We start from the raw sequence: 41,383 nt of genomic DNA, 5'->3' as shown, positions 1-41,383 counted from the left end.
ATTCAGGACCTCGCTCGGGGCAACCTGTTCATGCTACTCGATCGTCAGGATCTCGCCAAATCGCCTTGTCGGCATCTTGGGGAGTTCGTTCTCTCGAGCGGCTCTCCATCTTACACCGTTTCGTCCGGTTCGCTGACCGTCGGATCCGGCTCTTCAGGAGCCTCGTCACCAGGCGTTTTCCCTCTCGGGCCCCGCGTTGGCGACTCGGAATAAGTTACACACATGTTTCAGCCTTGTCCAACCGGAACGGCCATGACTTGGTTACCCCAGGTAGAAGCCCTGGCGTGGGCGACCCGGCCCGCCAGGACGGCTCCGGCGCCCGCTCGCGAGTGCTCTCAGGCGGCCTCGACGAGCCAGTCGAGAAGGGTCTCGGCATGCAGCAGGACGGAGATGTGGCCGTCGTCCGGGAAGAACCGCCGCTCCGCGTCGCCGATCTCGCCGGCGAGCCACTCCCCGTGCGTGTAGGGGACCACGCGATCCTTACCCCCATGGGCGAGCAGCACCGGCACCGCGCCGGCGTCCTCCGGGGCGAAGCCCCACGGGCGCACGTAGGCCAGGTCGTCGTCGATCATGCCGTCGGGCCCGAGCTCGAGCGCGGCCTTCACGATCCCGGTGAACCAGCCCCACTCCCCCGCGAGCGCGCCGTTGTCCTCGGGCGTGAAGCTGTCGGGATCCCACTCCTCGGCGAGCTGCGCGCGTAGCGCGGCGGGTCCGAGCGCGGCGGCCTCGAGCTCGAGGCGTCCGCCCTTCGCCATGCCGCCGTACCAGTCCAGCCCCCCGGCCTCGAAGGGCGCGAGCCCCGCGATGGAGAGGCACGCGCGCACGCGCGAGGAGAGCAGAGCCGCACACGCGAGCGCGTGGGGGCCACCACCCGAGTGCCCGACGACCGCGAAGCGCTCGATCTCCAGCTCGTCCGCGACCGCGGCGACGTCCTCGACCACGTCCGCCACGCATCGTCCCTCGCGCCGCGTCGAACCGCCGTACCCGGGCCGGTCGATGGACACCCATCGGATGCCACGGTCGGTGGCCGGCTTCATGAGCGGGCCGGGCGGCTGCCCGATGTTCGGGGTGCCGTGGTGCCAGAAGAGGACGAGGTCGGCATCGTCGGGGCCGTCCGTGTACCAGCGGACGGTGCGACCGTCAGGGCGGTCGAGCTCTCCGGTGCGGGTCATGAGGCGACAGTAGAGCCGGCGTGGGCGCGGCGCACGAACCGCCCCAACGTTTCCGCGCAAGGATGCGTTCTCGTGGCCAGATCAGGCCACATGGAGGAGGCAGCGTGAGCGGCTGGGGGGTTGCGCTCGACCGCGTGCTGCGGGAGCGCGGTGGCGCGTTGTTCGCATACGCGTACGTGCTGACGGGTGATCCGCACACAGCGGAGGACCTGGTGCAGGAGGCCCTCGTGCGCGTGTTCGCCCGCGGACGGGCCCCGGAGACCGTCGACGCCGCTCACGCGTACGTGAAGCGCGCGATCCAGACGTCCTCCATCGACGGCCACCGCCGCGCGAGGGCGCGGCCCCAGCGTGACGACCGCGTCGCGGACCGCGTCAGCCCCGACCCCACGGATGCGGCCGACCTGCACGAGGCGCTCATGGACGCGGTGCTGTCGCTCCCCCCTCGCGAGCGCACCTGCGTGGTGATGCGGTACCTCGACGGGCTGAGCGCCGTGGCGATCGCCGAGCAGCTCGGTCTCGCGCCCGGATCCGTGCGGCGCTATCTCCATGACGGCATCGCGACGCTGCGCCGCACCCACGGCGACTTCGGTCTCGATCCGAGGGACGCCGCCGACGGCGGTGCCGCGCACCACGTCGTCATCACCGCGAAGGGAGGTGCGCGATGAGCGCCGATCTCGAGGACGCCCTGGCGCGGCGAGCGCGCGCGGGCATCGACCTGTACGACGCCCGCTCGCTCGCGTCGCCCGTCCACGGCCGCGTACGCCGGCGGCGGACGGTGCGCGGGCTGGGTACAGGCGCGGTTGCGACCGTCGTGGTGCTCGCAGGGGCATTGGGCGCCGTCGCCCTCGGCAGCGCGAGCCCGACGGTGGACCCGGCGACGACCTCGCCGAGCCCGAGCGTTTCCGCCTCCGCGAGCGGAGATCTGCTGCCGGGGGTCGTCACCGCCGAGGACCTCCTGGGCACCGTGGGTGGTGCGGGGGCCGACGGCGGTCAGCGGGCGTACCTGTGCACGCCGGCGGCACCGCGCCAGTGCGACGAGGTGACGGTCGGCCAGGAACCGCTGCTCGAGATCGTGCGGACCGGGACCTCGGTTGAGGTCGACGCGGGCCACGTGGCGTACGTCATGTGGACGGTGCGCAACGCCGGCGATCAGCGGATCCGCATCGACAAGGCGTGGGAGACGCCCGTCGTCGTCACGGAGTCCGACGCGCAGGATCCCCTCGCGACGCTCGCGGGGCTGGGCTCCGAGCTGCCGGCGGACCCGGTAGACCTCGCGCCCGGCGATGCATCCGCGGGAGCGGGCACCATCGACCTCGACGCCCGGCCCGCGATCGAGGCGGGTACCGCCGTCAACCTCGAGATGCTGGTGCCCATCCCCTTCGCGGATCCGACGGAGAAGCGTGAGCTGTGGCTGCGCGTGACGTCGTCGGACTGGGTGAACGCCGCCGCCGTCGAGTCGATCCGGAGCTCGCCCCTGTACGCCGAGGACCTGCGCGAGGGGGCCGTCACCCGGCACAGTGAGGACTACGACCTCGGAAGCGCCCAGACGGCGCTCGACTGCGTCCTCGATGACGCGGACAACCCGCGCACCTCGTCCGGCGGCCTCGACCCCTTCGCTCCTCGGTGCGAGGCACTGGTGGTCGACGCGGTCGCGCCGCTGCTCACCCTGACCGAGGCGACCTTCGACGTCGACGAGGCGTCCGGGACGCTCACGGTCCGCTGGATCGCGCAGAACACCTCCGGCAAGCGCCTCCGGATCGACACCGGAGGGGCGTCGGTGGCGATCGAGGATGCCGACGACGGGTCCGGCTCTGCATGGACCTCCATGAGCAGCGCGGGAAGCATCGTCTCGTCCGGCTCGCTGTGGACGTCGGACGCGATGCGGAAGGCACTGCTGCGCAGCACGAGCGTCGTGGAGACCGTGGAACCGTGGCAGCTCTTCGCCGGATCCGCGACCCTCGACCTCGACGAGGCCGGCGACTTCGCGGCCGCGCACACCAGCGTGCAGGTCCGCGTCGCCTCCCGCTCCGACCTGGACGGGTCGCGCGAGCTCGTCCTCGAGGTGCCCTGGAACGGCTGACCGTCGCTCACTTCCCCGTAGGAGTCGGGAACCTTCGGAAACCGTCGCTCAGCTCCCCGCAGGAGGGTCGGCGCGGATTCCGGTGCCTCGACCCTGCGGTTCCTGCCGTCCATACGTCTTGAGCGGTGACAGGATGCACCGCAGGCAGGGGGAGGAACCGTGAGCAGGTGGTCGGAGACGCTCGACGCGCTGATGCGTGAGCGTGGCAGGGCCCTCTACGGGTACGCGTTCGTCCTCACGGGCGACGCCGCCGACGCCGACGACCTCCTCCAGGACGCCCTGGTCCGCGCGTTCAAGCGCGGCCGCGGGCCCGAGGACGTCACCGCCGCGCACGCCTACGTGAAGCGCGCGATCCAGACCGCGTTCATCGACACCCACCGCCGCGCGAGCGTCCGGCCCCGGCGCGACGGCCGCGACGCCGACCGTGTCCTCCAGGACCCGACCACCGCGAGCGCCACCCGCGACGCCCTCCACGAGGCGGTCCTCTCGCTCCCCCCACGTGAGCGTGCATGCATCGTGATGCGGTACTTCGACGGCCTCGCCTCGCCGGCGATCGCGGAGGAGCTGGGCATCTCCGCCGGCACGGTGCGCGGCTACCTGACCTCCGCGATCGAGAAGCTGCGCCGCACGCACGGCGACTTCGGGCTGGACCCGACCGACGCCCTGGAGGGCGGAGACGAGCACGTGGTGATCACCTCGAAGGGAGGCGCGCGATGAGCAACGAGCTGATGGAGTCCCTCGCGCGGCAGGCCGAGACCGGCGGCGCGCTCTACGACGGGCGCGGCGGCGTGGACGATGCGGTGGTCGCCCCGGCGCGGCGCCGGGTCCGGCGCGCGCGGACGATGCGCGCCGCGGGCACGCTCGGCGTCACCGCCCTCGTGCTGGCAGGCGGGGTCGCGGCCGCCCTCGAGTGGCAGGGCCAGCGCGGCGAGATCGCCCCGGCGATCACCACCGTGCCGGACACGCTCGACGGCATCACCGCCGACGACCTCCGCGCGGGGACGACCATGCGCACGCTCGACGACGGCCGCACCGGCCAGGCGGGGATCCTCTGCACCATGGCCGTCAAGGACAACCCGTACGCGGGTGCGGACTTCAGCCGGGCGGACTCGTGCCCCGCGGTGTGGGTCGCCGACGAGCCGCTGGTCGAGGTCACGCGCGCGGAGGTCGTCGTCGACGGCGACGGCACCGTGCACGTCTCATGGGAGCTCGCGAACGCATCCGGGGACCCGATCCTGGTCGACGAGGGCACGCTCAGCATCGCGCTCGCCTCCGATCCGGACAGGGTCATGAGCGGGGAGGGCTACACCGCGGGCGACCGCCAGCTCATCGCGCCGTCGCTGTGGTCCGACGCGAAGAACCGGGTCGTGCAGATGGAGGGCGACACCTCGAGCGCGACGCTCGCGCCGGGCGACACGCTCGCCGGCGACGCGACCCTCGACCCGCAGATGTTCACCGGGCTCGGCACCGACGGCCTCCTCGAGGGGATGTCGGGCGGCAGCATCGAGCCGACGCTGACGCTGCAGGTGCGCATCCCGCCCGCGGGCGACGCGGGCACGCGCGAGCTGTTCCTCGAGGCGAGCGCCGTCGCGAGCATCACCGGAAGCATGGACCCCGTGTCCGCGGCCTTCGAGGGCCTCGAGCCGCGCGTCGATGGCGAGACCCGGGCCGATGCGCAGGAGGCGCTCGTCTGCCACGTGGGCGAGGCGGACAACCCCCGCTTCCAGCCCGACGACGGCGACGGGATCGCGAGTTGGAGCACGCCGACGTGCGAGGCGGTGTGGATCCCGGGCGGCAAGCTGCTCGAGCTCACGGACGTGGGGATCACGCAGCAGGACAAGTTCACGAGCGTGATCCAGTGGAAGGCCATCAACGTGTCGGGCCGCACGCTCGACCTGGACCAGGCGTCGATGGGCGTGAGCATCGACCTGGGCGACGTGGGCTACGTCATGAACTCGGACGGCGTGAGCGTCGGGTGGACCCCGTGGAACGGGGACTCGACCCGCCACGCCCTCCTGTCCTCCGAGAGCGACCCGCTCAGCCTGGATCCGGGCAACCCGATCGCCGGCGAGAAGACGTTCGAGCGGGATGACAAGGCCCTCGACGCCCACGGCGCGGTCTTCGTCAGGGTGGTCCGCGAGGACGACGAGGACGGCACCCGCGAGCTCCTGCTCGAGCTGCCCTGGTCCCTGGCCGGCTGACCCCTGGGCACCCGCGGCCCCCGGTGGGAGAATCGGAGGCAGCGAAGGGTGTGAGCCGTGAGGACCTGGGCGAGGACGCTCGACGCGACGATGCGCGCGTACGGCCCCGACCTGCTCGCCTACGCCGAGCGCCTCACCGGCGACCCCGACAGCGCGGGCACCCTGCTCGAGGACGCCCTCGCCCGCACGTTCGGCAGCGGTCGCCTCCCCGAGACGCGGGACGATGCGCGGCTCGCCGTCCGCGACGCCCTCCGCCACGCAGCCGTCCGGCGGGAGACGCCGGGAACCGACCGCGAGCCGCCCGACCCCTTCGCCCCGCCCGCGGCGCTGCGGCCGACCGACGGGACCGACGCATCGTCCACCCGCGAGGCCCTCGCCACGCTCACGCCGCGCGCGCGTGCCGTGCTGGTGATGCGCTACTCCGACGGGCTCGCGGTGCCCGCGATCGCCGCGAGCGCGGACCTTCATGAGGCGGCCGTGCGCGACGCCCTCGCCGCCGCGGTGACGCGCATGCTCGCGGCGCAGCCGCACCTGGGGCTGCGGCTCGAGGACGCGCTCGAGGGAGGCGTGCTCGACAGCACCATGGTCGCGGTCGGGGAGGCGCCGTGAGCGCGGCCCTACTGCGCGCGCTCGAGCCCGAGGACGGGCCGGGCGACGAGGCGTGCGCCGCGATCACCGCACGCGCGACCGCGCGGATCCGCCGACGGCGACGCCTGCGCCTGGCGGGCTACGCGGCCGCGAGCGCGGGGCTCCTCGCGCTCGCGGGCGCCGTCGCGGTCGTGGGCGGGTCCGAGCCGGGCGACGACCAGACGGGCGCCGGCGCGGACACGCCCGCGGTGCAGGCCTCGCAGCCGGGCACCGGCGTCATCTACGCGGAGGAGCTGCTGGGCGGTGCGGCATCCCGGATCCGGCTGTCCGACCGCGCCCCGGACCGCCAGGCCGCGGTCGCGTGCCGCGAGACCACCGACCCCGACAGCGCCGCGCCGTGCCGGGCCCTGTGGGTGGGCGACCTGCCGCTGCTCGCCGTCGACCCCGACGAGACGCTCATGACGCTCCACGCGACGGACCACCTCGTGCGCGTGGACATCCGGTGGACGGTGCGCAACGTCGGCTACCGGCCGCTGCTGCTCGACCGCGGCGACCTCATGGTCGGGCTCGTCACCGATCCGGACCGCGTGACCGCGGCCACCACGGTCGCCGACGAGACCTACCGGGGCGTCTCCCTGTGGGCGGACGACCGCGAGCGCCTTGCTCTGAACCTCGACCGCTCGTCGCTCGAACGGCTCGAGCCCGGATCCGCGATGCGCGGCTGGGCGACCTTCACCGCCGAGGCGCCGGCCGCGGACACGGCGGCCGACCCCCTGTGGGACCTCGCCGCCGGCGCGACCGCGGGCACGCTGACGGTGCAGGTCGGCATCCCGCACTCGCGCCAGGCCGACCCGCTCACCGCGGACGTCATCGCCGAGGCGTCCATGACCGTCGACGAGTTCGCGCACGCGATCGCCGCGGACCACCTCATGGCGTCGTTCCGACCCCGCGAACGGGGCGAGGCCGCCGGCGCCGGCAGGCAGGCGGCGCTGCTGTGCGACGTGCCCAAGGGCATGCGCTCCTCGACATTCGAGAACTACAACATCCCCTACCAGGCACGACAGGTCGCCTGCGATCCGGGCTGGGTCGACGGGCTGGTGCTCGCCGACACCGGCACCTCCGAGCTGCGCGCCGGCACCCCCGCCGACACGCTGGTGTGGGACGTCACCAACGTCTCGGGCCAGACCGTCCAGCTGTCGCGCCTGCAGGTGCTGATCGAGCCCGACCCGGACGGCCTCCGGGCGCGCGGCGACGGGCTCACCCTGCTCGGCACGGCGGTGGTGACGCCGAGCAGCGCGTGGCTCGTGAACGGCCGCCGCACCGCGTGGCTCACCAACGTGTTCTACGACTACCCCCTGCTCGCGGGCGCGACCATCGGCGGGCGCGACCGGCTGTTCCCGGGGATGCTGTCGTCCGACACCATCGTCGACGTCGACGAGATCGTCGGCTCGCTCGCCGACGGCGGCCGGGCGACCGCGATCGCGGCGGTGCCGTTCCTCGACGATCCGTCGCGGGTGCTGCTGCTCGAGACGCCCCTCGACCCGCTCATCACGCCGGCCCTCACCGCGTCGCCGTCCCCGTAGCGCGCCGTGTCCCCTGTCGCTCGACGCGCACGCGTGCCAGACTCGCTCCGTTAGCAGGGAGGTCGGGTGAACGCACGGGTGCGCATGCTGCACGCGGTGCTCCGCGAGCGCGGCCAGGACCTCTACGCCCGCGCCCTCCTGCTGACAGGGGACGATGCGGCGACCACCTCCCTCGTCGAGCGCGCCCTCGCCGACGGCCTCGGCCGGGGTCACCGCCCCGAGACCGCCGAGGACGCGGAGGGCGCCGTCTGGGACGCCCTGCATCGTGCGTTCCGGCGGGACAAGGGCGACGAGCCCGCGCTTGCCGCGCGCGCCACCGCCATGGACGAGCCCGACATCCGCGAGGCGCTGCGTCTGCTGCCCCGGCGGGAGCGGGTCGCCGTCGTGCTGCGCTTCGCCGACGGCCTGGCCGCGACCGCGATCGCGCGCACGCTCGACGCGCCGCTCAAGGCGGTGCGCGCGGACCTGGCGTCCGGTGCGCGCACGCTCGCGGACGAGCGACCCGACCTCCGCATCGATGTGGAGGATGCGGTCGAGGGCGGCGTCGAGGAGGCGTTCTCGATGACGCTGGACGGCGGCCGATGAGCGCCCGGCTCGCCGCCGAGCTCGGCCGCGAGGAGGACCGCGGGCGCTCGATCGACGCGGACGTCATCACGGGCATCGAGGGCCGGGCGCTTGCCCGGCTCGCGCGGGCACGGACGATGCGGCGGGGCCTCGTCGTGGGCGGCTCGGCCGTGGTGCTGGGCATCGCGGCGTGGGCGATCTCGTCGACCTCCGACCCGTCGACGCTCGCGGCCCCCTCCTCCGCGGTGACGACCCCTCAGCCGGACGTCTCCGTCGTCACGGAGGACGGACCCCTCACCCCCATGGCGACGGGAGACCTGTCCGCGGAGGCGCTCATCGCAGGCTCGGCGCCGAGGATCCGCGGCGAGGAGCCGGAGACGCCCCGCCAGGCCGCCCTCCTGTGCCAGATGGACCCCGACAACAACCCCTGGCACGACGCCGCCGCGACCGTGTCGACCCTCACCGAGACCCGCGAGTGCGAGGCCGTGTGGGTGGGCGACGGGCTGATCCTCGCGCCGGACTTCACCTACGCGCGGCTGCTCACCCGCGTCGACGACGACGGCGCGACGGTGGTGCTCGACTGGTTGCTCCAGGGCACGGACAACCTGTCGGAGTCGCCGCTGGTGATCGACGACGCCGCGCTGGCGGCGACCCTGGCGACCGACCCCGACACGGTCTCGGGACCCGGGCTGCGCACGCGCGGCGCCTACGTGGGCGAGTCGATGTGGACGTCCGACGACCGGCGCCTCGCGGTGATGGGCAACGCCTCGCACCCGCGCGCGCTGACCGCGGACTTCAGCGCGGTGCTGGGCGGCGTGGAGCTCACGACGCAGCCGCCCGGCTCGTCGCTCCACTCGGACGAGCTGTGGGCGATCGCCTCGGGCGAGGTGACGCCTGCGGCGGTGCTGCAGGTCCGCATCGTGCCCGAGCGGGACGCGGGCGACCAGGAGCTCATCCTCGAGGTCGAGCTCGACCCCGACAACCGCATGTGGGGGGAGGAGGACGCGGTCGCCGGCGTGCCCGCGGAGGACCTCCTGGCGGGCGCCGTGCCCCGGAGCCGCGACGAGGCGCGGGCCGGGCGCCAGGCGGCCTCGGTGTGCGAGCTGCCGGAGGCGCTGCAGTCGGGCGCCACCTACCTCGACATCGACTTCTCGGCCGAATGGGCGGCCCTCGAGTGCGACCCGGTGTGGCTCGAGCATCCCGTCTTCGAGGCGACTCCCGCCGGCGACGACGGCTCCGGCGCCTCGGAGCAGGACGGCTACGTCCAGTGGAACCTCACGAACGTCTCCCGCGACGCGGTGAGGGCGACGAACGCGATGCTGCTGGTGGAGACCCGCCCCGCGGGCGACGCGTCGACCGCGGACCTCACGCTGTTCGACGCCGTCGCCGTCGCCCCGAGCGGGTGGACAGCCGATGGGCGCCGCCTCGTGCCGATGAGCAACCTCCACAGCGGCGTCTTCACGCAGCACGTCCAGGCCGCGAACTACTTCGGCGGCGGCGCGCTGGTCGACTCCAGCTCGCGCACGCTCGGGCCCGAACGCCCCACGCACCCGGTGCTGAAGGCGCTGAGGAAGGGCACCGCGACCACGGGGCTCGTACTCGTGCCGTTCTCCGACGACCCCACCCGCGTGCTGGCGCTCGAGGTGCCGATGGGCGACACGGTCGCGGTCGGCTCGTCCTAGTCGACCTGGCGGCCGTTGAGCTCCGCGCGATGCTCGCGCCAGCCCGGCAGGTGGCGGTCCATGACGGCGTAGAAGCCGGGCCCGTGGTTGCCCTCGATCAGGTGCGCGAGCTCGTGCACCACGACGTACTCGACCAGGTGGTAGTCCTTGCGCGCGAGCTCGACGCTGAAGGTCACCGACCTCTTGGCCTTGTTGCAACTGCCCCACCGCGTGTGCATGATCCGCGTCCGCCACGTCGGGTACGGCACGCCCATGCGCGGCACCCACTCGTCGAGCATCGCCTGCAGCAGCGGCCGCAGCTCGCGCCGGAGGGCGTCGGCCTCGGGGCCGGGTGCGAGGGGCGCGGGATGGTCGAGCGCCGCGACCTGCTTCGCGGCGATCCAGTCCGCCTTGGAGCGCACCCACGCGTCGATGTCGCGCTGCGCCATCCGGAGCGGCGCGCTCACGCGCACCTCGCCGGTCCCCTGCCGCACCACCATGCGCACGTTCTTCATGCGCTTCCGCGTGAGCGTGTAGGGCGGGACCGGGCCGGGCATGCGAGAAGCGTACGCGCGGGCTCCGACGGTGGGCGTCAGCCCTCGGGCGCGGGCACCACCTCGCGGACCCAGCCGTGCGGGTCCTCCGCGCGGCCGTACTGGATGTCGGTGAGGCGGACGCGCATCGTCTCCGCGACGGACGGGCCGTCCTCGTCGCCACGCTCGGGCACGGACACGTCGAGGTCGTCGGAGACCAGGCGCGCGATCTCGGTGACGACGGCCGCCGTGCCGCACGCGAACAGCTCGACGATGTCGCCGGACTCCATGCCCTCGACCAGCTCGGTCAGCGCGATGTCGCGCTCCTCGACGGCGCGGCCCTCGTCGCGCAGCAGCGTGAGGATCGAGTCGCGGGTGACGCCCGGGAGGATCGTGCCGGTGAGTCGCGGGGTCAGCACGGAGCCGTCGGCGCGCACCGCGACGAGGTTCATGCCGCCGAGCTCCTCGACGTACGTGTCCTCCTTCGCGTCGAGGAAGAGCACCTGGGAGCAGCCGTGGTCCTTGGCCTCCTTCTGCGGGAGCATGCTCGCGGCGTAGTTGCCGGCCGTCTTGGTGTCGCCGGTGCCGCCCGCGTTGGCGCGGTGGTAGCCGCGCGAGACCCAGATCGACACGCCCTCGCCGGCGGCGCCCATGTACGCGCCCACGGGCGACGCGGTGACGATGAGGTCGACCTCGGCGGCCGGCTGGACGAGCAGGCTCGCCTCGGTGGCGACGACCACCGGGCGGAGGTAGAGGCTGGAGCCGTCGGTGCCGGGGACCCAGTTCTGGTCGACCTCGACGAGGCCCTCGACCGCGGCGAGGAAGTCCTCCTCGGAGAGCTCGGGCAGCGCCATGCGGCGGCAGCTGGCCGCGAGGCGGGCGGCGTTGGCCTCGGGACGGAACAGCTTGATCGAGCCGTCCTCCCACCGGTACGCCTTGAGCCCCTCGAAGGCCTGCTGCGCGTAGTGCAGCACCGCGGCGGCGGGATGCATCGGGATGGGCGCCAGCGGCACGATGCGGCGGTCCGCCCAGCCCTCGCCGTCGCGCCAGGTGGCGCGCGCCATGTGGTCCGTGAAGACCTTGCCGAAGACCGGGTCCTCCATCGCGAGCCAGCGCTCCTCGTCCGTCGCGGGGCGACGGTTGGGGATGACGGTGAACGATGCGGTGGGCGCCTGCGTCTCCATGGGGCGAGCCTAGACCCGTCGGGCGGTCACCCTCGGGACTCGAGCCTCAGGCGGGGGGCGATCTTCCCGACGTCGTCGAGCGTGCCGTCGGCGACGGCCCACACGAGGTCGAACGCCTCCCCTTGCGACATCCGCACGCGGAAGCCGTTGAATCCCACGAACACCACGGTCGCAAGCCAACCGAGCCGCTTGTTGCCGTCGGCGAGCGCGTGGTTGTTCACCAGCGAGTGAAGAAGGGCGGCGGCCTTGAGGTCGAGCGTCGGGTACGCGTCCGCGCCCATCAGCGTCGTGGCGGGCCGCGCGAGCGCGGACTCGAGCAGGCCCACATCGCGCACGGGTCCGAGACCGGCCACGCGGACCATCTCGAGGAGCTCGTCGAGCTCGATGTAGTCCGTCACGTGGCGCTACTCGCTGCCAAGACGTGCGAGCGTCTCGCTCCACTCGTCGAGCGCCTCATCGGTGAGGGTCGCGAGGCGGTTGCGGCGGCTCACCTTCTCCGCGCGTTCCAGGACCGCGCGCCGCACGATCTCCTGTCGCGAGAGCCCCTCCTCACGCACGAGCAGCTCGAGCGCCTCCTCGAGCACGGAATCCGTCCGCAGTGTCATCGCCATCGTTCGATGGTATCACCGTGGTATCACTCGGGCGCGGGCCGCCCGCCGGTGAGGAGCGTGCCGACGACCACCGCCGCCGCGTGGACCCCGAACAGCAGCGGCGCCCCGAGCACCCAGTACAGCGGCAGCGCCGCCAGCAGGACGAGCGTGCGGGCCACCAGCGTGGGCACGCGCCCGATGGGCCGGCGCGCCTTGGGCGCGAGGAACGTGCCCCAGAAGGCCGCGACCGCGAGCGGCAGCGCGACGGCGAGCGCCCAGCTGAGCACGCCGTCGAAGCGCGCGAGCGGCCACCACGCGAGGGCGAACAGCAGCGACAGCTCCGCGAGGAACACGAGCGACGCGCCGAACCATCTCACCTGGTCAGCATGGCACCGGCGGCGGGACGACGGCTAGAGCTGGATGCGCCCGGGGCGCGCGGCCGGGCCCTTCTCCTCCGGCGCCGCCGTCCCGTCCGCCGGGGTCGCGGCGCCGAGGTTGGCGGCGGTGGCGTCGGCGAGGTCGGCGAGCGGGATCGCGTGGTCGATGCGGGCCCAGTTGCGGCGGAAGTCCGCGGCGATCGCGGCCTCGAGGTCGCGCTCGATCGCACGGGCGGCGCTCTTGCCCGAGTCGCCGCCCTCGTGGCGGGCCGTCGCGAGCCGGGTCGCGGCGGCGAGGCGCAGGTCGCGCACCGTCCACCAGTGGTCGACGAACGCGTCGCGCGCGTCGTGCAGCAGCTGCTGCGCGCGGCGGTAGCGGACGATCTCCGAGACCACCGCATCGTCCTTCGTCATCGACGCCTGGGCCTCGGGGTTGTCGATGCGCGGGATGACGTCCGCCGGCGTCGGGTCCTTGAGGATCGCCTGCCGGGCGAGCTTGACGACGAGCTTGTGCTCGAGGGTCTGCGGCGCGTCCGCCATGACGGTCTCGAGGCGCATGTCGAGCGCCCGCCCGCGGACGGTCATGTCCTCGAGCGCGCGGCTGATCTCGAGCAGCATGTCGATCGCGGGGACGGCCTCGCGCTGGCGGGTGGTGCCGCGCTCGAGGCGCGCGACCTGCTCGCGCAGTCCGCGGGTGATCTCCTCCGGCGGGACCAGCGACGTGGGGTCCTTCGGAAGCGGCGGGATGAGCAGGTCGTGCGCGCTGGACAGCGCGACCGGGGCCTCCTCCGCGAACATGCGGCGGCGTGTGCGCCGCTCCTCGACCCGGCGGGACAGGTCGAGGAAGCCTCCCACCGCCGCGCCCGCGAAGAGCGCGACGATCAGGCCGGGGACCAGGAACGACCAGTCGATCGACATGGTTCGAATCTAGGGCAGGCCGAGGGCCCCGACCAGGGACCCTGGTAGGAGGGACGATGCGAAGGTCTCCCGCGCATCGTCCCTCCGAACGTCAGGCGAGGCGCGCGGAGAGCAGCTCCCTCACGCGGGCGGTCGTCGGCACGAGGCCCGCGAGCACGACCTCCTCGTCGACGACGAGGCCCGGGGTGCGCATGATGCCGTAGGCCGCGATCTCGCCGTAGTCCGTCACCGTCTCGACGGTGGCGGACAGCCCGAGTCCGTCGATCGCCTCGCGCGTGGCTCGCTCGAGGTTCGCGCAGTTCGCGCAGCCGGGGCCGAGGATCTTGATGTGCATGGCGGTGCCCTTTCTCAGAGGATGGCGTTGAAGAGATAGCCCACCGCGACGATGCCGGCGGCGACGACGCTGACGAAGGTCACGATGAGGCGGGGCTTGAGGACCCGCTTGAGCAGGATGGTCTCGGGCAGGCTGAGCGCGACCGTCGCCATCATGAAGGCCAGCAGCGTGCCCATGGGGACGCCCTTGGCGAACAGCACGTCGACCAGCGGGAGGATGCCGGCGGCGTTCGAGTAGAGCGGGACGCCGAGGCCGACCGCGACCAGGACGCCGAACGGGTTGTCGGCGCTCGCATGCGCGGCGAACCACTCGGCGGGCACCCAGCCGTGGATCGCGGCGCCGAGGCCGATGCCCACGAGCAGGTAGGGCCAGATCTTGCGCAGGATCGCGCCGACCTCCTCGACGCCCATGCGCACACGGTCGTCCCACGTGAGCCCGTAGGCGGGGTCGATCGGCTTGCCGCGCAGCTTCGTCTCGAAGACGAACGGCTCGACGTACCGCTCGAGCTTGAGGCGGCCGATGACCCAGCCGGCGACGATCGCGATCGTGAGGCCCGCCGCGACGTAGAGGAGCGTGGGCCCGATGCCGAAGAGCCCGAGCAGCAGGGCGATCGCGATCTCGTTCACAAGCGGGCTGGCGATGAGGAAGCTCATGGTGACGCCGAGCGGGACGCCGGCGGCGACGAAGCCGATGAACGCGGGCACCGCGGAGCACGAGCAGAACGGCGTGACGACGCCGAGGCCCGCCGCGAGCACGTTGCCCACGCCTTCGCGCCTGCCACCGAGCAGGGCGCGGGTGCGTTCGACGCTCATGAACGAGCGCAGGACCGTGACGACGAAGATGATCCCCGTGAGCAGCAGCAGGATCTTGACGCTGTCGTAGAGGAAGAAGTGGACCGCTCCCCCGGCGCGCGAGTCGAGGTCGAGGCCCGCGACGTCGCCCAGGAGCCAGTCCCAGAACGGCAGGTTGAGCGAGTACAGCGCCCACCAGCCGAGCGCCGCGGCCGCGAGGGTCGCGCCCCTGCGGAGGCCGGGGTGGCCGGTCCGGGTGGGAGCGTCGGTGGTCATCGCGTGCTCGTCAGAGGGAGGGCGTCGATCGGGGCCGGCAGCGCCGCGCGGAGGCGGTCGAGCGCGCCCTCGGTGAGCGAGTAGTCGATCCAGCGGCCGCGGCGGGCGCCCTCGATCAACCCTGCGTCGCGCAGCTTCTTGAGGTGATAGCTGAGCAGGTTGCCGGGGATCTCGGGGTCCGTGACGAGGTTGCACACGCACGAGGTGCCGTTCGCGAGCTGGGCGACCAGCTGGAGGCGGATCGGGTCCGCCACGGCGGCGAGCAGCGCCGCGTCCGCGACGTACTGTTCAGGAAATCTTGAACCGATCACCTCTACAGCGTCCCGCCACGCGCGCGACGATGCCCGGGACCGTGGTCCCGGATGAACGGCTCCGCGACGGGCGGGCTACATGTGCGACGTGCGCAGGTCGTCGAGGCGCAGCCAGGCGCGATGCTCGGCGAGGGTCACGAGGTGCTGGTGGACGAGCGCGCGCTCCGCGAGCGCGTCGTACGACTCGCGCACCATGCGTTGGATCAGCGCGCGGTCGAACTCCATGAAGTGCTCGGCGAGGTGCGTGACCGCGTCGTCGAGAGCGCGGTCGACGTGCTCATGCACGGCCTCGCGATCGAAGCGGTTCGCCGGGGTGATGGTCATGGCGATCTCCCTTCCGCGCCGTTGCGGAGGTGGCGGCCGACGGGATTAGGCCCGCGGCGTTTACCTTTTGTTCATCTTCGCACCGCACGCCGGGCGCACTCAAGCGCGAAACCTGTGCCGCATCGTCCCGTCAGGCGCCGGGGACGAACGTGACGTCATCGAGCAGCAGGACGAACGAGTGCCAGACGTCCTCGGCGTCGGTGCCGTTGGCGGAGGTCGCGCTCACGCGCCAGACGCGGTTCCCGGCGTCGACGACGAGGACGCCGTGCGGCGGCGCGCCCGCGTACCAGCGGAGCTCGAGCCCTTCGCTCTGCTCGCTGAAGAGCTCCCATCCGGCGGCCTCATCGGCCGTGGTGGGGACGATGTCGTAGGTGTAGCCGGCGATGTCGCAGATGTCGCTCGACTCCTCGAAGTCACCCGAGTCGCCGGTGCCCAGGTAGATGCACACGCGGAAGCCGGTCTCGGTCTGCTCGGCCTTGACCCAGTCGTCGCGGACCACCTCGATGCCCTGCTCCGCGGCGGCCTTGCGTGCGGCGGAGTCGTCGCCGTCGACCGCGACGTACACGGCAACCAGCGCGGCCGCTGCGGCGAGCGCGACCGCCGCCAGCACGAGCCAACGGCGTAGCGGGCGCGCGGTCGGCGCCGGGACCGGCGGCCCGTCGATCGGCGTCTCCGTCGTCATGTCATCCCCCTGGTGATGCCTGGAACCCGCCCGCGCATCGTCCCTACAGCGCCGGCACGAAGACGATGACCTGCTGAAGCCCGCCCCAGGCCTCGAAGAGCGCGTCCCAGCGCTTGTCCGCGTCGATCTCGCCGAGGCCGACGCCGCCGAGCGTCACCATCCACTGCGCGTCGCCGGTATCGACGAACAGCGGGCCGTTGTCGCCGTCGTACGCATAGGCGTCGACGCCCGGCCACGGGTACGCCAGCCACCCGGGCTCGCCGGACGGGTCCTCGGTCGCGGGGGTGATCACGTACGTGGCGCCCGAGAGCTGCGAGAACGTGCCCACGGTCTCGGACACGAAGAGCTGGTAGCCGCCGTCCGCCGGAACGGTGACCGTGACGATGTCGGTCGCGTCCGCCTGGATGAGGATGCCCTCCGCGGCCATCGCGTCACGCGCGTCGGTGTCGACCGGGTCGGTGAGCGCGTTCCAGGCGAAGACCGCGAAGGCCGCGACGACGACGATGGCGAGCAGCGCGGGCCAGATCCGGTTGCGATGGTCGAGGGGCGCGACGCCGTCTCCCCCGGCGCTGACGCCGCCGATCGACGGGTCGACCGGACCCTGATCCTGATGCGCGGACGGCTGCTGACCGGCGATCATCGTTACCCCCCTGGTAATGAGGGAACACTACCGCGACCGGGCTCGTCAGGCCTGCTGGACGCGCTCCACGGTCGGGAGGATGGCCTCGAGCTCCTCGCGGGTGGTGCGCTGCGTGTAGGCGGGGGTGTCGCGCTCGACCTTCCACGATTCCGCGAGCGTGCCCACGTCGACCGTGTCGAAGCCGATCGCGTCGATGAAGGACGCGACGAGGTGCTTGGCGGCCGAGTCGTCGCCCGCGATCGGCAGCGCCCGGCGGTCCCTCGCGCCGGTGGGGCTGCCGTGCTCGGAGATCTCGGCCGCGTAGATGTTGTTGAAGGCCTTCACGACGCGGGCGCTGGGCGCGAGGTCCTGCAGGAGCTGCGAGGTGGTCTTGCTGTTGTCGTCCAGCGCGGCGATGCGGCCGTCGCGCTGCGGGTAGTAGTTGTTGGCGTCCATGACGACCTTGCCCGCGAGCGCGTCGGCGGGGATCTCGTCGAGCTTGCCGAGCGGCACCGCGACGAGGACGAGGTCGCCGCGATGCGCCGCCTCCGCCGGATGCGCCGCGCTGGCGCGGGGCCCGAGCTTATGCACGAGGGGCCCGAGCGTGTCGGGCCCGCGGGAGTTGGAGAGGACGACGTCGTAGCCGGCCGCGACCGCCGCCTTGGCGACGTTCGAGCCGATGCGTCCGGAACCGATGATGCCGATGGTGGTCATGGTGGCGGGAACCCCCTTCTCTTCGAGGGTATTCCGGCGGGTGGGATCGGGCTCGGTGGGACAATGCGGGGGTAGCTTCTCCGGGCGCCTTGCGGCAAGCTGCGGGCATGGAATCGCCTTCGAGCGCGGCCTTGCGCGCCCGCATATTTGAGTTGGTGTCACAGCGCATTCCCTCTGGCGAAGTGATTGACCGCCACACTCTTCTTAACTTCGAGGTCGACGGCGAGAAGATCCCCCTGATCGACTACTCGCGCGGCATTCGCAATCCACGACAACTGCAGGCGACATTGAGCATTGTGTCGTCAGCGGATGGCCCGTACGGAGATGCATTCATCGAAGAAGGCGTGTGGCGCTACGACTTCCGCACCGGTGGGCCCGGTGGCGACAATGCGAAACTGATCGAGGCGAACCGCATCGGAGCGCCCCTGATCATGTTCCGCAAGCTCAGGCGCAACGTCTACCAGGCGATCTACCCGGTGTGGGTCGCCCAGGTGAATCGCCGAGAGCAGTACGTCGCTATTGCGCTCGACGACCTCGTCGAAGTTGCGCAGCATTCCGCTTCGCCGATTGAGAAGCGGTACGCGGAGAGCATCACGAAGCGACGGGTTCATCAGCCGGCTTTTCGCGCCATGGTCCTCCGCGCATACGAGACACGATGCACCGTGTGTCGCTTCGCACATGCGGAGCTGCTCGATGCGGCTCACATCGTGCCCGACGCCGAGGCCGGCGGAGATGCCGATGTGACGAACGGCATGACGATGTGCAAGATCCATCACGCTGCCTACGACCAGAATTTCCTCGGCGTAAGCCCGGATTACGTAGTCCACATCAACAAGAATCTGCTCGTTGAGAAGGACGGGCCGATGCTCAAGCACGGCCTCCAAGAGATGCACGGACTGTCCATCACGTTGCCGCGCACCAAGGCAGAGCGGCCAAACCGCGACCGTCTGGCGGCGCGGTTCGAAGCCTTCAGCGCCGTGTAGCGGTCGCCAAGCCGCGCCCGCGCGAACACCACGGGACCCTAGCGCTCTCCCCCGCTGACCAGGCACGATGGCCGCATGACACAGTGGTCGCGGCTGGTGGCAGCAGGCTCCCTGACGGTGCGCATCGTGCTCGCGCTCGGCGCTCGGCGCGCTGCTCGTCGTGGTCAGCGTGCCCGAGCAGCTGCGCACGTGGGACGACCCGAGCGCGAGCGTCATCCCGGCTGAGCGGACCATGCCCAAGGAGGCGAACTGGCTCCTCGGCGCGGTGATGCTCGTGACCGCGTTCGCGCTCGTCGCCGGCTGGGTCGTGCGCCGCACACGCGTCGGGGAGAGCCCGCGGGCGGTCGGCGCCTGGCACGCCGCCGCGTGGATCACCGCAGCCGGCATGGCGACGTGGATCGCCGTCCTCGGAGTGTCGCAGTGGATCGCCGTGCAGCCGAGCGACGCCATGATCGGAATGGGCGCGCCCGGCCAGCTGTGGGACACGGTGATCGCGCTGCCGGCGATCGCGACGCTGGTGATCGTGGGCCGTGACCTGCGCGCAGTCACCCGCACGCGCACCCCCAGCGCACCCGCGACCGATCCCGCGCATCGTCCCTAGGAACGACCGCGCCAACGTGGGGCGACGCGACCTACTCTGGCCGTATGGGACGCCTCATCGTGGAGCAGATCGTGACCGTCGACGGTTTCGCCGCGGGCCCCGACGGCAAGCTGGACTTCATGCGCATCCCGGGCCCGTTCGACGCGACGGACCGCGGGCAGATCGCGATGCTCGAGAACGTCGACGCGATCCTGCTGGGTCGCAACACCTACGAGCTGTTCTCCGACTACTGGCCGGGCAAGACCACGGACGAGGAGCCCCTCGCGGACTTCATCAACGAGACGCCCAAGCACGTCGTCACCAACACCCTGCGGCGCGCGCCGTGGGGCGACTACGCCTCGGCGACCGTCGAGGTGGGCGAGCCGCGCGACACCGTGCGCCGCCTCAAGCACTGCTACGAGGGCGACATCGTCCTGTGGGGCAGCCTCATCCTGGCGGGCGCCCTGCTCCAGGCGGAGCTGGTCGACGCGGTCAGGCTGCGCATCGTCCCGGTGCTCATCGGGGAGGGCCGTCCCACCACGCCGGGTCTGCGGCACGCGCGCACGCTGCGCCCCGTCGAGATCGACGCCCTCCCGAGCGGTCACGTCACGCTCGTGTACGACGTCCTCTGACGTTCAGGCGGCGAGGGGCGTGACCCGCACACGCCGGCCGCAGCATGCGCAGTAGCCGCTCCACTGCCGGATCCAGCGCACGCCCTCGCGATATCGGCGATCCTCCTTCGCCAGCTTCGAATCGAGGCGGACCTCGTCGATGAACTGATGACCGCGCGCCTCGCAGACGAACGCTGTGGACTGCGCGATCTGGCCGACCTCTACTTGAGCGAGCACCTCCGGCATGGCGGCTCCTCTCTGAGCTGCGCGTCGTCCGCGGCCCGCCCCCGATGGCGGCCCTCATGACGATGCGGCCAAGGGTAGGAACCGTCCATCGATGCACACAAGCACCGTTGGTCCTGATTTTTCGGATTTCTCACGTGAGGCGGCGCCCGGGCATAGGACGACCCCGAGATCGGGAACCCGGAACTGGAATGAAGAGGGCACCCGACCTCGGGGTCGAGTCAATTATCGGCGATGAATGCGGGTGACGCGTCCAGATCGGCGCGGATTCACCCGGCGTTCAGCCGAGGTCTAGTCGCAGTAGTCGCACATCCCGGTCGACGGGAGGTTGGTGAAGCAGGTGGCGCACGTGGGGATCACGGCCTCCTCGACCTGCTTCGCGACCGCGGCGAAGCCCTTGGCGGCGGCCTGGTGGGCCGGCAGCTCGATCCAGTAGTTGTCGCCCTCCTCCGGGTGCACGGCGATGTAGCCGTGGGCGATGAACGCGACGGGCGTGGTGCTGCCCGCCGGCTCGAGCGCGATGAAGGCGCGCGACTCGGGGATGTACACGTGCTCGTAGCTGAGGGTACGGACCACGTCGATGATCTGGTCGATGTTCTCGGCCGGGGGCTTGAAGTCCGCCAGCGCGGCCTCGAAGGTGCGGAAGTACGTCCGGGGCTCGATGTCCTGCGTCAAAGTCACCGGAGAATCATTCCCTATCCGCGGGGCACCCGGTGACGCTTTTGGTCCCGCACGATCGCGATTCGATAGTCAAGCAGGGACGATGCGTGCTCAGCCGCCGTCGCCGACCCGCACCACCCCGGACTCGTAGGCCGCGATCACGGCCTGCGCGCGGTCGCGCACGCCCAGCTTCGCGTACAGGTGGTTGATGTGCGACTTCACCGTGCCGACGCTCATGAACAGGGAGGCGGCGATCTCGTCGTTCGACTGCCCGCGGGCGATCGCCCGCCACACGTCCACCTCGCGATCCGTGAGCGCGGCGACCTCTGCCGCCGGAACGGGCGACGGTGCGGAGAGGAAGGCCTCGATGAGACGGCGTGTCACGGGCGGGCTGATGAGCATGTCGCCGGTGGCGGCCGCGCGGATCGCCGCCACTAGGTGCTCAGGAGGCGACGACTTCACCACGAAGCCCGAGGCTCCCGCGCGCAGCGCCCGGTAGACGTTCTCGTCCGCGTCGAACGTCGTGAGCACGATGACGCGCGGCGGGGACGCCGCAGCCAGCAGGCGCGCGATCACGTCGAGCCCGCTCTCCTCCCCCAGGTGCAGGTCGACGAGCATCACGTCAGGGCTCAGCTCGCGCGCGAGCGCGAGCGCCGACCCGAGGTCATCGGCCTCGCCGGCGACCTCGAGGTCGGGCTGCGACCTCACGATGAGCGCGACGCCCGAGCGCACGATTGCCTCGTCGTCCACGATGCCGACCGCGATCACGATGCGCCCCTCGGCAGGAGCGCCTCGACGCGCCAGCCCCCGTCCTCAGCGGGCCCGGCGTCGACCTCGCCGCCCAGCGCCGCGGCACGCTCCCGCATGCCGACGAGCCCCAGCCCGGGCCGGGGATCGCCGCTCGGGCGGCCGTCGTCGGCGACCCGCACCCGCACCGATGCGCCGACGTCCTCGACGTCGATCACGACCCGGGTCGCGCCCTGCGCGTGACGGACCACGTTGGTGACCGCCTCCTGCACGATGCGCCCCGCCGCGAGCACGGTCTCCGCGGCGAGCGCTTCGGGCGCCCAGACGATCCGCGCGTCCACCGCCAGCCCGGCCTCTCGCGCGCGCTCGACCGCGGCCTCGACCAGGTCCCCGGGCATCGTGTCGTCGACGCGCATCACCGTGAGCATCGTGCGCAGCTCGCCGAGCGACTGCCGACCGGCGGCCTCGACCTCGAGCAGCGACGCCTCGGCCGCCTCGGGTTCGGTGGTCAGCGCCTGGCGGGCGGCTCCCGCGTGCAGGACCATGCCGCTCACCCCGTGCGCGACCACGTCGTGGAGCTCGCGCGCGATGCGCAGCCGCTCGTCGCGAACCGCGCGCGCACGCTCGGCCTCGTGCGCCGCGCGTTCCCGCGCGACCTCGGCCTCGGCGATGGCGGCGCGCTGCTCACGCCGTCGGACCGCGACGCCGAGCAGCCAGATCGCGACGAAGATCACGAGGTTGCCGAGCTCGTCGCCGAACGTCGACCGCGCCACCAACGGGTAGACGAGGATGGCCGCCACGACGATCGCGAGGCCTGCGAGCGCGCGGCGCATGCTGGAGTACGAGGCAACCGCGTACGTCACCAGGATCAGGGACAGCAGCGGGGCCACGGGCCCGGGCACCTCGCCCGCGAGCGTCGACATCGTGATGCCGACCGCGCCCGCCGCCGCCGCGGCGAGAGGCGCGCGACGCCTCAGCGCGACCGCACCGGTGACGAGCGCGAACCCGGCGGCGTGCCACGCGCGCGGGCCCTCCACGTCGTCCGCGAGCGCGAGCTCGACCTGGGCCACCACGGTGAGGACGGCGGCGAGCGCGAGGTCCTGTGCGAACGCATCGCGCAGGACCCCCATCGGCGCCTTCATGGATCGAGCATAGGCCGACGCACCAGGCAGGTCATCCATCCCTGGATGGAGCGGGGCGTGCACCTCCAGGCAGAGGAGCGCGTCGCCGAACTGGCCGTGAAGGCGAGGCGATCGCGACCCTCGCCGCCATAGCGTCGGCAGCGTCGGAGGTCCGCTCCGGCATCGACCGAGGAGGCTCCCATGTCCATCACCGACACCTCAAGTCCCGTGGCGGGCACGGCATCCCGGCGCGCCACGCTCGTCGTCACGGCGACCGCCGTGGCGATGCCTGTCCTGTCCGTCGCCACCGTCGGGATCCGCGGCCTCGACCGCGACCCATGGGTCGAGACCGCGCTCATCATCGCGGCGATCGGCGCGGTCGCCCTCGTCGCGATGACCGCCCTCGTGCCCTGGGCGCTGCGCGGCGGGCCGCGCCGCGCGCACGCGGTCGCGTGGACTGCGCTCGCCGTCGGCGTCGTGGTCTCACCGTTCTTCTTCTGGACGATGCTCCCGGTGATCGCCGGCGGCGTGGCGGCGACCATCGGCTGGGTCCGGCGCGGCGAGGGCCGCCAGGACGAGGCGCTCGCCTGGCTGGGCAGCGCGCTCATCGTGCTCGACGTGTGCGCGTACGTCGCGAGCATGTGACCGCAGTCAGCCCGCGTACCGCGACCCGTCACCTCGGGTCGCGGTACCGCCACATCGTGAGCGTGCCGAACACCGCGACGAGCGCCGCGGACCAGCCCGCGACCCACACGAGCTCGCTGCCGGCGGAGACGCCGTTCATGAGGTCGCGCACGGCGGTCACCGCGTGCGAGACCGGGTTGACGTCGACCCAGCCCTGCAGCCAGCCGGGCATGGTGCTGGGGTCGACGAAGATGTTCGAGCCGAAGACCAGGGGCATCACCGCGATCCAGGCGATGCCCATGAGGGCGCGCTGCGAGCTCACCAGCATCGCGATGAACGTCCAGATCCAGCTGAGCGCGAAGGCGAAGACCAGCATCACGGCGGTGCCCGCGGCGACGCCGGCGACTCCGCCGGCAGGCCTCCAGCCGATGAAGAGGCACGCGATCGCGGTCACCGCGGCGGCCACCGTGTAGCGCACCGTATCGCCGAGAAGCATGCCGACCAGCGCGCTCGGCCGCCAGATGGGCAGCGCACGGAAGCGGTCGAAGACGCCCTTGTCGATGTCCTCCCGGAGCGTCGCGCCGGTGTACATCGACACGATGAGCACCGACTGCACGAGCACACCCGGCGCGAGGAACGCGATGTAGTCCTCGACCGAGCCGGCGATCGCGCCGCCGAACAGGTACGTGAACAGGAGCACCATCAGCACCGGCGACAGGGTGACGTCGAGGAGCTGCTCGGGCGAGTGCTTGATCTTCAGCAGCGCGCGCCAGCCGAACGTGAGCGACTCCGACAGCGCGCCCGGGCGCCGCGGACGGCTCCCGCTCGCGAGCGCCGATGCGATGGCGGCGGGCCGCGGCGCGGCCTCCGCGGTCTGGGGTGCGGTCTGGGTGGTCATGCGGCCTCCTCCGCATCGTCCCCGGGCTCGGCCGCGTGACCGGTGAGCGCGAGGAACACCTCGTCGAGCGTGGGCTGGCCGAGGGAGAGCTGGGCGAGCTCGATGCGCGCGTCCTCGAGGGCGGTGATCGCGCGGGTGACGCGGCCGCGGTCCTCAAGCGCGGCGACGAGCGCCTGCGGGTCGGACATGGCCTCGACCTCGACGCCGAGCTCGCGGATCAGGATGCCGCGGGCGCGCTCGCGGTCGTCGCGGTGCATGACGCGCACGTGCAGCGACCCCGCTCCTACCGAGGCCTTGAGCTCGGTGGACGTGCCCTCGGCGATGATCCGGCCGTGGTCGATCACGGAGATCCGGTCCGCGAGCTGGTCGGCCTCGTCGAGGTACTGGGTGGTGAGCATGACGGTGGTGCCGTGCGCGACGAGCGCCCGCACGATGTCCCACACCTCGTTGCGGCTGCGCGGGTCGAGGCCCGTGGTGGGCTCGTCGAGGAACAGCACCTCGGGGGTCGCCACGAGCGAGGCCGCGATGTCCATCCGGCGCCGCATGCCGCCGCTGTAGTTCTTCACCTGCTTGGCCGCCGCATCGTCCAGGCCGAAGGCCTCGAGCAGCTCGTCGGCGCGTCCCGTCGCGGAGGCGCCGCCGTAGCCGTACAGCTTGGCGATGAGCCGGAGGTTCTCGCGACCGCTGAGGTCCTCGTCGATCGACGCGAACTGGCCGGTCAGGCTGACGAGGCTGCGCACCTCGTGGGCCTGGTGGATGACGTCGCGGCCGAGCACGCGCGCGGTGCCCGCGTCCGGGCGGATCAGGGTCGCGAGGATGCGGATCGCGGTGGTCTTGCCGGCGCCGTTGGGCCCCAGGAAGCCGTGCACACCCCCGCGCGGGATGGCCAGGTCGATCCCGTCGAGGGCGCGCGTCGCCCCGTAGACCTTGACCAGGCCCTGGGTCTCGATCGCGAGATCGGCCATGGGCTCCTCCCCTGCCGCGCCGCGGCGCGACCCCGTCAGGCTACGTCGGGTGGCCGCGGACCGGAAGGTCCCCACTTCTGGGGCCGGGACGATGCGGCGGCCCGGGGACCGCCCCTAGGAGCGAGCCTGGCTCGGCGAGCCGCCGGCGGGTGCGTAGATCGACGCGATCACATCGGCGAAGTGCTCCATGACCGTCTCGCGGCGAACCTTGAGCGAGGCGGTCATCTCCTCCTGCGCCTCCGTGAACTCGCGCGGCAGGATGCGGAACTCGCGGATCGCCTCGGCACGGGAGACGTGCTCGTTCGCTGTGGCGATGGCACGCCCGATGAGCTCGCGGACCCGGTCGTGGCGAGCGGCCTCCTCGACGGGCATGTCGGGCAGGTCGTGCGCCGCGAGCCAGCTGGGCAGCAGCACCGGGTCGAGAGTGACCACCGCCGACACGAAGTGGCGGCCGTCGCCGATCACCACGGAGTCCTGGATCGCCGGGTGGGAGCGCAGCGAGTCCTCGAGCGTGGCGGGCTGGACGTTCTTGCCCGAGGAGAGCACGAGGATCTCCTTCTTGCGTCCCGTGATCGTGAGGTTGCCCTCGTGGATCTCGCCGAGGTCTCCCGTCGCGAACCAGCCGTCGCGCATGACCGCGGCGGTGGCCTCGGGCGCGTTCCAGTAGCCGGCGAAGAGGTTGACGCCGCGCGCGAGGATCTCGCCGTCCTCGGCGAGCGTGATCTCGCAGCCGGCGATCGGGTGGCCCACGGTGCCCATCACCTGACCGGTGCTCGGGGTGCCCATGTGGGCGGCGGTGGTCTCGGTGAGGCCGTAGCCCTGCATCACGGTGACGCCGAGGCCGCGGAAGAAGTGGCCGATGCTCGGCGTCAGCTTCGCACCGCCTGCGAGCACGTAGCCGAGCTGCCCGCCGAGAAGGTGACGGATCTTCTTCAGCACCAGGGCGTTCGCGACGGCGTACTGGAGCTTGAGGACGATGCCGTGCCCGCCTGACTCCTGAGCCTTCGACACCTCGCGCGCGACCCAGGCGGACCAGCGGAAGATCCTCTTCTTGACGCCGGTCTGCGCGCCGTCGGCACGGTTGTAGATGGTCTCGAGCACGCGCGGGACGAGCGGCATCCAGGTCGGCCGGAACGAGGCGAGATCCGCGGCGAGCGTGCGGTGGTTCGGCGTGTAGCCGATGACGGCCCCGGACGACAGCGCGAGCACCATCGCGAGGCGTGCGAACACGTGCGCGAGCGGAAGGAACAGCAGCACGCGGGTCTCGCCCTGCACGAAGGCGCCGAAGTGCGGATCGAGCTCGATGTTCGCGCAGTGGGCCACCAGGTTGCCGTGCGTGAGCATCGCGCCCTTGGGCCGGCCCGTGGTGCCGGAGGTGTAGATGATCGAGGCGAGGTCGCCGAGCACCACGTCGGCCGTGCGAGCGTCGAGGGCGTCGTCGGTGACCTCCTCGCCCGCGCCGGCGATGGCGTCGAGGCCGTCGGCGGTGAGCGCGAGCGCGGTGGGCGCGTGCGCGAGACCGGTCAGCATCGCGCGCTGCTCGGGTGTCTCCGCGGCCACGAAGTCGAGGCCGGCGTCCTCGACGATCCACGCGCACTGCACCGCGGAGGAGGACGGGTAGATCGGGACGGTCACGCCGCCCACGGCGAGGACCGCGAAGTCCATGACGGACCACTCGAGGCTCGTGTCGCCCATGACGCCGACGCGGTCGCCGGCGGCCACGCCCGCGGCGATCAGACCCTTCGCGACGGCGCGCACGCGCTGCTCGAAGTCGGCCCGGGTGACGGTGCGCCAGGCGCCGGACTCGGACTTGACCTCGGCGAAGGGCGCGGCAGGGTCGGCCGCGGTGCGCGCGCGCAGGAGCGCGGTGAGGTGGAGGTGTTCGTCGACGGTGGCGAGGGCGGGGGACGTCATGCTGCTCTGCATGGAGCAAGCCTAACCTACGCCACCGTAGGTTATTGCGGGCCTGAAGGCCCGGCGGGTCACGGCTCCAGGAGGCTCGGGAGCACTCCGGCCGCCTCCGCGCCCTCACGCCGCGGCCGCGGCGCTCCACCAGCCGTCGATGAGGCGCGCGTGCCGCGCCGGGTCGTCGAGCCACGGCTGATGACCCGAGCTCTCCATCACGTGCACGGTCGACTGCGGCGCGTGGCGCGCCCAGGCGCGCACGCGCTCGGGACGCGCGAACGGGTCGCGGTCGCCCACGATCCACAGGCTCGGCATGCGCAGCGCCTCGAGCGTCTCCTTGCCGGCGACCCAGTCGGGGCGCAGGCCGCGCCAGGTGGCGGAGCGGCGGATGAGCGAGAGCTCGTGCCAGTACGTGTCGGTGTACCGCGACAGCGCCATGCGCCACGCGAACTCGGCGGCGGGCGGGCCACCGGCGTCGATCAGGTCGCCGTGGCCCATGGCGCGGAAGGAGCGGCGCAGGTCCGCCTCGTTGACCTTGTGCGCCGCGACGATGCGGGCGACCGGGGTCAGCGCGGTCATGCGGAGCTCGCGCGGCAGCCGCATGCCGCGCACCGCGGGCACGCCCTCGATCACGACGCTGTCGACCAGGTCAGGCCGGCGCGCCGCCGCCACCAGCACGGTGCCGCCGCCGGCGGAGTTCCCGAGCAGGTGCGCGGGCCCGCCGACGAGCCCCTCGATGACGGCCGAGAGGTACGCGGTGATCGCGGCCCGGAGGTCGTCGGGCGTCATGTCCGAGTAGTCGAGCGCCTCGCTCAGCCCGCAGCCGGGGCGGTCGACGACGATCGCGCGCACGCCGGGCAGCGCCGCGACCAGCGGGACGAAGACGTTGCCTGCGGTCGGGTTGCCGTGGACGAAGACGACGGGCCGGCCCTCGCCGTGCTCGAGCGCCCGCACGCGGATGCCGTAGCCGGGCACCTCGACCCACCGCTCGACCGGCGTCATCCCGTGGTGGGCCCAGACCTCCCGCTCAGCCTCGCGGTAGCGGGCGTCGTCGCGTCGCGAGACGCGCGGGACCACGGCGGTCATGTCGGTGCTCCTGAGGATGCGCGGGGGGCTGTCTCTCAGGATGCGCCCGGCGCGCGCGGGCCGCCACCCGAGGATGCCCCGGGTGTCGGACCGTGTCGCTCGGCGTTTTCATGCACTTCGGCCGATCTCGCGCCGGACCATTCCTCGGCACGGCCCCTCAGGTCGGAAGTGGACCCGTGTTGGGCGGGCCATCTGCGCGCGACTGATGCGGAAACGGGCCTTGGCGCGTCCGAAGTGCATGAAATCGCCGAGCACGGGAGGCGCAGGGTCGCCGCGTGCGCGGGTGTGCCGATCCCGCCGACGCCTCAGCGCGAGTAGGTCGCGACGAGCCTGGCCTGCTCGACGATCGCGTCGCCGTAGCGGTGGAGGAACTCGTCGCGCGTGGGCTCACCCTCGACCGGACGGGTGAGCGCGTACAGGTGGAAGTAGTACCGGTGGTCGCCGTGGCCGTAGGGCGGGAACGGGCCGACATAGCCATGCCCGCCGTCGTCGTTGGGCCCGGGACGGCCCGCGTCGATGTCGATCGCGCCGTCGAGCGGTGCGAGCCCGTACAGCGTCCAGTGAGTGAAGCCGAACGGCTTGGGCGCGTCCGGGTCGTGGCAGACGACGGCGAGCTCTACCGCCTGCGCGGGGATCCCGTCGACGACCAGGCGCGGGGTCTCCGCGCCGAACTGGCCGGCGAAGCGGTCGTCGATCCGCTCCATGTCCGCGATGTCGGGGCTGGTCAGGGTGAGGTCCTTGACGGGCACGTGCTCCTCCTCGGCGTCGGCTGCTCCCTCCCATCTTGGGGGGTGAGCGGCGGACGCGCGAGGGCGCGGGGCGGGCCCGCGCATCGTCCCGTCAGCGGACCTTGGTCATCCAGCCGTAGGTGTCCTCGGAGCGGCCGTACTGGATGTCGGTGAGCCGCTGACGGACGGCCGTGGTGACCGCGCCGGGCGCGCCGTCGCCCACGGTCACGTCGAAGTCCGTCGAGGCGATGCGGCCCACCGGCGTGATGATCGCCGCGGTGCCGCACGCGAAGACCTCGGTGATCTCGCCGTCCTCGATGCCCTCGCGCAGCTCGGCGAGGGTGATGTCGCGCTCGACCACCTTGAGGTCGCGCTCCTCGACGAGCTGGATGACGCTCTTGCGAGTCACGCCCTCGAGGATGTTGCCGTTGATGATCGGCGTGAGCACGGTGCCGTCCTTGCGGACCGCGAACACGTTCATGCCGCCGAGCTCCTCGAGCACCGAGCCCGTGGCGGCGTCCAGGTAGAGGACCTGGTCGAAGCCGCGCTCGTAGGCGGCCATCTGCGGGCGCAGGGAGGCCGCGTAGTTGCCGCCGCACTTCGCGGCGCCGGTGCCGCCCGGGCCCGCGCGGTGATAGTCGCGCTCGACCCAGATGCTCACGGGCTTGATGCCGCCCGGGAAGTACGGGCCCGAGGGCGACGCGATGAGCAGGTAGTCGACCCGCTTGGGGGCGCGCAGCCCGAGGAACACGTCCGTGCCGATGAGGAACGGGCGCAGGTACAGCGACGTCTCGGGGGCATCGGGCACCCACGCGTGGTCGAGCTCGATCAGCGCAGCGATCGAGGCCATGAAGTCCTCGACGGGCAGCTCGGGCAGCGCCATGCGCCACGCGGAGCGCTGGAGGCGCTCGGCGTTCGCGACGGGGCGGAACAGGTGGATCGAACCGTCGGCCCAGCGGTACGCCTTCAGTCCCTCGAAGATCTCCTGGGCGTAGTGCAGCACGGAGGCCGCGGGGTCCATCGGGATCGGGCCGTACGGCTCGACGCGACGGTCGCCCCAGCCCTCCTCGGCGGTCCAGGTCATGTGGGCCATGTGGTCCGTGAACTGGAGGCCGAAGGCGAGGTCCTTGAGCTTCTCCGCGCGCTCGGCGTCGGTAGCCGGGCTCGGGTTCGGGACGACGCGGAAGGCCTCGGCGGTGGACGATGCGGCGGTGTCGGTCACTTCAAAGCCTTCCTGGGATGCGGGGTGAGTACGAGAGTAGTCGGCGGAGGAGGCGACGCCTTGCGCCCCCTCCTCCGCCGCGACGGGGTCCGGTCCGGGCTAGCCGCGGATGCGGGCGGCGACCGCGTCGCCGACCTCGGCGGTGGTGCGGGGGCCCCAGCCCTCCGCGACCTTGGCCGCCGCATCGTCCGCGACCGCCTGCTCGACCGTGGCGGCCAGCTCGTGGTGGCCGAGGAAGTCGAGCATCATCGCGACCGACAGCACGGTGGCCGACGGATCCGCCTTCTGCTGGCCGGCGATGTCGGGCGCCGAGCCGTGGACCGGCTCGAACATCGACGGGCCGGTCTTGTCGGGGTTGACGTTGCCGGACGCCGCGAGGCCGATGCCGCCGGAGATCGCGGCGGCCTCGTCCGTGAGGATGTCGCCGAAGAGGTTGTCGGTGACGATCACGTCGAAGGACGACGGGTCGGTGACGAGCTTGATGGTCGCCGCGTCGACGTGCAGGTAGTCCCAGGTGACGTCCGGGAACTCCGGCGCGACGGCCTCGACGGTGCGGCGCCACAGGTGGCCCGCATGGACGAGCACGTTGTGCTTGTGCACGAGCGTGACGTGCTGGCGCTCGCGGCCGGCGGCGACGGAGAACGCGTAGCGGACCACGCGCTCGACGCCGTGGCGGGTGTTGACGGAGACCTCGGTCGCGATCTCGTGCGGGGTGTTCACGCGGAGCGCGCCGCCGTTGCCGACGTACGGGCCCTCGGTGCCCTCGCGGACCACGACGAAGTCGATGTCGCCCGGGTCGCGCAGCGGCGAGACCTCGCCCGGGTACAGGCGGGAGGGGCGCAGGTTCACGTACTGGTCGAGCTCGAAGCGGAGCTTGAGGAGCAGGCCGCGCTCGAGGACGCCGGACGGCACCGTCGGGTCGCCGATCGCGCCCAGCAGGATGACGTCGTGACCCTTGATCGCCTCGAGGTCTGCGTCCGTGAGGGTCTCCCCCGTCGCGTGCCAGCGCTTCGCGCCGAGGTCGAACTCGGTGGTCTCGAACGTGAGGTCGGTGCCCTCCGTCGCGGCGGCGAGGCACTTGAGCCCCTCCGCCACGACCTCCGGGCCGATGCCGTCGCCGGCGACCACCGCGAGGCGGTAGGACGTCATGAGGTTCCCCTTCGAAGTCGTGGTCGAAGCCGGCTCATGGCGGCCCGACCGCCTCGTGAGCGGGGGCCGCGCGACCGGCCTGTCGTGTGCTCATCCTAGGGCCGTTGTCCACGATACGACAACCGCGTCTCGCATCGCGAGACGCTGAGGTCGGTGAAAGGGGGAGGTCCCGATCGGGACCTCCCATCGCCGAGCAGTCGGTGCTGCCTCACTCGGCGTAGTCCGGCACGCCACCGCACATCGGCTCGTAGTCGTCCACGGCGTAGGGCGGGAGCCCACCGCAGATCGGCTCGTAGTCATCCACCGCGTAGGGCGGCACGCCGCCGCACATCGGCTCGTAGGCGTCGTCGGTCGCGTCCTCGTCGGACTGCGCATAGGGCGGAAGCCCACCGCACATCGGCTCGTACGCCTCGTCCTCCTCGGTCGCGCCGTAGGCACCCTCGGGCACGCACGGCATCGGCGTGTAGGCCTCGTCCTCCTCGGTCGCGCCGTAGGCACCCTCGGGCACGCACGGCATCGGCGTGTAGGCGTCGTCCGATCCGGCGCCGGTGTCGCTCAGCGACTCCTCGGAGCCCCACGAGCCACCCGAATAGACGTAGCCGACCGCCTCGTCGCTGCCGGACGGGGTGTCATCAGTGTCGTTGGCCACCGCGACTGCTCCCATGGACATCGCGGCTGCTCCGACGAGCCCCGCGACGAGTCCGAGACCCTTGGCGACGACCGGCACGCGGTTGCTGGTCCGTTGCTTCAGCAGAGTCCACATGATCTTGCCCTCCTTCCAGGGACACCTTCAGGACACACCCGCCCCGCCAGGCCCCGGTATGCGCCCTGCTCGGCCCGGTATGCGTGGGGTATGCGCGACCCGCCGGGCGTTTGACCGCGGGCGTCCGCGGTTCCACAGTGGAAGGGTGAGGGTCTCCGTCCTCGGGGGAACGGGCCCCTCGGCGGAACCGGGGGTGAGCCCGCGGGAGCAGGCCGTGCTCGAGGCGCTCCTGGTGGCCCGCCCCGCCTGCGCCAGCGCCGACCGGATCGCCGAGGCCCTCTGGTCCGACGATCCGCCGAAGACGTGGCTCAAGCAGCTCCAGGCGGCGATCGGGCGGCTCCGGAAGGTGCTCGGCCCCGACTCGATCTCGACCACTCCCACCGGCTACCGCATCGTCCCCACCGCCGACGGCGGCACAGTCGAGGCCGACGTGGACGAGTTCGAGGCTGCGGTCGACCGCGCTCGCGGCTACTCCGCCGACGGCGAGCACCAGCGCGCGGTCACCACGCTCGAGCGTGCGTTGAGCCTGTGGCGCGCGCCGCCGTACGAGGCGATCGCGGACTGGCCCGCCGCGCACGACGAGGCCGCGCGGCTCGCGGAGGTGCGCGAGTCCGCGCTCGACGACCTGCTCGAGGCCCGGCTCGCGGCCGGGGACCACCGGGCGGTGGCGGAGCACGCCACCGCGCTCGTGGCCTCGCAGCCGTACCGCGAGCGGCGCTGGCACGCCCTGGCGCTCGCTCAGTACCGGTGCGAACGTCAGGCGGACGCGCTCGACACGACCCGTCGGGCGCAGCGCCTGCTGGTCGACGAGCTCGGGATCGATCCGGGTCCGTCGCTGGCCGAGCTCGAGGACGCGATCCTGCGACAGGATGCGGCGCTGCTCGCGCCGCCCGCCGCCCGCCCGCCGAGCGCCGGCTGCCCCTACAAGGGCCTGAGCGTGTACGAGTCCCGCGACGCCGACCTGTTCTTCGGCCGCGACGGGGACGTCGCCGCGGTGCTGGACCTGCTCGATCGCACCGGGTTCGTCACGGTCACCGGGCCGTCCGGCATCGGGAAGTCGTCGCTCCTGCGCGCCGGGGTGATCCCCGAGCTGCGCCGCCGCGGGCTGGACCCGGTGCTGCTCGGCGCCACGGCCACACCTGCCCAGGTCGCGACGGCCTCCCGTAGCGCGCCGCTCATGCTGGACGACGTCGGACGGGCCTTCGGCGATCCCGAACGCGCCGCCGCCTTGGCGGACGCGCTCGCCGACGCCCACGCCGCCGGCGCGCGCATCGCGATCGTGGTCCAGTCGCTGCAGCTCGACGCCTGCGTCGCCCAGCCGAGGATCGGCGCGCTCGTCAGCGCCGGGCTGCACCTGATGGCACCCCCGACGGCGGAGGCGATCCGGGACGTGGTCGAGCAGCCGGCGCAGCGCAGCGGGCTCACCCTCGAGCACGGACTCGTCGACGTGGTGCTGCACGACGCCGCGCGGGTCGACGCCTCCCTGCCGCTGCTGTCCCACTCGCTCGCGGCGACGTGGGAGAGGCGCGAGGGCAGCACGCTCACCATCGAGGCGTACGAGTCGACCGGGGGCGTGCTGGGCGCGGTGGCGCGAACCGCGGAGCGCGTGTTCCTCAACCTCGGGGCCGCCGAGCGGGTCGAATGCCGGACGCTCATGCAGCGCCTCGTCGAGGTGGGGCCGGACGGCTCCCTCACGCTTCACGCCGCCGACCCGGCCATCGTCCACAAGGCGCCGGCGCGCGCCGAGGCGGTGGCGCGCTTCGTCGCCGCGCGGCTCGTCGTGGCGCGCGCGGACGGCTACGTCCTCGCCCACGAGTCGCTCGCCCGCGCATGGCCGCGGCTGGCGCACTGGCTCGAGGAGGACGCCGAGGCGAGCCGGCAGCTCGCGCACCTCACCGCGGCCGCCGCAGCGTGGGACGACGGCGGCCGGAGCCCCGACGACCTGTACCGCGGCTCCCGGCTCGCGACGGTCGTCGCGTGGAGGGAGGGGTCGCGCGCGCCGCTCGCTCCCATCGAGGAGGAGTTCCTCGACCGCTCGGTGGCCGCCGCGGACGAGGTCGCCGCCCGCGAGCGCCGCCGGACCCGTCGGACCCGGGGGCTCAACGCGTCGGTCGCGGCCGCCGCGGTGGCCCTCGTCGCGCTCGGGGCCGCCACGTTCGCGCTGCACCGGTCGGCGGAGGCACGGCGACAGGATGCGGTGATCGCGTCGTTGACCGAGCGGATCGGCGACATGGCGACCTGGTCCCGGCCGGTCGCGGCCCTGCTCGCCGCCGAGGTCTGGTCCCGCGTGCCCGACGATCCCCGCGCGCGGGCCGCCCTCTTCGACTCGGCCGCGGCGCACCCGGATCTGACGTCGTCGTCGGTCCTCCCGGACTCCGGAGGACTCGCCTACGCGGACCTGGGCACGGGGACCCACGTGCTCGTGTCCGGTGCCGGCGTGCGCGGCATCGACGACGACACGGACGAGGTGGTGTGGGAGGTGTCGGCACCCGCGTCGTGGGCCGAGGTCGGCCGGCGTGCCGTGGCGGCGTCCGCGGACGGCTCGCTCGTGGCGGTGCTCGCCGACGCGGCGGGGTGCGACGGTGCCGCTGCCTGCGGCGCCCTCCTCACGATCGACGCCACGACCGGACAGATGGTGAACACGACCAGGCTGGAAGGCGCCGTGCCCGAGCGCGTCGGGCACCCGCTCCAGATCCAGGTGGATGCCGCCGGCACGAGCGTCGCCACGGTCAACCGCGAGCGCGGGACGGTCGAGCTGCGCAACCCCGCCAACCACAGGATCACGGGCACGATCCGGATCGCGGGCACCCGCGTGGACGATGTGGCGCTCGCCGCGGCGCGGACGGGCGAGATCGTCGTGACGCAGCCCGGCCAGGTGAGGCTCGTCGACCCGCGCACGGCCCAGCAGATCTCGGAGTTCTCGCTGCTGGCCTCCGCGACGGGCCTGTCCGCCGCCGTCACGGATGACGGCACGCTCGTGACCGCCGGCGCCGGAGCGCTCGCAGCCGTCGACCCGGTCACCGGGGACCCGAGATGGGTGGCCTCGCTCAGCGCCAACGAGACGGGACCGTGCGGCTGGTTGGCGGTCGACGACGACGCCTCGCATGTCTACTGCGCGGACTTCGACGGCGTGGTGACCGAATGGGACCTCACGACCGGGCTCAGCACCGGGCGGGTGCTCACCGCTCAGCCGGAGCACGCCGGGGCGCTCGCGCTCGCGCACGGCGAGCTCACGTCGGTCGCGGCGCTCACCCCGGTCGTGACGAGGTGGACCACCACCGGCGACGGCGCGGTCCGCCGCTCGATCGCCGCCGGTCAGGTGATGTTCGACGGGTATTCTCCGAGCGGCGCGCTCCTGCTCGTGAGCGGGCGCCGTTCCGACGACTCCGCGTGGGACACATACACCGACTTCGGCACCTGGGACGTGGCCGCCGACCGCCCGGTCGACAGCTTCGACAGCGTCACCGTCTTCGGATGGATCGACGAGGGCACGGTGCTCGCGTACGGGTTCACCGAGAACCACGCCGGCCGCTTCTCGCTGAGCGCGGGGCGGCTGACGACGACGTACTCGTTCGCACCGTCCGCACGCGTCTACCCGTCGAGCGACGGCAGCGCGCTGCACGTCATCGACGCGAACGGCCAGTTCCGGACCATCGACACGGCCACCGGCGCCGCCATCGGCCCCCGGCTGCGGATCGAGGGTGCGGTCGACCACGCGGCGTCCTCGCCGGACGGCAGCCTGCTCGTGATCTCGAGCACCCTCGGCGACGGGACGCCCGCCGTCCAGGTATTCGACGCCGCCTCGGGCGAGGCGCTGTCCCCCGTCCGGGAAGGCCTCTGGCTCGCGGAGGTCAACGACGGGGGCACGGTGGCCGCGGCAACCGCCGGGGGCGTCGCCCGGCTCACGACAGGGCTCGACCTGCTGGGCAGGAGCGACATGCCCGGTCGCAACGTCAGCACGATCGAGTTCAGCGATGCGGGTGACCTGTTCGTGGTCGGCGGCGACGGGAACGGCTCCGTGGTGTTCGACACCGTGTCCGGCCTACGTGTCGCGGGCCCGCTGACGTCGGACTCGCCCTACCTGTGGCCCGCGGCGCTACGTCCGGACGGACGCGAGGTCGCCGTGACCACGAGCGATGGCATCGACGTGTGGTCGCTCGATCCTGGGTCCCTGCGCGACGCGGCCTGCGCGTCCGCCGGCAGGGACCTCACGGCCGAGGAGTGGGAGACCTACCTCGCCCCGCTGGGCGAGTGGCGCTCGACGTGCGGATTCGGCGACGAGCCGCCCGACGCATCGTCCTGAGGCACGACGAAGGGGAGGCCCTGTGCGGGGCCTCCCCCGTCGCCGCGTCGTCGGACCGGCACTACTCGGCGTAGTCCGGCACGCCGCCGCTCATGGGCTCGTAGCCGTCCTCGGCGTAGACGGGCAGGCCGCCGCCGATGGGCTCGTAGCCGTCCGCGCTCCAGCCCTCGTAGGAGTAGGGCGGCTGCCCGCCGCTGATCGGGATCGTCGCGGGCGCGTGCCAGCCGTCGACCGCGTACGGCGGGACACCGCCGCTGATCGGCTGCGAGGCGACCTTGTCGACGACGCCGTTGAGGTTGAAGGCCTGCGGCTCCATGGGCGAGAGGTTGTCCTCAAGCGTGAACTGTGAATGGCGCTCGGGCACATAGGCGACGGCCTGGACCCGGGTGACGACCTGCGGGGGCTCGAAGCCGAGCCCAGGCCGGGGGTCGGACCACGCGCGGATGCCGACGGCGAGCACCGCGCCGACCACGAGCGCGATGACGATGGCGGCGGCGGCGAGCGTGGTCCGGCTCGTGTGGGAGAGGTGGATGCGGTGGGACATGGTGGCGCTCCTTTCAGGGACGCCTCCAACGGACCACGCGGCGCATCTCCGCCGGTCTCCCGCGGTGTTCCGGCGGTGTGCGGGCCGTCCACAGTCCTTGACCGTCGCCGGTGCCGCGCGAAGACTGAACTGGTGACCGTGGAGGTCCTCGGCGAGACCGCCGGCAAGGAGGCACCCCACCACAATCGGCGGGAGCGCTCGGTCCTCGCTGCCCTCCTGGTCATGCGGCCCACCGCGGTCAGCCCGGAGGTCATCGCGGAGGCGGTCTGGGGCGACGCGCCCCCCAGCACGTGGGCGAAGCAGATCCAGGGGTCGGTATGGCGGCTGCGGACCTCGCTCGGCAACGGCTCCATCGTCACGGTCGACCGGGCGTACCGCCTCGAGCTCCCTCGCGGTGCGGTCGACGTCGACGTCTTCGAGGACGAGGTCGCGCGTGCCGCCACCCTCGCAAGCGAGGGCGAGCACGGGCGCGCCGTCGTCGCCCTGGAGAGGGCGCTCGGGCTGTGGCGCACCTCCGATCCCTACGAGGCGGTCGCGGACTGGCCGCCGGCCGCCGTGGAGATCGAGCGGCTCACCGAGCTGCGCCGCCAGGCGGAGGACGACCTCCTCGCCGAGCGCCTCGCCTCCGGCGACCATCGCGGCGTCGCGGCGACCGCGTCCGCGCTCGCCGCGGCGGAGCCGCTGCGGGAGACGCGCTGGATCGCGCTGGCGACCGCGCTGTACCGATGCGAGAGGCAGGCCGATGCGCTGGCGGCGCTGCGGCGCGCGCGGGCGGTCCTGCGGGACGAGCTGGGCCTCGATCCCTCGCCCGCGCTCGTCGATCTGGAGCAGGCGATCCTGCGTCAGGACGAGGACCTGTCCGTCGCACCCGCGCTGCCCGCCCCGGACGACCGATGCCCCTACAAGGGGCTCAGCGCCTACGAGCCGGGCGACGCTGACGTGTACTTCGGGCGCGACGCGGACATCGCGCGTGCGGTGGCGACCCTCGATCGCATGCGCTTCCTGGTGCTGGCGGGCGCGTCCGGGACGGGCAAGTCGTCACTCCTGCGCGCGGGCGTGCAGCCGGCGCTCACGGCGCGCGGCACGACGATGGTCGAGGTGTCGCCGTCGGGCGCGGCGCTCGAGGAGATCACCCGCGCGCCCGCGCACGCGGTCATCGCGATCGACCAGTTCGAGACCGCCTTCTCCGCGTCGCTGGCCGCAGGGACGTCCCGTGAGATCTGCGACGCGCTCGCCGCGCACCACCGCGGCGGCGGCGGCGTGGCCATCGCCGTCCGCTCGGACCACCTCGACGCGTGCGCCGCCGATCCGGCCGTCGGGTCGCTGGTGCTCTCGAGCCTGCACCTCGTGACGCCCCTGCGCGCGGACGCGCTCCGGGCGGCGATCGAGGAGCCGGCTCGGCACGCGCACCTCACGCTCGAGCACGGCTTCCCTGACGTGGTGCTTGCGGACGCCGAGGCCGCCACGGGAGCGCTGCCGCTCCTGTCGCACGCCCTCGCCGAGACCTGGCAGCGACGCGAGGGCTCCACGCTCACGATCGACGGCTACAAGGCCTCGGGTGGGCTCCGCGGCGCGGTCGCGCGCTCGGCCGAGCTCCTCTTCACCAACCTCCCGGTCGACGACCGGCGCCGCTGCGCGCTCATCCTGCGCCGGCTCGTCACCCTCACGGAGGCAGGGGCCGTCGTCTCCCACCCGGTCGACTCACGCACGCTGGCCGACGAGGACCTGCAGCGGGTGGTCGGCCGGCTGGTCCAGGCGAGGCTCGTGAGCGCGCGCGAGCACCACCTCGAGCTCGCGCACGAGTCGCTCGTGCGCGCCTGGCCGCGCCTTCGCGGCTGGCTGGAGGCCGACGCTGAGGGCCAGCGCGCGCTCGGGCACCTGTCGACCGCGGCGGCCACGTGGGACTCGCTCGGAAGGCCCGCGGCGGACCTGTACCGGGGGCCACGGCTCGCGATCGCGTGGGACTGGGCCGACCGCGACGAGGATGCCCTCACCCCGCTCGAGCGCACGTTCCTGGTCGCGTCGCGCGACGCCGAGGAGGCCGAGCGTGCGGCCGCGGAGGAGGCCGAGCGGCGCGAGTCGCGCTCGCGGGCGCGCGTGAGGACGATGCGCCGGTGGGCCGTCGCGGCGGCCGCCACGGCGCTCGTCGGCATCGCGGCGGCGACCGTCGCGTACCGGGTCGCGGAGTCGCGCGGCACGACCGCGCGGGAGCAGACCGATCGGGCGCACCTCGAGGCGATCACCAAGGATTTCGCGGCCGTGATGGGAGCCTCACGCGACGTCGGGTTCTTGCTCGCGGCCGAGGCCTACCTTCGATGGCCGGACTCTCTGGCCGCGCAGGGCGCGCTCCTCACCGCCTTCGCCACCGACCCTGGCTTCCGCGGCGACCTTCACGTGCGGTACCAGCAGGTGCCGCACACGGCTGTCACCGCCGACGGGCTCCACCTGGTGCTGGGTTTCACGACCGGGGTCGAGGTCCGCCGGCTCGAGACCGGAGCGAAGGAGGTCGACATCGCCACGTCGGCCGCGTGGTCCTGGCCCGACGCTCCGGACGTGGCGGTGAGCGACGACGGAAGCGTCGCTGCGCTCGTGGCGCCGGACAGCCGCAGCGGCGCCGAGGAACGGCCGACCCTCGCCACCTTCGACCTCGACCAGCAGACCGAGCTTGCCGTGACGCCGCTCGACAGCGACGCGGTCGAGCCAGGCGGGCTCGCCGTGAGCCCCGACGGCACCTACGTCGCCGTCGTCGACGGCCGCACGGGAGACCTCACGGTGAGAGCCTCGGCGACGGGCCGCGACCTCGGGACGGTCGCGGTCGGTGCGCAGGACTCCCGCGTCGTGGAGTCACCGGGGGCGGTGGTGTTCGTCGACGACGTCACCGTGCTGCTCACCACCCTCGACGGCCGCATCCTCGTGGTCGACGTCCCCAGCGCCACGGTGACGCGCACCCTCGAGTCGCCCGCACGCCACGCGAACACCGCCACGATCGTCACCGACGACGGCACCGTGGTAGCGGCGGGCGACGACGGCCTGCTCGCGCTCTCGCTCAACTCGGGGCGCGTGCTCTGGGCACACGAGCACGTGGTCGTCGCACCGGGAGCGTGCCTCGCGCTCGCGGTCGCGCCCGCAACCGGCCGCGTCTTCTGCGCCGGCGAGGTCGGCGTGATCCGCGAGTACGACCTCGCCACGGGCGCGCCGATCGGGCAGGTGCGCGCGGCGCAGAACGGCGTCGTCGACGCGCTCGCCGTGACCCCGGACGAGGCGACGCTGCTCTCGACCGCGACGCGCGGGCGCGTCGTGTCGCGATGGAGCCTCGACGGCACCGGCCCCATCACCCGGGTGGTCGCACGCGCCCACGAGGCGGTCGACCGCTGGAGCGCGGACGGTCGAGGGCTCATCGTCGCGCGACGCGACCCCGTCGCGAACGCGTACGGCGCGACGGACGGCTACCGCGTCTGGGATGTCGCGTCGGACGTCGCGGTGCGCGACGCGCCCGCCGACCTCGAGGACCTGGCCTGGTTCGGCGAGGGACGCGTGATCGGGCTCACGGCCTCGACCGGCACACGCGACGTCTACGACGCCGCCACGGGAGTGCAGGTGGCCGCCGACGTCGTCCCGGCCGACGCATCGGCGCTGTTCGTCTCCGCGGACGGCACGCGCGCGTACGCCCTCTTCGACGACAAGACCGTCGAGACCTACGACACGAGCACCTTGCAGCGCATCGGCGACGCGATCCACGTCATCGGTGTGCCGACGCACGTGTCCGCATCGGCCGAGGGTGCGCTCGTCGCCATCACGTCGATGCTCGATGAGGGTCCGATCGTGCAGTTCCTCGACTCGAGGACGGGCCGACAGGTGGGGTTCCCGAACAAGTTCGTACGGAATGCGGCCCTCACCTCGGATGGCACCGCCATCGCGATCCACGATCAATACGTGCGCCGGTTCGACTCGGACTTCGTCCAGCGGGGCGAGACGCTCGGCTCCGGCGGCCTGCTCGACGCGCTCGAGTTCAGTGCGGATGGCACGCGGTACCTCGTCTCGGCTCGTGACGGCTCCGTCTCGCTGTTCGACACCGCTGGGGCCGAGCTGATCGGCATCCCGCTCGACGCCAACTCCCCGGGCGCCACCGCGGGCTTCCTCCGGCCCGACGGGCTCGCGATCGCGGTGAACGTCGAGGAGGGCGTCGCCGTGTGGGACGTGGATCCGGCGCACATGTATCAGGCCGCCTGTGAGACCGCCGGGCGGAACCTGTCGCAGCAGGAGTGGGACGCGTACCTCGCGGACGTCGGCGAGTGGCGGAAGACGTGCCCGCAGTACTCCAAGCCGAGCTGGTAGCCCGCCGGGCGCAGCCACCACGGGACCGTCTACGGCGCGACATCGAAGTCGAGCGTGTCGATCATCTGCTGGGCGACCTCCACGTACTGCTCGAAGTCGACCCGAGACGCGGGCACCGCGACCTCGACGGCGACCGTCCGATCGCCTGCTTCGAGGAGGAACAGCCGCACGGGGGTGTCCGCCGTGACCGTGCGGTGCAGGTGCGTGCCGTGGTCGTCGATCAGATACGCGACGGCCGGCTCCCCCGCCGCGCCCGGGCAGGTGTCCGTCCAGCCGTCGGCAAGGGTGAGGTCGAGATGACGACCCGACAGGCCCCCGACCTCGACAGGCTCATCGACCGTGACCTCGAGCCCCGGGTGTTGGGCCAGCGCGTGGTGGAGGGCCTCGACGTCCGTCCCGGCCTTCGGAAGCGCG

Annotated in this window: 42 protein-coding genes (1 of these 42 cut by a window edge); 14 read left to right on the top strand and 28 right to left on the bottom strand. The window is 72.7% G+C overall.

All coding sequences use genetic code 11. The features are described from left to right. Positions 1–335: 335 nt before the first annotated feature. On the bottom strand, positions 336–1,172 hold the full coding sequence (locus AOM02_RS06965) for an alpha/beta fold hydrolase (RefSeq protein ID WP_062298125.1): 837 nt from the start codon (positions 1,170–1,172) through the stop codon (positions 336–338). 104 nt (positions 1,173–1,276) lie between these two features. On the opposite strand from AOM02_RS06965, the gene AOM02_RS06960 reads away from it, so the two are divergent. The 8 genes from AOM02_RS06960 to AOM02_RS06925 all read left to right on the top strand — a co-directional run bounded on the left by AOM02_RS06960 (position 1,277) and on the right by AOM02_RS06925 (position 9,870). Continuing rightward, positions 1,277–1,837: an RNA polymerase sigma factor gene (locus tag AOM02_RS06960; protein ID WP_062298123.1), complete on the top strand. Its 561-nt coding sequence runs from the start codon at positions 1,277–1,279 to the stop codon at positions 1,835–1,837. Beyond that, a complete protein-coding gene (locus AOM02_RS06955) occupies positions 1,834–3,252 on the top strand; it encodes a hypothetical protein (protein WP_062298121.1) in 1,419 nt (472 codons plus the stop codon). Before AOM02_RS06960 ends, AOM02_RS06955 begins: the two co-directional genes overlap by 4 nt. Positions 3,253–3,411: 159 nt before the next feature. After that, complete coding sequence (locus AOM02_RS06950) at positions 3,412–3,969, top strand: RNA polymerase sigma factor (RefSeq protein WP_062298119.1); 558 nt, start codon at positions 3,412–3,414, stop codon at positions 3,967–3,969. Next, positions 3,966–5,453, top strand: coding sequence for a hypothetical protein (locus tag AOM02_RS06945; RefSeq protein WP_062298118.1), 1,488 nt, complete (start codon positions 3,966–3,968; stop codon positions 5,451–5,453). The genes AOM02_RS06950 and AOM02_RS06945 overlap by 4 nt, the downstream gene beginning before the upstream one ends. A 57-nt stretch (positions 5,454–5,510) precedes the next feature. Continuing rightward, positions 5,511–6,062: an RNA polymerase sigma factor gene (locus AOM02_RS06940; RefSeq protein ID WP_062298116.1), complete on the top strand. Its 552-nt coding sequence runs from the start codon at positions 5,511–5,513 to the stop codon at positions 6,060–6,062. Next, complete coding sequence (locus tag AOM02_RS06935; RefSeq protein ID WP_062298115.1) at positions 6,059–7,624, top strand: hypothetical protein; 1,566 nt, start codon at positions 6,059–6,061, stop codon at positions 7,622–7,624. Before AOM02_RS06940 ends, AOM02_RS06935 begins: the two co-directional genes overlap by 4 nt. A gap of 66 nt (positions 7,625–7,690) precedes the next feature. Further along, positions 7,691–8,209, top strand: a complete 519-nt coding sequence (locus AOM02_RS06930) for a sigma factor-like helix-turn-helix DNA-binding protein (protein WP_062298113.1) — start codon at positions 7,691–7,693, stop codon at positions 8,207–8,209. Beyond that, complete coding sequence (locus AOM02_RS06925) at positions 8,206–9,870, top strand: hypothetical protein (RefSeq protein WP_062298110.1); 1,665 nt, start codon at positions 8,206–8,208, stop codon at positions 9,868–9,870. The genes AOM02_RS06930 and AOM02_RS06925 overlap by 4 nt, the downstream gene beginning before the upstream one ends. On the opposite strand, the gene AOM02_RS06920 is transcribed toward AOM02_RS06925, so the two are convergent. The 13 genes from AOM02_RS06920 to AOM02_RS06860 form a co-directional block, all read right to left on the bottom strand. Then, positions 9,867–10,406 (bottom strand): M48 family metallopeptidase, encoded by a 540-nt coding sequence (locus AOM02_RS06920; RefSeq protein ID WP_062298108.1) that lies wholly within the window; start codon positions 10,404–10,406, stop codon positions 9,867–9,869. The genes AOM02_RS06925 and AOM02_RS06920 overlap by 4 nt on opposite strands. A gap of 35 nt (positions 10,407–10,441) precedes the next feature. Then, entirely contained in the window at positions 10,442–11,566 is a 1,125-nt protein-coding gene (locus tag AOM02_RS06915; protein WP_062298106.1) for a branched-chain amino acid aminotransferase, read from the bottom strand. A gap of 26 nt (positions 11,567–11,592) precedes the next feature. Beyond that, a complete protein-coding gene (locus AOM02_RS06910) occupies positions 11,593–11,964 on the bottom strand; it encodes a type II toxin-antitoxin system death-on-curing family toxin (RefSeq protein ID WP_228373794.1) in 372 nt (123 codons plus the stop codon). 6 nt (positions 11,965–11,970) lie between these two features. Further along, positions 11,971–12,177: a ribbon-helix-helix protein, CopG family gene (locus AOM02_RS06905; protein WP_062298104.1), complete on the bottom strand. Its 207-nt coding sequence runs from the start codon at positions 12,175–12,177 to the stop codon at positions 11,971–11,973. Positions 12,178–12,200: 23 nt separating this feature from the next. Further along, positions 12,201–12,533: a DUF2568 domain-containing protein gene (locus AOM02_RS06900; RefSeq protein WP_062298102.1), complete on the bottom strand. Its 333-nt coding sequence runs from the start codon at positions 12,531–12,533 to the stop codon at positions 12,201–12,203. Between the two features lie 33 nt (positions 12,534–12,566). Further along, entirely contained in the window at positions 12,567–13,451 is an 885-nt protein-coding gene (locus tag AOM02_RS06895; RefSeq protein ID WP_062298099.1) for a hypothetical protein, read from the bottom strand. Between the two features lie 91 nt (positions 13,452–13,542). Next, complete coding sequence (locus tag AOM02_RS06890; RefSeq protein WP_062298096.1) at positions 13,543–13,785, bottom strand: thioredoxin family protein; 243 nt, start codon at positions 13,783–13,785, stop codon at positions 13,543–13,545. 14 nt (positions 13,786–13,799) lie between these two features. Then, positions 13,800–14,852, bottom strand: a complete 1,053-nt coding sequence (locus tag AOM02_RS06885) for a permease (protein WP_062298094.1) — start codon at positions 14,850–14,852, stop codon at positions 13,800–13,802. After that, positions 14,849–15,163 carry an ArsR/SmtB family transcription factor gene (locus tag AOM02_RS06880; RefSeq protein ID WP_228373793.1) on the bottom strand — a complete coding sequence of 105 codons (315 nt, stop codon included), beginning with the start codon at positions 15,161–15,163 and terminating at the stop codon, positions 14,849–14,851. Before AOM02_RS06880 ends, AOM02_RS06885 begins: the two co-directional genes overlap by 4 nt. 75 nt (positions 15,164–15,238) lie before the next feature. Further along, positions 15,239–15,487 carry a three-helix bundle dimerization domain-containing protein gene (locus AOM02_RS06875; RefSeq protein ID WP_062298092.1) on the bottom strand — a complete coding sequence of 83 codons (249 nt, stop codon included), beginning with the start codon at positions 15,485–15,487 and terminating at the stop codon, positions 15,239–15,241. Between the two features lie 130 nt (positions 15,488–15,617). Continuing rightward, complete coding sequence (locus AOM02_RS06870) at positions 15,618–16,169, bottom strand: hypothetical protein (RefSeq protein ID WP_062298090.1); 552 nt, start codon at positions 16,167–16,169, stop codon at positions 15,618–15,620. 43 nt (positions 16,170–16,212) lie between these two features. Then, positions 16,213–16,809 carry a hypothetical protein gene (locus AOM02_RS06865; RefSeq protein WP_062298088.1) on the bottom strand — a complete coding sequence of 199 codons (597 nt, stop codon included), beginning with the start codon at positions 16,807–16,809 and terminating at the stop codon, positions 16,213–16,215. 45 nt (positions 16,810–16,854) lie between these two features. Next, positions 16,855–17,664, bottom strand: coding sequence for an NADPH-dependent F420 reductase (locus AOM02_RS06860; RefSeq protein WP_369344473.1), 810 nt, complete (start codon positions 17,662–17,664; stop codon positions 16,855–16,857). Here AOM02_RS06860 and AOM02_RS06855 point away from each other — a divergent pair. The 3 genes from AOM02_RS06855 to AOM02_RS06845 all read left to right on the top strand — a co-directional run bounded on the left by AOM02_RS06855 (position 17,610) and on the right by AOM02_RS06845 (position 19,697). After that, positions 17,610–18,485, top strand: coding sequence for an HNH endonuclease (locus tag AOM02_RS06855; RefSeq protein ID WP_062298085.1), 876 nt, complete (start codon positions 17,610–17,612; stop codon positions 18,483–18,485). The two genes, AOM02_RS06860 and AOM02_RS06855, sit on opposite strands and share 55 nt — an antisense overlap. A gap of 160 nt (positions 18,486–18,645) precedes the next feature. Further along, on the top strand, positions 18,646–19,086 hold the full coding sequence (locus AOM02_RS06850) for a hypothetical protein (protein WP_062298082.1): 441 nt from the start codon (positions 18,646–18,648) through the stop codon (positions 19,084–19,086). 44 nt (positions 19,087–19,130) lie between these two features. Beyond that, positions 19,131–19,697 (top strand): dihydrofolate reductase family protein, encoded by a 567-nt coding sequence (locus tag AOM02_RS06845; RefSeq protein WP_062298080.1) that lies wholly within the window; start codon positions 19,131–19,133, stop codon positions 19,695–19,697. 3 nt (positions 19,698–19,700) lie between these two features. Here the strand turns inward: AOM02_RS06845 and AOM02_RS06840 are convergent, their stop codons facing one another. The 4 genes from AOM02_RS06840 to AOM02_RS06825 form a co-directional block, all read right to left on the bottom strand. Then, complete coding sequence (locus tag AOM02_RS06840) at positions 19,701–19,922, bottom strand: hypothetical protein (protein ID WP_062298078.1); 222 nt, start codon at positions 19,920–19,922, stop codon at positions 19,701–19,703. Between the two features lie 288 nt (positions 19,923–20,210). Continuing rightward, on the bottom strand, positions 20,211–20,600 hold the full coding sequence (locus AOM02_RS06835; RefSeq protein ID WP_156156126.1) for a hypothetical protein: 390 nt from the start codon (positions 20,598–20,600) through the stop codon (positions 20,211–20,213). 90 nt (positions 20,601–20,690) lie between these two features. Then, complete coding sequence (locus tag AOM02_RS06830) at positions 20,691–21,347, bottom strand: response regulator (protein WP_228373792.1); 657 nt, start codon at positions 21,345–21,347, stop codon at positions 20,691–20,693. After that, complete coding sequence (locus AOM02_RS06825; protein ID WP_062298072.1) at positions 21,344–22,468, bottom strand: sensor histidine kinase; 1,125 nt, start codon at positions 22,466–22,468, stop codon at positions 21,344–21,346. Before AOM02_RS06825 ends, AOM02_RS06830 begins: the two co-directional genes overlap by 4 nt. A gap of 180 nt (positions 22,469–22,648) precedes the next feature. Between AOM02_RS06825 and AOM02_RS06820 the strand changes: the two genes are divergently transcribed. After that, complete coding sequence (locus tag AOM02_RS06820; RefSeq protein ID WP_062298070.1) at positions 22,649–23,092, top strand: hypothetical protein; 444 nt, start codon at positions 22,649–22,651, stop codon at positions 23,090–23,092. Between the two features lie 28 nt (positions 23,093–23,120). Here AOM02_RS06820 and AOM02_RS06815 read toward each other — a convergent pair whose 3' ends face one another. The 8 genes from AOM02_RS06815 to AOM02_RS06780 form a co-directional block, all read right to left on the bottom strand. After that, entirely contained in the window at positions 23,121–23,969 is an 849-nt protein-coding gene (locus AOM02_RS06815; protein WP_062298068.1) for an ABC transporter permease, read from the bottom strand. Beyond that, positions 23,966–24,934 (bottom strand): ATP-binding cassette domain-containing protein, encoded by a 969-nt coding sequence (locus AOM02_RS06810; RefSeq protein ID WP_062298066.1) that lies wholly within the window; start codon positions 24,932–24,934, stop codon positions 23,966–23,968. Before AOM02_RS06810 ends, AOM02_RS06815 begins: the two co-directional genes overlap by 4 nt. 114 nt (positions 24,935–25,048) lie before the next feature. Continuing rightward, positions 25,049–26,860 (bottom strand): AMP-dependent synthetase/ligase, encoded by a 1,812-nt coding sequence (locus AOM02_RS06805; protein WP_062298065.1) that lies wholly within the window; start codon positions 26,858–26,860, stop codon positions 25,049–25,051. A 102-nt stretch (positions 26,861–26,962) separates the two neighbouring features. After that, on the bottom strand, positions 26,963–27,925 hold the full coding sequence (locus AOM02_RS06800; protein ID WP_062298062.1) for an alpha/beta fold hydrolase: 963 nt from the start codon (positions 27,923–27,925) through the stop codon (positions 26,963–26,965). A gap of 305 nt (positions 27,926–28,230) precedes the next feature. Beyond that, on the bottom strand, positions 28,231–28,674 hold the full coding sequence (locus AOM02_RS06795) for a YbhB/YbcL family Raf kinase inhibitor-like protein (RefSeq protein ID WP_062298059.1): 444 nt from the start codon (positions 28,672–28,674) through the stop codon (positions 28,231–28,233). Positions 28,675–28,765: 91 nt separating this feature from the next. After that, a complete protein-coding gene (locus AOM02_RS06790) occupies positions 28,766–29,875 on the bottom strand; it encodes a branched-chain amino acid aminotransferase (RefSeq protein ID WP_062298051.1) in 1,110 nt (369 codons plus the stop codon). Between the two features lie 99 nt (positions 29,876–29,974). Next, complete coding sequence (locus AOM02_RS06785; protein ID WP_062298049.1) at positions 29,975–31,024, bottom strand: 3-isopropylmalate dehydrogenase; 1,050 nt, start codon at positions 31,022–31,024, stop codon at positions 29,975–29,977. A gap of 208 nt (positions 31,025–31,232) precedes the next feature. Next, the gene (locus AOM02_RS06780; RefSeq protein WP_062298047.1) at positions 31,233–31,787 is read right to left on the bottom strand and encodes a hypothetical protein; all 555 of its coding nucleotides are present in this window, start codon (positions 31,785–31,787) and stop codon (positions 31,233–31,235) included. Between the two features lie 193 nt (positions 31,788–31,980). Between AOM02_RS06780 and AOM02_RS06775 the strand changes: the two genes are divergently transcribed. Further along, positions 31,981–36,090, top strand: a complete 4,110-nt coding sequence (locus AOM02_RS06775) for an nSTAND1 domain-containing NTPase (RefSeq protein WP_169746608.1) — start codon at positions 31,981–31,983, stop codon at positions 36,088–36,090. A 61-nt stretch (positions 36,091–36,151) separates the two neighbouring features. On the opposite strand, the gene AOM02_RS14485 is transcribed toward AOM02_RS06775, so the two are convergent. Further along, positions 36,152–36,634 (bottom strand): hypothetical protein, encoded by a 483-nt coding sequence (locus AOM02_RS14485; RefSeq protein ID WP_062298042.1) that lies wholly within the window; start codon positions 36,632–36,634, stop codon positions 36,152–36,154. Positions 36,635–36,766: 132 nt separating this feature from the next. Here AOM02_RS14485 and AOM02_RS06765 point away from each other — a divergent pair, with 132 nt between their 5' ends. Further along, complete coding sequence (locus AOM02_RS06765) at positions 36,767–40,969, top strand: nSTAND1 domain-containing NTPase (protein WP_062298040.1); 4,203 nt, start codon at positions 36,767–36,769, stop codon at positions 40,967–40,969. A 29-nt stretch (positions 40,970–40,998) separates the two neighbouring features. Here AOM02_RS06765 and AOM02_RS06760 read toward each other — a convergent pair whose 3' ends face one another. Continuing rightward, a protein-coding gene (locus AOM02_RS06760; RefSeq protein WP_156156123.1) for a hypothetical protein crosses the window boundary here: on the bottom strand, positions 40,999–41,383 show its 3' portion. Its footprint extends 200 nt past the window's final position; 385 of the gene's 585 nt are visible here — the last part of the coding sequence; its start codon lies off the right edge, out of view; it ends in the stop codon at positions 40,999–41,001.

The sequence above is a fragment of the Demequina maris genome (assembly GCF_000971155.1).
GTDB classification, from domain to species: domain Bacteria; phylum Actinomycetota; class Actinomycetes; order Actinomycetales; family Demequinaceae; genus Demequina; species Demequina maris.
The sequence above is the reverse complement of the archived record's forward strand: the minus strand, read 5'-3'. Positions and strand labels throughout refer to the sequence as shown.

What these genes read in the sequence shown, in the direction of transcription:
- AOM02_RS06965 (WP_062298125.1), bottom strand. Translation starts at nt 1,172, where the DNA reads ATGACCCGCACCGGAGAGCTCGACCGCCCTGACGGTCGCACCGTCCGC.
- AOM02_RS06955 (WP_062298121.1), top strand. Translation starts at nt 1,834, where the DNA reads ATGAGCGCCGATCTCGAGGACGCCCTGGCGCGGCGAGCGCGCGCGGGC.
- AOM02_RS06945 (WP_062298118.1), top strand. Translation starts at nt 3,966, where the DNA reads ATGAGCAACGAGCTGATGGAGTCCCTCGCGCGGCAGGCCGAGACCGGC.
- AOM02_RS06925 (WP_062298110.1), top strand. Translation starts at nt 8,206, where the DNA reads ATGAGCGCCCGGCTCGCCGCCGAGCTCGGCCGCGAGGAGGACCGCGGG.
- AOM02_RS06920 (WP_062298108.1), bottom strand. Translation starts at nt 10,406, where the DNA reads ATGCCCGGCCCGGTCCCGCCCTACACGCTCACGCGGAAGCGCATGAAG.
- AOM02_RS06915 (WP_062298106.1), bottom strand. Translation starts at nt 11,566, where the DNA reads ATGGAGACGCAGGCGCCCACCGCATCGTTCACCGTCATCCCCAACCGT.
- AOM02_RS06905 (WP_062298104.1), bottom strand. Translation starts at nt 12,177, where the DNA reads ATGGCGATGACACTGCGGACGGATTCCGTGCTCGAGGAGGCGCTCGAG.
- AOM02_RS06895 (WP_062298099.1), bottom strand. Translation starts at nt 13,451, where the DNA reads ATGTCGATCGACTGGTCGTTCCTGGTCCCCGGCCTGATCGTCGCGCTC.
- AOM02_RS06890 (WP_062298096.1), bottom strand. Translation starts at nt 13,785, where the DNA reads ATGCACATCAAGATCCTCGGCCCCGGCTGCGCGAACTGCGCGAACCTC.
- AOM02_RS06885 (WP_062298094.1), bottom strand. Translation starts at nt 14,852, where the DNA reads ATGACCACCGACGCTCCCACCCGGACCGGCCACCCCGGCCTCCGCAGG.
- AOM02_RS06875 (WP_062298092.1), bottom strand. Translation starts at nt 15,487, where the DNA reads ATGACCATCACCCCGGCGAACCGCTTCGATCGCGAGGCCGTGCATGAG.
- AOM02_RS06870 (WP_062298090.1), bottom strand. Translation starts at nt 16,169, where the DNA reads ATGACGACGGAGACGCCGATCGACGGGCCGCCGGTCCCGGCGCCGACC.
- AOM02_RS06865 (WP_062298088.1), bottom strand. Translation starts at nt 16,809, where the DNA reads ATGATCGCCGGTCAGCAGCCGTCCGCGCATCAGGATCAGGGTCCGGTC.
- AOM02_RS06855 (WP_062298085.1), top strand. Translation starts at nt 17,610, where the DNA reads ATGGAATCGCCTTCGAGCGCGGCCTTGCGCGCCCGCATATTTGAGTTG.
- AOM02_RS06845 (WP_062298080.1), top strand. Translation starts at nt 19,131, where the DNA reads ATGGGACGCCTCATCGTGGAGCAGATCGTGACCGTCGACGGTTTCGCC.
- AOM02_RS06840 (WP_062298078.1), bottom strand. Translation starts at nt 19,922, where the DNA reads ATGCCGGAGGTGCTCGCTCAAGTAGAGGTCGGCCAGATCGCGCAGTCC.
- AOM02_RS06825 (WP_062298072.1), bottom strand. Translation starts at nt 22,468, where the DNA reads ATGAAGGCGCCGATGGGGGTCCTGCGCGATGCGTTCGCACAGGACCTC.
- AOM02_RS06820 (WP_062298070.1), top strand. Translation starts at nt 22,649, where the DNA reads ATGTCCATCACCGACACCTCAAGTCCCGTGGCGGGCACGGCATCCCGG.
- AOM02_RS06815 (WP_062298068.1), bottom strand. Translation starts at nt 23,969, where the DNA reads ATGACCACCCAGACCGCACCCCAGACCGCGGAGGCCGCGCCGCGGCCC.
- AOM02_RS06810 (WP_062298066.1), bottom strand. Translation starts at nt 24,934, where the DNA reads ATGGCCGATCTCGCGATCGAGACCCAGGGCCTGGTCAAGGTCTACGGG.
- AOM02_RS06805 (WP_062298065.1), bottom strand. Translation starts at nt 26,860, where the DNA reads ATGCAGAGCAGCATGACGTCCCCCGCCCTCGCCACCGTCGACGAACAC.
- AOM02_RS06800 (WP_062298062.1), bottom strand. Translation starts at nt 27,925, where the DNA reads ATGACCGCCGTGGTCCCGCGCGTCTCGCGACGCGACGACGCCCGCTAC.
- AOM02_RS06785 (WP_062298049.1), bottom strand. Translation starts at nt 31,024, where the DNA reads ATGACGTCCTACCGCCTCGCGGTGGTCGCCGGCGACGGCATCGGCCCG.
- AOM02_RS06780 (WP_062298047.1), bottom strand. Translation starts at nt 31,787, where the DNA reads ATGTGGACTCTGCTGAAGCAACGGACCAGCAACCGCGTGCCGGTCGTC.
- AOM02_RS14485 (WP_062298042.1), bottom strand. Translation starts at nt 36,634, where the DNA reads ATGTCCCACCGCATCCACCTCTCCCACACGAGCCGGACCACGCTCGCC.